This window comes from Hyphomicrobium zavarzinii ATCC 27496 (assembly GCF_000383415.1).
GTDB classification, from domain to species: domain Bacteria; phylum Pseudomonadota; class Alphaproteobacteria; order Rhizobiales; family Hyphomicrobiaceae; genus Hyphomicrobium_C; species Hyphomicrobium_C zavarzinii.
In genome coordinates this window covers 483812-537274 of the sequence record NZ_KB911258.1, presented here as the reverse complement: position 1 = coordinate 537274, position 53463 = coordinate 483812, and the positions used below count along the sequence as shown (strand labels likewise).

At 64.3% G+C, this 53463-nt stretch carries 57 protein-coding genes and 1 tRNA gene (2 of these 58 only partly in view); 35 read left to right on the top strand and 23 right to left on the bottom strand.

Annotated features, from left to right (window positions below; translation table 11 throughout):
* A protein-coding gene (locus F812_RS0113725) for a carbon-nitrogen hydrolase family protein (RefSeq protein WP_020086562.1) crosses the window boundary here: on the top strand, positions 1–640 show its 3' portion. Its footprint begins 266 nt before the window's first position; only the last 640 of its 906 coding nucleotides appear in the window; the start codon falls outside the window, past its left edge; it ends in the stop codon at positions 638–640.
* A 63-nt stretch (positions 641–703) separates the two neighbouring features.
* Here F812_RS0113725 and F812_RS0113720 read toward each other — a convergent pair whose 3' ends face one another.
* Complete coding sequence (locus F812_RS0113720) at positions 704–1420, bottom strand: SIMPL domain-containing protein (protein WP_020665381.1); 717 nt, start codon at positions 1418–1420, stop codon at positions 704–706.
* Positions 1421–1614: 194 nt separating this feature from the next.
* Between F812_RS0113720 and F812_RS0113715 the strand changes: the two genes are divergently transcribed.
* Both F812_RS0113715 and F812_RS0113710 read left to right on the top strand, forming a co-directional pair.
* Positions 1615–1690, top strand: a tRNA-Ile gene (locus F812_RS0113715).
* A 304-nt stretch (positions 1691–1994) separates the two neighbouring features.
* Positions 1995–2276: a hypothetical protein gene (locus F812_RS0113710; protein ID WP_020086560.1), complete on the top strand. Its 282-nt coding sequence runs from the start codon at positions 1995–1997 to the stop codon at positions 2274–2276.
* A gap of 79 nt (positions 2277–2355) precedes the next feature.
* Here F812_RS0113710 and F812_RS0113705 read toward each other — a convergent pair whose 3' ends face one another.
* The gene (locus F812_RS0113705) at positions 2356–3828 is read right to left on the bottom strand and encodes a methyl-accepting chemotaxis protein (protein WP_020086559.1); all 1473 of its coding nucleotides are present in this window, start codon (positions 3826–3828) and stop codon (positions 2356–2358) included.
* A gap of 241 nt (positions 3829–4069) precedes the next feature.
* Between F812_RS0113705 and F812_RS0113695 the strand changes: the two genes are divergently transcribed.
* The 3 genes from F812_RS0113695 (at position 4070) to F812_RS0113680 (ending at position 6970) form a co-directional block, all read left to right on the top strand.
* Positions 4070–5178, top strand: a protein-coding gene (locus F812_RS0113695) for an IS3 family transposase (protein ID WP_156827426.1) whose coding sequence is annotated in 2 segments (ribosomal slippage) — positions 4070–4322 and positions 4322–5178 — 1110 coding nt in all. Because the reading frame shifts where the segments join, the coding sequence is not laid out codon by codon here.
* 632 nt (positions 5179–5810) lie between these two features.
* The gene (locus tag F812_RS23915) at positions 5811–6527 is read left to right on the top strand and encodes an N-acyl amino acid synthase FeeM domain-containing protein (RefSeq protein ID WP_020086555.1); all 717 of its coding nucleotides are present in this window, start codon (positions 5811–5813) and stop codon (positions 6525–6527) included.
* A gap of 155 nt (positions 6528–6682) precedes the next feature.
* Positions 6683–6970 (top strand): hypothetical protein, encoded by a 288-nt coding sequence (locus F812_RS0113680; RefSeq protein ID WP_020086554.1) that lies wholly within the window; start codon positions 6683–6685, stop codon positions 6968–6970.
* Between the two features lie 124 nt (positions 6971–7094).
* Here the strand turns inward: F812_RS0113680 and F812_RS23910 are convergent, their stop codons facing one another.
* From F812_RS23910 to F812_RS0113660, 4 genes are all read right to left on the bottom strand, one after another.
* On the bottom strand, positions 7095–7580 hold the full coding sequence (locus F812_RS23910) for a cyclophilin-like fold protein (protein ID WP_156827414.1): 486 nt from the start codon (positions 7578–7580) through the stop codon (positions 7095–7097).
* A gap of 88 nt (positions 7581–7668) precedes the next feature.
* On the bottom strand, positions 7669–8115 hold the full coding sequence (locus tag F812_RS23905; protein ID WP_020086552.1) for a cyclophilin-like family protein: 447 nt from the start codon (positions 8113–8115) through the stop codon (positions 7669–7671).
* A gap of 68 nt (positions 8116–8183) precedes the next feature.
* Complete coding sequence (locus tag F812_RS0113665) at positions 8184–9428, bottom strand: beta-ketoacyl-[acyl-carrier-protein] synthase family protein (RefSeq protein ID WP_020086551.1); 1245 nt, start codon at positions 9426–9428, stop codon at positions 8184–8186.
* A gap of 108 nt (positions 9429–9536) precedes the next feature.
* A complete protein-coding gene (locus F812_RS0113660) occupies positions 9537–9803 on the bottom strand; it encodes an acyl carrier protein (RefSeq protein ID WP_020086550.1) in 267 nt (88 codons plus the stop codon).
* Positions 9804–10242: 439 nt separating this feature from the next.
* Here F812_RS0113660 and F812_RS0113655 point away from each other — a divergent pair, with 439 nt between their 5' ends.
* The gene (locus F812_RS0113655) at positions 10243–11964 is read left to right on the top strand and encodes a long-chain-fatty-acid--CoA ligase (RefSeq protein ID WP_245257678.1); all 1722 of its coding nucleotides are present in this window, start codon (positions 10243–10245) and stop codon (positions 11962–11964) included.
* Between the two features lie 63 nt (positions 11965–12027).
* Positions 12028–12687, top strand: a complete 660-nt coding sequence (locus F812_RS0113650; RefSeq protein ID WP_020086548.1) for a GNAT family N-acetyltransferase — start codon at positions 12028–12030, stop codon at positions 12685–12687.
* Positions 12688–12696: 9 nt separating this feature from the next.
* Here F812_RS0113650 and F812_RS23900 read toward each other — a convergent pair whose 3' ends face one another.
* The 6 genes from F812_RS23900 to F812_RS0113620 all read right to left on the bottom strand — a co-directional run bounded on the left by F812_RS23900 (position 12697) and on the right by F812_RS0113620 (position 21725).
* Entirely contained in the window at positions 12697–13596 is a 900-nt protein-coding gene (locus F812_RS23900; protein WP_156827413.1) for an intradiol ring-cleavage dioxygenase, read from the bottom strand.
* Between the two features lie 122 nt (positions 13597–13718).
* Positions 13719–15023 (bottom strand): acetyl-CoA C-acetyltransferase, encoded by a 1305-nt coding sequence (locus F812_RS0113640; RefSeq protein WP_020086546.1) that lies wholly within the window; start codon positions 15021–15023, stop codon positions 13719–13721.
* A gap of 63 nt (positions 15024–15086) precedes the next feature.
* Positions 15087–17123, bottom strand: coding sequence for a 3-hydroxyacyl-CoA dehydrogenase NAD-binding domain-containing protein (locus tag F812_RS0113635; RefSeq protein WP_156827412.1), 2037 nt, complete (start codon positions 17121–17123; stop codon positions 15087–15089).
* Between the two features lie 14 nt (positions 17124–17137).
* Positions 17138–19660 (bottom strand): acyl-CoA dehydrogenase, encoded by a 2523-nt coding sequence (locus tag F812_RS0113630; protein WP_020086544.1) that lies wholly within the window; start codon positions 19658–19660, stop codon positions 17138–17140.
* A 343-nt stretch (positions 19661–20003) separates the two neighbouring features.
* Complete coding sequence (locus tag F812_RS0113625; RefSeq protein ID WP_020086543.1) at positions 20004–21338, bottom strand: NAD(P)/FAD-dependent oxidoreductase; 1335 nt, start codon at positions 21336–21338, stop codon at positions 20004–20006.
* Positions 21339–21359: 21 nt separating this feature from the next.
* Positions 21360–21725, bottom strand: coding sequence for a thioredoxin domain-containing protein (locus tag F812_RS0113620; RefSeq protein ID WP_198011198.1), 366 nt, complete (start codon positions 21723–21725; stop codon positions 21360–21362).
* Between the two features lie 215 nt (positions 21726–21940).
* Here F812_RS0113620 and F812_RS0113615 point away from each other — a divergent pair, with 215 nt between their 5' ends.
* The 10 genes from F812_RS0113615 to F812_RS0113570 all read left to right on the top strand — a co-directional run bounded on the left by F812_RS0113615 (position 21941) and on the right by F812_RS0113570 (position 30324).
* Complete coding sequence (locus F812_RS0113615; RefSeq protein WP_198011197.1) at positions 21941–22471, top strand: thiosulfate oxidation carrier protein SoxY; 531 nt, start codon at positions 21941–21943, stop codon at positions 22469–22471.
* Positions 22472–22477: 6 nt separating this feature from the next.
* Positions 22478–22804 (top strand): thiosulfate oxidation carrier complex protein SoxZ, encoded by a 327-nt coding sequence (gene soxZ, locus F812_RS0113610; protein WP_020086540.1) that lies wholly within the window; start codon positions 22478–22480, stop codon positions 22802–22804.
* A 133-nt stretch (positions 22805–22937) separates the two neighbouring features.
* Positions 22938–23180 carry a CDGSH iron-sulfur domain-containing protein gene (locus tag F812_RS0113605; RefSeq protein ID WP_020086539.1) on the top strand — a complete coding sequence of 81 codons (243 nt, stop codon included), beginning with the start codon at positions 22938–22940 and terminating at the stop codon, positions 23178–23180.
* Positions 23181–23555: 375 nt separating this feature from the next.
* Positions 23556–24470 (top strand): branched-chain amino acid ABC transporter permease, encoded by a 915-nt coding sequence (locus tag F812_RS0113600; protein ID WP_020086538.1) that lies wholly within the window; start codon positions 23556–23558, stop codon positions 24468–24470.
* A gap of 5 nt (positions 24471–24475) precedes the next feature.
* Positions 24476–25825 carry a high-affinity branched-chain amino acid ABC transporter permease LivM gene (livM, locus tag F812_RS0113595; RefSeq protein WP_020086537.1) on the top strand — a complete coding sequence of 450 codons (1350 nt, stop codon included), beginning with the start codon at positions 24476–24478 and terminating at the stop codon, positions 25823–25825.
* A 10-nt stretch (positions 25826–25835) separates the two neighbouring features.
* On the top strand, positions 25836–26744 hold the full coding sequence (locus F812_RS0113590; protein ID WP_020086536.1) for an ABC transporter ATP-binding protein: 909 nt from the start codon (positions 25836–25838) through the stop codon (positions 26742–26744).
* On the top strand, positions 26741–27463 hold the full coding sequence (locus tag F812_RS0113585; protein ID WP_020086535.1) for an ABC transporter ATP-binding protein: 723 nt from the start codon (positions 26741–26743) through the stop codon (positions 27461–27463). Before F812_RS0113590 ends, F812_RS0113585 begins: the two co-directional genes overlap by 4 nt.
* Positions 27463–27831: a DUF6867 family protein gene (locus F812_RS0113580; protein WP_020086534.1), complete on the top strand. Its 369-nt coding sequence runs from the start codon at positions 27463–27465 to the stop codon at positions 27829–27831. The genes F812_RS0113585 and F812_RS0113580 overlap by 1 nt, the downstream gene beginning before the upstream one ends.
* A gap of 248 nt (positions 27832–28079) precedes the next feature.
* Complete coding sequence (locus F812_RS0113575) at positions 28080–29195, top strand: branched-chain amino acid ABC transporter substrate-binding protein (RefSeq protein ID WP_020086533.1); 1116 nt, start codon at positions 28080–28082, stop codon at positions 29193–29195.
* A gap of 49 nt (positions 29196–29244) precedes the next feature.
* On the top strand, positions 29245–30324 hold the full coding sequence (locus F812_RS0113570) for a branched-chain amino acid ABC transporter substrate-binding protein (RefSeq protein ID WP_198011196.1): 1080 nt from the start codon (positions 29245–29247) through the stop codon (positions 30322–30324).
* 58 nt (positions 30325–30382) lie between these two features.
* Here F812_RS0113570 and F812_RS26590 read toward each other — a convergent pair whose 3' ends face one another.
* Entirely contained in the window at positions 30383–30580 is a 198-nt protein-coding gene (locus F812_RS26590; RefSeq protein ID WP_156827411.1) for a hypothetical protein, read from the bottom strand.
* A 617-nt stretch (positions 30581–31197) separates the two neighbouring features.
* Here F812_RS26590 and purB point away from each other — a divergent pair.
* The 4 genes from purB (at position 31198) to F812_RS0113545 (ending at position 35495) form a co-directional block, all read left to right on the top strand.
* Positions 31198–32505 carry an adenylosuccinate lyase gene (gene purB / locus F812_RS0113560; protein WP_020086530.1) on the top strand — a complete coding sequence of 436 codons (1308 nt, stop codon included), beginning with the start codon at positions 31198–31200 and terminating at the stop codon, positions 32503–32505.
* Between the two features lie 118 nt (positions 32506–32623).
* Positions 32624–33598: a DMT family transporter gene (locus tag F812_RS23895; RefSeq protein ID WP_020086529.1), complete on the top strand. Its 975-nt coding sequence runs from the start codon at positions 32624–32626 to the stop codon at positions 33596–33598.
* A 142-nt stretch (positions 33599–33740) separates the two neighbouring features.
* Entirely contained in the window at positions 33741–34796 is a 1056-nt protein-coding gene (locus F812_RS0113550) for a preprotein translocase subunit SecY (RefSeq protein WP_020086528.1), read from the top strand.
* A gap of 117 nt (positions 34797–34913) precedes the next feature.
* Entirely contained in the window at positions 34914–35495 is a 582-nt protein-coding gene (locus F812_RS0113545) for an RBBP9/YdeN family alpha/beta hydrolase (RefSeq protein WP_020086527.1), read from the top strand.
* 85 nt (positions 35496–35580) lie between these two features.
* On the opposite strand, the gene F812_RS0113540 is transcribed toward F812_RS0113545, so the two are convergent.
* The gene (locus tag F812_RS0113540; RefSeq protein ID WP_020086526.1) at positions 35581–35907 is read right to left on the bottom strand and encodes a DUF1476 domain-containing protein; all 327 of its coding nucleotides are present in this window, start codon (positions 35905–35907) and stop codon (positions 35581–35583) included.
* 362 nt (positions 35908–36269) lie between these two features.
* Here F812_RS0113540 and purC point away from each other — a divergent pair, with 362 nt between their 5' ends.
* The 4 genes from purC to purQ all read left to right on the top strand — a co-directional run bounded on the left by purC (position 36270) and on the right by purQ (position 38582).
* Positions 36270–37058 (top strand): phosphoribosylaminoimidazolesuccinocarboxamide synthase, encoded by a 789-nt coding sequence (purC, locus tag F812_RS0113535; protein ID WP_026868114.1) that lies wholly within the window; start codon positions 36270–36272, stop codon positions 37056–37058.
* A 91-nt stretch (positions 37059–37149) separates the two neighbouring features.
* The gene (gene purS / locus F812_RS0113530; protein WP_020086524.1) at positions 37150–37392 is read left to right on the top strand and encodes a phosphoribosylformylglycinamidine synthase subunit PurS; all 243 of its coding nucleotides are present in this window, start codon (positions 37150–37152) and stop codon (positions 37390–37392) included.
* A gap of 1 nt (position 37393) precedes the next feature.
* Positions 37394–37846, top strand: coding sequence for a hypothetical protein (locus F812_RS0113525; RefSeq protein WP_020086523.1), 453 nt, complete (start codon positions 37394–37396; stop codon positions 37844–37846).
* A 31-nt stretch (positions 37847–37877) separates the two neighbouring features.
* Complete coding sequence (gene purQ / locus F812_RS0113520) at positions 37878–38582, top strand: phosphoribosylformylglycinamidine synthase subunit PurQ (protein WP_020086522.1); 705 nt, start codon at positions 37878–37880, stop codon at positions 38580–38582.
* Between the two features lie 401 nt (positions 38583–38983).
* Here purQ and F812_RS0113515 read toward each other — a convergent pair whose 3' ends face one another.
* Complete coding sequence (locus F812_RS0113515) at positions 38984–39379, bottom strand: hypothetical protein (protein WP_020086521.1); 396 nt, start codon at positions 39377–39379, stop codon at positions 38984–38986.
* A gap of 395 nt (positions 39380–39774) precedes the next feature.
* Here F812_RS0113515 and purL point away from each other — a divergent pair, with 395 nt between their 5' ends.
* The 5 genes from purL (at position 39775) to F812_RS0113485 (ending at position 44726) form a co-directional block, all read left to right on the top strand.
* A complete protein-coding gene (purL, locus tag F812_RS0113510) occupies positions 39775–42015 on the top strand; it encodes a phosphoribosylformylglycinamidine synthase subunit PurL (RefSeq protein ID WP_020086520.1) in 2241 nt (746 codons plus the stop codon).
* An 809-nt stretch (positions 42016–42824) separates the two neighbouring features.
* Positions 42825–43301 carry a GNAT family N-acetyltransferase gene (locus F812_RS0113500; RefSeq protein WP_020086518.1) on the top strand — a complete coding sequence of 159 codons (477 nt, stop codon included), beginning with the start codon at positions 42825–42827 and terminating at the stop codon, positions 43299–43301.
* A gap of 390 nt (positions 43302–43691) precedes the next feature.
* Positions 43692–43877, top strand: coding sequence for a hypothetical protein (locus tag F812_RS26585; RefSeq protein ID WP_156827410.1), 186 nt, complete (start codon positions 43692–43694; stop codon positions 43875–43877).
* A gap of 83 nt (positions 43878–43960) precedes the next feature.
* The gene (locus tag F812_RS0113490; RefSeq protein ID WP_020086516.1) at positions 43961–44224 is read left to right on the top strand and encodes a YjhX family toxin; all 264 of its coding nucleotides are present in this window, start codon (positions 43961–43963) and stop codon (positions 44222–44224) included.
* 1 nt (position 44225) lies between these two features.
* Positions 44226–44726 carry a GNAT family N-acetyltransferase gene (locus F812_RS0113485; RefSeq protein ID WP_020086515.1) on the top strand — a complete coding sequence of 167 codons (501 nt, stop codon included), beginning with the start codon at positions 44226–44228 and terminating at the stop codon, positions 44724–44726.
* Positions 44727–44820: 94 nt separating this feature from the next.
* On the opposite strand, the gene arsH is transcribed toward F812_RS0113485, so the two are convergent.
* From arsH to F812_RS0113460, 5 genes are read right to left on the bottom strand one after another with little or no spacing between them, the layout of a single operon-like run.
* Positions 44821–45618 (bottom strand): arsenical resistance protein ArsH, encoded by a 798-nt coding sequence (gene arsH, locus F812_RS0113480; RefSeq protein WP_020086514.1) that lies wholly within the window; start codon positions 45616–45618, stop codon positions 44821–44823.
* Positions 45615–46034, bottom strand: a complete 420-nt coding sequence (arsC, locus tag F812_RS0113475) for an arsenate reductase (glutaredoxin) (RefSeq protein ID WP_020086513.1) — start codon at positions 46032–46034, stop codon at positions 45615–45617. Before arsC ends, arsH begins: the two co-directional genes overlap by 4 nt.
* Before the next feature lie 2 nt (positions 46035–46036).
* Positions 46037–46738, bottom strand: a complete 702-nt coding sequence (locus tag F812_RS0113470) for an aquaporin (RefSeq protein ID WP_020086512.1) — start codon at positions 46736–46738, stop codon at positions 46037–46039.
* A complete protein-coding gene (locus F812_RS0113465; protein ID WP_020086511.1) occupies positions 46738–47259 on the bottom strand; it encodes an arsenate reductase ArsC in 522 nt (173 codons plus the stop codon). The genes F812_RS0113470 and F812_RS0113465 overlap by 1 nt, the downstream gene beginning before the upstream one ends.
* Before the next feature lie 12 nt (positions 47260–47271).
* The gene (locus tag F812_RS0113460; RefSeq protein WP_020086510.1) at positions 47272–47607 is read right to left on the bottom strand and encodes an ArsR/SmtB family transcription factor; all 336 of its coding nucleotides are present in this window, start codon (positions 47605–47607) and stop codon (positions 47272–47274) included.
* Between the two features lie 171 nt (positions 47608–47778).
* Between F812_RS0113460 and F812_RS23890 the strand changes: the two genes are divergently transcribed.
* The gene (locus tag F812_RS23890; protein WP_156827409.1) at positions 47779–48171 is read left to right on the top strand and encodes a hypothetical protein; all 393 of its coding nucleotides are present in this window, start codon (positions 47779–47781) and stop codon (positions 48169–48171) included.
* A gap of 110 nt (positions 48172–48281) precedes the next feature.
* Here the strand turns inward: F812_RS23890 and F812_RS0113450 are convergent, their stop codons facing one another.
* From F812_RS0113450 to F812_RS0113440, 3 genes are all read right to left on the bottom strand, one after another.
* A complete protein-coding gene (locus F812_RS0113450) occupies positions 48282–49319 on the bottom strand; it encodes a DUF4238 domain-containing protein (RefSeq protein WP_020086508.1) in 1038 nt (345 codons plus the stop codon).
* A gap of 210 nt (positions 49320–49529) precedes the next feature.
* Positions 49530–50003: a VOC family protein gene (locus tag F812_RS0113445; RefSeq protein WP_020086507.1), complete on the bottom strand. Its 474-nt coding sequence runs from the start codon at positions 50001–50003 to the stop codon at positions 49530–49532.
* Between the two features lie 172 nt (positions 50004–50175).
* Positions 50176–51603: an aldehyde dehydrogenase family protein gene (locus F812_RS0113440; RefSeq protein ID WP_020086506.1), complete on the bottom strand. Its 1428-nt coding sequence runs from the start codon at positions 51601–51603 to the stop codon at positions 50176–50178.
* A 247-nt stretch (positions 51604–51850) separates the two neighbouring features.
* Between F812_RS0113440 and F812_RS0113435 the strand changes: the two genes are divergently transcribed.
* The 3 genes from F812_RS0113435 to grxD all read left to right on the top strand — a co-directional run.
* Positions 51851–52666, top strand: coding sequence for a hypothetical protein (locus F812_RS0113435; protein ID WP_020086505.1), 816 nt, complete (start codon positions 51851–51853; stop codon positions 52664–52666).
* A gap of 113 nt (positions 52667–52779) precedes the next feature.
* Positions 52780–53016, top strand: a complete 237-nt coding sequence (locus F812_RS0113430; protein WP_020086504.1) for a BolA family protein — start codon at positions 52780–52782, stop codon at positions 53014–53016.
* A 137-nt stretch (positions 53017–53153) separates the two neighbouring features.
* Positions 53154–53463, top strand: the 5' portion of a protein-coding gene (gene grxD, locus F812_RS0113425; RefSeq protein ID WP_020086503.1) for a Grx4 family monothiol glutaredoxin. 32 nt of this gene lie beyond the right edge of the window; only the first 310 of its 342 coding nucleotides appear in the window; it begins with the start codon at positions 53154–53156; its stop codon lies beyond the right edge, outside the window.

Below are 53463 nucleotides of genomic sequence, written 5' to 3'. Positions count from 1 at the left end.
GAAGCACAACGTTCACATCCTCGTGGGCTCTGGTCCCGCCAAGGACGGGCACCGCTTCGTCAACGCAGCCCAGCTCGTCACTCCCGCGGGGTCCGTGGGCGTGCAGGAAAAGCTGATCATGACGCCGTTCGAGCACGACTGGGGCGTGACGGCGGGCGGACCGCTGCGCGTGTTCGAGACGCGGCTCGGCAAGATCGCGGTGCTGATCTGCTACGACAGCGAGTTTCCCCTGCTTGCCCGCGCGGCCGTGGAGGCCGGCACGGATGCGATCCTGGTTCCCTCCTGCACCGAGCGCATATCGGGCTATCATCGCGTGCGCACCGGCTCCAAGGCGCGCGCGCTCGAGAACACCATCGTCACCGTGCAGAGCCCGACTGTGGGAGATGCCGTGTGGTCTCCGGCCGTGGATCACAACGTGGGTGCTGCCGGCATCTACGTGCCGCCCGAGAACGGTGTGAGCGACGACGGCATCCTGGCCCAGGGGACGCTCAACGAGTCGATGTGGGTCTCGGCTGCGGTCGATCTCGCGGCGCTGAGGCGGCTGCGCACGAGCGGCGAGATGCGCAACTTTGGCGACTGGCCATCGCAGCCCGGCGCTGAGCCGCTGAAGCACACGGTCGAGACGGTGACGCTCGCCTAGAGCGCGCAGCAGACGTGGTGTGCGGCGCCGCCGGAAACCGGCGGCACCGCGTTCTCTTTGTTCTTACTTCAGCTTCCAGGTGACAGTGACACGCGCTTCGAGCGTCTCGCTGCCGCTTTCGATCGGCGCTGCGTCCATCTTGGCGGCGCGTGCCACCCCCATCGGGCGCGGTCCGCCGTAGCCGACCTCCTCGGCGATCGAGACGACCTCGCCAACGTCGGCACCGGCGGCCTTGGCCAGAAGCTCGGCGCGCCTACGGGCGTTCGCCACGGCTTCCTTTCGCGCGTCGTCCTTCAGCGTCTCTTCCTTGCTCACGACGAAGTTGAGGCCGTTGATCTGGTTTGCGCCGAGGCTCACGAGCTTGTCGAGAAGCGCGCCGAGCGACTTCGGATCGCGGATCAGGATCTCGACCTGATTGGAGACCACGTAGCCGTCGATGACGGGCGGTGCGCCGTCGCGCGGCGAGGTGTAGCGCGGATTGACGCTGAAGTTGCTCGTCTGAATATCCTTGGCGTCGATGCCGCTCTCCTTGAGGCCCGCAACGACCGCCTTCATCTTCTCGGTGTTGGCGGAGAGCGCGGCCTCGGCCGTGTTCGCTTCGGCCGTGACACCCGACGAGAGGCGCACCTGATCGGGCTCAGCCGTCACGTAACCGGTTGCGGATACGGTGATCAGACGGTCCATGATCTTGTCCTCGGCGCGGAGCGGGGTCGCAAACATCAGCATGGCAGACGCAGCGGCGAACACCGCTGCAGGCCCCAGTTTCGTCGTCAGTCGCATAAAGTCCTCCTGTTGGGAGCTTTTGCGATAGGACATGTTCGGGGAGGAATGAAGGCCGGGCGCGGCAAGCCTGACGGCTGGCGGCGCGTGCGAACTCTGTTATAGAGGGTCCCCGCCCTCCTGGAGCCGGCCCTCTTCGCGGCATCGGCTCCTTGCCGGCCTGCACCGGCCGGCCCGGACGCGTTCCGGCACGGGGGCCCGTAGCTCAATGGTTAGAGCTGGCGGCTCATAACCGCCTGGTTCCAGGTTCGAGTCCTGGCGGGCCCACCACTTTTGCTTGCGCGCAGCCGCCACACCAACCCTGCGCGCGATGGTTCCGGATCGAGGATCCTCCTCTCACCTCCACCACTTTTGCTTGCGCGCAGCCGCCACACCAACCTGCGCGCGATGGTTCCGGATCGAGGATCCTCCTCTCACCTCCACCACTTTTGCTTGCGCGCAGCCGCCACACCAAATTTGCGCTGCCGGTCCCGGTTTTCGTTCGATGTCTGTGGATCGTGCGCAGAAGGATGGCCCGTTGGGCTGTGAAATCGGGTTAACCTTGTCTCCGTGGTCCTTTCCGGCGGAGGCTCTCATGCTCGACACGCGCCCGACTGACGACACCACGCTGCGCTGCGAAGCCCTGTTCGACCGGGTGGCGGCGACGCCAATCGGAAAAAACCCGCACGCGCTCAGGGTCGTGCTCGCCGAGTGCGACGCGCTCGAACGTTCCATTCGCAATCCCTCGGCGATCTGCCGTCTGCGGGACATGCGCCACTGGCTGCGCCTTGCCTATGGCGATGCGCTTCATGGCTATCCTGCCGATCAGCTCCGCCGCATCGTGCTCGATGCGATCTCGGGGCTCGCTCATCATTGAGCCCTGAGCGCGGCTCTACAGGAACAGCGCAGCGCAGGCTGGCGCTTGCCATTCCTCTTCGTCGATGCGGACCGCCTCGTCAGGCGACCAGGGCTTTCGAGGCTTCCATCACCGTGCGTGCGGAGGCGCTTGCGGCCTCGGTGGCACCTGCGATCCGGGTCATGTTGTCGGTAATCGCCTGCACGCCGTTGGACGCCGTCAGCATGTTCGCGGAGATCTCCTGAGTCACGGCGCCCTGTTCCTCGATCGCGGCGGCGATGCCGTTGGAGATGTCGTTGATGGAATTGATAACGCCCGTGATCTCCTGAATGGCCGTCACCGCATCGCTTGTTCCTGCCTGCACAGTTCCGATCTGCGCGGCGATCTCGGCCGTGGCCTTGGCCGTCTGACTCGCGAGCGTCTTCACCTCGGAGGCAACGACGGCGAACCCCTTGCCTGCCTCGCCCGCGCGCGCGGCCTCGATGGTGGCGTTGAGCGCCAGAAGATTGGTTTGCGAGGCAATGGTGTTGATGAGGCTCACAACCTGGCCGATGCGCTCCGTGGACGTCGCGAGGCCGGACATGATCTGGTTGGTGCGCTTGCCGATGGTGACCGCCTGATTGGTGATCTGCGAGGCCTCGTCGACGCGCCGGCCTATCTCGCGCACCGACGTCACCAGCTCCTCGGCCGCCGATGCCACGGCCTGGACGTTGGTGGCCGTCGCGGCCGACGACATGGCCGCGCTCGAGATCTGGCCGGTGCTGTCGGCGATGGCCTGCGTGACCTTGCCAAGATCGATATCGATGGTCTGTTTCAGCGCCGCCTTCATGCGCACCTGCGCGGTGATGTCGGTGCAGAACTTCACCACCTTGAACGGGCGGCCGGCCGCGTCGAAGATCGGGTTGTAGGTCGCCTGGAGCCACAGCTCCTTGCCGCCCTTGCGCACGCGTTTGAATTCTCCCGCCTGGAACTCGCCGCGCTTCAGCTTCTCCCAGAAGGCGGCGTAGGCCGCGCTGGTGCGGTCCGCCTCGGGCACAAACATGCGGTGGTGGCGGCCGGTGATCTCGTCGAGCGTGTACCCCGTCGCATCGAGGAAGTTCGGATTGGCGGTGATGATGGTGCCGTCGAGATGAAAGTGAATGACGGCGTTGGATTTGCCGATGGCCGCGATCTGGCCCTCGTAGTCGGCGGCCTGAAGTTTCCTGGCCGTGATGTCGCTGCAGAACTTGACCACCTTGTACGGCTTGCCGGATGCATCGAGCAGCGGGTTGTAAGTCGCCTGTATCCAGATCTCCTTGCCGCCCTTTCCAAGCCGCAGGTATTCGCCGGACTGGAACTCGCCGCGGTTCAGGGCGGCCCAGAAATTCGCGTAGGCGGCACTCGAGCGCTCTGCTGGCGAGACGAAGAGGCCGTGATGCCGTCCCTGAACCTCGGGTAGCGAGTAGCCGACGGCTGCGAGGAAATTCTGATTGGCGGTGATGATGGTGCCGTCGAGATTGAACTCGATGACGGCCTGGGATCTGTCGAGCGCATCAAGCTTGGATTGCAGCTCGCTCGTCTTGGCGCTGAACATGGCGGCATTCCTTCTTGGGGTAGGCGACCGGTTGGACGCGACGCGACGGCGCTCCGAATGCGCGCATCGTCTGCCATCACTGCATCTATAAGTTGCGTCAATACTAGCGTATTAAGGATAATAGGGCCTTAATGACTGGGAATATTTTTGCAGATTTTACTATTTTCTTCCCGGGTGACCTTGCCCCCGCGGGGGTACCCGATCTGAGCTAGAGTCCGTCGATCCGAGAAGGAGACGGATGATGCGTAAGGGCAGGTTTTCACAGGAGCAGATCATCGCCATCCTGCGCGAGCAGGAAGCCGGCATGGCCACCGCCGAGGTATGCCGCCGGCACGGGATCTCGTCGGCAACGTTCTATGCCTGGAAGTCGAAGTATGGCGGGCTTGAGGTGTCGGAGGCGAAGCGCCTGAAGACACTTGAGGACGAGAACCGCAAGCTGAAGAAGCTGTTGGCCGAGCAGATGCTCGACAACGCCACCCTCAAAGAGCTGCTGACAAAAAACTTCTGACGCCCGCCGCGATGAGGTCCGCCGTGAGCTGGGCGATCGAACAGAAAGACTATTCCCAACGCCGTGCGTGCACCCTGATCGGGCTTGCGCCGAAGGTCTATCGCTATCGGCGACGGAGTGATGACGGTGTGCTGCGCACGCGCTTGAAAGTTTTGGCGGCTCAACGCCGCCGGTTCGGCTACCGTCGTTTGCACCTGCTGCTGCGGCGAGAGGGCTTCACCGTGAACCACAAGAAGCTCTTCCGCATCTACCGGGAGGAAAGGCTTGTCGTCCGCAAACGTGGCGGCCGCAAGCGTGCGCTCGGCGCACGGTCACCTGCTGCCGTGCCGCAGGGAAGGAACCAACGCTGGTCTCTGGACTTCGTCTCGGACACGTTTGCGGACGGTCGCCGCTTCCGCATGCTCGCCATCGTCGACGACTTCACGCGCGAATGTCTTGCCCTGGTGGCCGATACCTCGTTGTCGGGCCATCGCGTCGCTCGCGAACTGGACGAGCTGATCGCGCGGCGCGGCAGGCCGACGATGGTGGTCAGCGACAACGGTACCGAACTCACCTCAATGGCGATCCTGCGCTGGAGCCAGGAGACCGGCATTGCCTGGCACTACATCGCCCCGGGCAAGCCGATGCAGAACGGCTTCGTCGAGAGCTTCAATGGGCGGCTGCGGGACGAGCTATTGAACGAGACGATCTTCCGCGGCCTGGCGCATGCCCGCGAGGTGCTGGCCGACTGGCGAGAGGACTACAACGCGGAGAGACCGCACACGAGCCTCGACGGGCTCACGCCGAACGAGTTTGCAAGGAGGTCCACGTCGGACCATAACCAGAACGGACTCCAGTTATGAGCGAGCACCTTCCGGGGGCAAGGTCACGGGAAATAGATTTACCCATTCGGCACGCCAGCGCTCGATAACCTTTTTCATTCAAAGGATTTTCCGAGGCTTTCCCGATGGGGCGATGCGCACGCTATTTTTTCAAATTCACCAATGAGACAAAAAATTCAAATCGTCGGCCCTGCGCGAAATTCGGGCAGCCGTTAATGAATTATGCGCGGCCAAATCCGCAGCGTTGGTATGCGCCGGAGGGGTAAAAAACGACACTCCGACTGGTTTATTCCGTGGGCCGAACTTTATTTTTTCTATTCAGATTTCGTTATCCAAACCGCCGTCACGATCCTCTCCACCGAGACATTTGCCCTCATCCTTGTCTCGGCAAACGAGGAGGAGGTCTCGTTCCGTCCCCGCGTACGGGACCTCCTCTTGCCTTCACTTTTCGTTAATTCTGCCGACTCAGATAAGACGTCGCGGTCTTCGGGATGGTGGCGGAAATTCCTCTCCGAAGATTTTTTTACCTTTCCGTGACATTCGGTCTCAACCGAAATCAATTGCCGCCTTGCGGAACTTAATTATCTGAGAGTACGTTCTGCCCGCTTGAGGGCCGTTACTTTCCCGCCACCATCACATAGCCGAGACATCCATTGAAACCTCAAACCAAGCTCGAAGACGCGCCCTGGGATGAGGGGCAATCCGATGGCGTCGTATCGACGTGCTGGTATTCGGCGTCCGACAATCGCCGTGAGGCGCTGGCGCTCCGGCACCGCGGCTATGTGCGCGCGGGGCTGATCGAGCCCTCACCGTTCGGCATCTACACGGATGCCTACGACGATTTCAAAACCACGGTGGTGGCAGCGCTGTTCCGGCGCGGGGCCTGCATCGCGACGCTGCGCCTGAGCTTCTACGTGCCGGGTGCGACGGCTCCTTCGCTTCCCTGCGAGAAGGTCTATCCGGAAGTGCAGCGGGTCAAGGACGGTGCGCAAGGCCTCGTCGTTGAGTTGTCTCGCCTTTCGATCGATCCCGACATCACCAACACCCGCTATCGCGCCCGCCTCTATGCCGCTGCGATCCGCGCAGGCGTGACGGCGTGCATCGCGATGGATGCCAAGCATCTCCTCGTCGCCACCCAGACGAAGTGGCGGAAGTTCTACGAGCATGTGCTCGATTTCAAGGTTATGGGACCGCCCCAGTTCTATCCGCCGGGAGACGTGCCGGTGGTGCTGCTCGAGCGGGCGCTCGATGACGCCCTGAAACGCCGGGTGGCGAAGAACATGTTCTTCAAGATCGACACGGCGGAGTTGCAGGACCTTCGCACGCGTCTTCCCGCGCTTCTCGGCATCGAGCCGGGCAACGGGGCCTAGCCTCCGGACAATTGGATTTCGCAAGTATGCGCCCCTGGGATGTGTCCCGGGGGCGATTTTTTTTCGGCTTTTTTGTTTCTCGTTCCGCCGGGAACAGCGTGCGGGGCGGTTTTGAGCGAAATTTCTCCCATCAACCCCTGGCGATGGAGAGAGCCATGACCCCGATCACCACCATCCTGACGGCCCGCGCAGCCCTCGCAGCCGCTCTCGCACTCGGCAGCCTCGCCGCCTCCGGCCACGCCAATGCCACCAGCCTCGCCGTGAAGATGGCCTGCGCCTCCGACTACTACGCCCACTGCAGCCAGCACGATCCGGACAGCTCCGGCGTCCGCCAGTGCATGCGCGCCGTCGGCAAGAACCTCTCCTCGCGTTGCATCAACGCGCTCGTCGCCGCCGGCGAGGTTTCCAAGTCGGTCGTCGAAAAGAAGGTCGCCTCCAAGTAAACGTGGCCGCTTTCACAAAAATCAGTGTCTTTCCCGATCGCACGATCGGATGAGAAAAGGCCGGGGCGTCTCTCCACGCTCCGGCCTTTCCTAATTCGGCTCGATGATGAGGTGCGCGGCCCAATCAGCCGCCGGGGCCGCCTTCGTCGACCGAGGGGCAGAGGGCGGCGTGCATGTGGTGGGGGGCGTGGTGGCCATCGCGATGGGACGTGCCGTTGTGCCAGGCGGCGTCGCCAGCTTCGGCCTCGACCACCGAGACCAGCTCGCCGGGATAGACGTTCTTCAACTGGTCGACGTCATCGATGGCGACGGCCCAGACGTTGCATTTGCTAGTAAAGCGGATCTCGCCGCGCTTCGAGATCGGGGTTGCGCCGAATCCGATTGCGATGGCGTCCCCGTCCGGCCAGAACGCGATCTCGCCCTTACTGACGACGACGCGCGCATCCGGCTCGATGTCATGGGAGATGGGCGTGCGGAAGTAGACTTCCTTGCCCCAGGTCTGCACGGCGCCGTTGATAGGCAGTGCGTTCCAGATGCGATCCGCCGTCGGCGTGGCCAGCAGCCGCGCCCGAATCGTCACCTTTCCCGCTCTGATGAGTATGTGCCGCACCACAGCCTCCCGAGACCTTTTTGGACGGCCCGCATGCTTCCAACGCGATCGAGCGACTTCGGTTCGCACGAAAGTGGCAGAAGATGGTTTATGCGGCCGTCAGCGATACTTTCTCACCTGGCGTGACATCCTTCAAGAGGGTCACGTCATCTAGCGCATTTGCCCAAATATTGCAGGGTCTTGGCAAGCGAATTTCGCCTGGCCGGGAAATCGGCGTGGGGCCGAAGGCAATAAGAACACGGTCGTCCTCCACCCAGAAGCAGACGTCGCCGGGCTTGGCGAGCATCCTCGCACCGCGCTCGCGGCCGGTTTCGATCGGTGTCTCGAAGTGGATGGCCTGCCCCCATGTCTCGGCAGTCGAGAAGATCGGGAGGGCGGCCCAGATACGGTCCGCCGTCGGCGTGGCCAGCAGCTCGGCGCGGATGGCGATGCGGCCAGCCTTGATAAGGACACGGCGCGGGGCGCCTTCCGCCCGGCGCCGCTGATCGGGCGCCGGGGCCGGTGTCGGCCGTTTGCGAAGCAGATTCGTCGGCATGGAGCGTCATCAAGACCGAGTTCGGTCTCCCGATCAAGGTCTTGCGCGCTCGGTCGCGGAGAGGCCTATCAGGCCGGCGGCGGGCCGAAGATGAGAACCGCGTTGAGGCCACCGAACGCGAAGGAGTTCGACATCGCGTAGTTAACCTTGAGGTCGCGACCCACGTTCGGCACGTAGTCGAGATCGCACTCGGGGTCGACCTCGTCGAGGCCGATCGTCGGCGGAACCCAGCTCTCCTGCATGGCCTTGATGCAGGCCACGGCCTCGATGCCGCCGCCCGCGCCCAGCGGATGGCCGGTCATGGACTTGGTGGAGGAGATGGCGACCTTCGAGGCGGCGTTCTTGAAGACGTTCTTGATCGCCTTGGTCTCGTTGATGTCGTTGTCCTTGGTCGCGGTGCCGTGCGCGTTCAGGTAATCGATCTCGGAGGCCTCGATCTTGGCGTCGTCGAGCGCCATCTGCATGGCGTAGCTCGGTCCCTCGACCGTCGGCTTAACCATGTCCTGGCTGTCGGAGGCCATGCCGTAGCCGGACAGCTCGGCGAGGATCGTGGCGCCGCGGCGCTTGGCGTGCTCGTACTCCTCGAGCACCAGAATACCTGCGCCTTCGCCCAGAACGGTGCCGTTGCGGCGCTTCGCGAACGGGAAGCAGCCCTGGGGTGAGAGAACGTGAAGCGCCTGCCAGGCCTTCATCGTACCGTAGTTGATGACGCTCTCGGAGGCACCCGCAATGGCGACGTCCACCAGATCGTTCTGGATGTAGTCGCGGGCGATGCCGATGGCGTGCGACGCCGTCGAGCAGGCCGAGCAGGTGGCGAACGTGGGCCCCTTGATGCCATACTCGATGCCGACGTGGGCGGAGGCGGACGAGCCGATGATCCGCAGCAGCGTCAGCGGGTTCGTGGCGCGCTTGTTGTGGATGAAAAGATCGCGGTAGGCGTTCTCGAAGGTGGTGAGACCACCCGCGCCCGAACCGATGATGCAGGCCGCGCGATAGGGGTTCGCGACCGGGAACTCGATCCCCGACTGGGCGACGGCCTCCTCGGCAGCCGCTGCGGCGAACCACGAGTAGCGATCCGCGTGCACGATGATCTTGTCGCGCTTGTAATTCTTGAGGCGAACCTTGGGATCGAAGTCCTTGATCTGGGCAGCGATCAGGATCTTGAGGTCATCCAGCGGGAACCCGCCGAGCTCACTCACTCCCGACTTTCCGGCCTTCATGCTGGCCCAGAAATCGGCCACGTTGAGGCCGATCGGCGTAACCACGCCAAGCCCCGTGACGACCACACGACGTGTGCCGTTGCCCTTTGTCATTTCTCTACTAATCCTAAGATCCACGGCGCAAGGCAAGCCGAGCCCGTCCCCTGGCCGCGCCATACGGGCGACCAGAGGTCAAAGCTCGAAAAACCTTCAATCAAGCCGTTACGCCTTCGCCGCGGCAGGGCCTGCGGCCACCAATCCCTTAACCTTTTCGACCACCGAACCGACGGTCTTGAAGTCGCCGACATCTTCGTTGGCGTTGTAGGGAATCTCGATACCGAAGGTATCTTCGATGTCGAACACAATCATCGCAAGGTCTAGCGACTCAATCTTGAGATCCGTCAGAGCGGTGGAGAGAGAGATATCGTCTCTCGGCTCCTTCATGTGCTTCTTGAGAATATCAATGATTTTGGTTGCGACTTCGTCCATCTCGCTCTCCAAACCCTGCCCAACGCGACTTGCAGGGACCCCGTGTTACTCGACTTAAGTAATCAGACACTTAAGTAGATCAGGGCTGCAATTATCACAAGCTTGGGCGTCACATATCCTTAAACCGACCTGAAGTCCAGCCAGCGGGATGTACCCCCGTCCGGCCACGCGGCACAAGTCCACTCACGTCCACACATGTCAGATCCCGGAACGCTACGAAGTTCCATGGGATACATCTTCACCTGTCGCGTTTTTGGGGCGCAGGCCTAGGCGAAAGGTGGAAAAAAGTGTTGAATGTCCGAAGCAGCGTTCGGCGTCACGCTCAAACTACAGATAATGCTTGCCCGGAGGATAGAGAAAGCCTCGAGACCCCTGCGCGACACGCAGACGCGGGTTTCCGGGCCCGCCACCCTAACCGGGCAGCTCGGGAGGACAATTGATGGCATTCACTGGGATGGCTCAGGGTTCCGACCGTGCAGCCCATGCCTGGATCAAAAGCTATCCTGAAGGCGTCGACTGGCACATGCCGCTCGTGGCCGAGCCGCTGTTCAGCCTGATCGACAAGGCCGCCGCCCAAAGTCCCGACCGCCCCTGCACCTCCTTCCTCGGACGGAGCCTCACCTACGGCGAGATCGGCGAGATGGTGGACCGGGCCGCCAGCGGCCTCCAGCAACTCGGAGTGATCAAAGGGACCAAAGTGGGTCTCTTTCTTCCGAACAGCCCCACGTTCGTCATCTATTACTTCGCCGTGCTCAAGGCAGGCGGCGTGGTCGTCAACTATAATCCTCTCTACTCGCTCGAAGAGCTGACCTTCCAAGTGAAGGACAGCGAGACCGAGCTGATGGTGACGCTCGATCTCAAGGTGCTGTTCGACAAGGTCGAGAAGCTCATCGAGCAGAAGGTGCTCAAGGGCGCGGTGGTCTGCTCGTTCCCCGCGCTGCTGCCCGCGGCCAAGGCCGTGCTGTTCAAGCTGCTGAAGGGCAAGGAGCTTGCCCGCCCGCGCAACTCTACGGTGCGCGACCGGCTGCGGCTCGAAAGCGAGGTGCTCGCCGATCCGCAGGCCTTCGCGCCGGTCGAGATCAACCCGCTCGTGGACATTGCTGTGTTGCAGTACACGGGCGGCACGACCGGGACGCCGAAAGGCGCGATGCTGACGCACGCAAACGTCTATCTCAACGTGACCCAGATCGCGGCGTGGGCGCCCGACCTCGTCTACGGACAAGAGAGGGTTCTCGCGGCGCTTCCCTTCTTCCACGTGTTCGCGATGACGGTCGTCATGAACCTCGGCGTGAAGGTTGCGGCCGAGATGATCCTGATGCCCCGCTTCGTTCTCGGCGAGGCGCTGGAGCTGATCGCCAAGCACCGGCCGACCATCATGCCGGGCGTGCCGACCCTGTTCAATGCGCTCCTCAATCATCCGCGCATCGCCTCTTACGATCTCAAGTGCCTCAAGTTCTGTCTCTCGGGCGGGGCGGCGCTGCCGGTCGAGGTCAAGGACAGCTTCGAGGCGGCGACCGGGTGCTCGCTGGTCGAAGGCTACGGACTTTCCGAGGCGTCCCCGGTGGTCACCTGCAATCCGCTCGAGGGCAAACAGAAGAGCGGCTCGATCGGCTTGCCGCTGCCCGGCACCGTAGTCTCGCTGCGCGATCTCACCGACCCGATGCGTGAGGTGCCCCTTGGCGAGCGCGGCGAGGTTTGCATCTCGGGGCCGCAGGTGATGCGCGGCTACTGGAACAGGCCGGCCGAGACCGCCGCCCAGTTCGCGGGGCCGTTCCTCAGAACGGGCGACGTGGGCGTGATGGACGAGGACGGCTTCTTCTTCATCGTGGACCGCATCAAGGACCTCATCATCTGCTCCGGCTACAACGTCTATCCGCGCCGGATCGAGGAAGCGTTCTACGAGCACGTGTCCGTCGAGGAGGTGGTCGTCATCGGTGTCGCCGACAAATATCGCGGCGAGGCGCCGAAGGCGTTCGTGAAGCTCAAGTCCGGACAGAGCGCGACACGCGCGGAGCTGATGTCCCATCTCGAAGTGAAGCTCTCCAAGCTCGAGCTTCCAGCCGAGATCGAGTTCCGGGAGACGCTGCCGAAGACGATGATCGGCAAGCTCTCCAAGAAGGAGCTCAAGGCCGAGGAGGCGCAGAAATCGCGCGGAGCCTGATCCGGCACCGCGTCTCGCTCTCCGCCCGCCCCTCTCCTCCTCTCAGTCATTCGAGGTTTCACGTTGGATCTTTCAAGCTGGAAGGGTGTGCCGCGTCCCGGCCGGGTGACGCTCGACGGGCGTTCTGCGCGGCTCGAGCCGCTCGATGCTGCGCGGCACGGCGCTAACCTTTTCTCCTCCGCCCGCGAGCCCGGCGCGGAGGAGCGCTTTCGCTACCTCTTCGACGATCCGCCCGCCGACATGGCCACCTTCACGGGCTGGCTGGACAAGGCATCCGGGTCCGCCGATCCGCTGTTCTTTGCGGTGATCGACAAGAGCACCGGGCGGGCGGAAGGCCGGCAGGCGCTGATGCGCATCGACCCCGTTCACGGCGTCATCGAGATCGGCAGCATCCTGTGGGGGCCTGCGATCGCGCGCACCCGCGTGGCTACCGAGGCGCTCTATCTCTTCGCGAGCTACGTGTTCGACACGCTCGGCTACCGGCGCTTCGAATGGAAGTGCCACGACTTGAACGGCCCCTCGAAGCGCGCGGCCGAGCGGTTTGGCTTCACGTTCGAAGGCGTCTTCCGCCAGCACATGGTGGCCAAGGGTCAGAACCGCGACACGGCCTGGTTCGCGATCATCGATCGCGACTGGCCGCGTCTCAAGGCGGGCTACGAAGCCTGGCTGCGGCCGGAGAACTTCGATCCCTCCGGCCTTCAGCGTGAGAAGCTTTCGTTCTGAGAGTACGCTCTAATTTTTGCCCGGCACGATCGAGCCCGCTCCCCGCGCCCGCGAAGGGCCGCCTTCCATGCCAGGCGGCGGACCGCCTGCTCCCGGGAGAGGACGGCTGCCGGGCGGAGGCGGTCCGCCAGGTCCACCGCCGGGAGGCGGACCCGGAGGCCGGCCAAACTCTGCCTTCTCGGGCCCGGCTGCGCGATCCACGCCGATCACAAGGGTCGCCACGTAGGCGTCGGCCTCCTCGCGGATGCTCACGAAGGTGATGTGGTCGCCGTCCGCGCCCGCGATCCAGTCGGTGCTGTTGAGCGTATCGCGCTTGGCTTTACGATCGTTGTAGGGCGCGATGGCGGTGAAGATGTACTCGGAGAGCGCATCCGGGAAATACATCTGGCCCGTCAGCATCGCCTTCTCATCCAGCAACACTTTGAAATGAATGTGCGTGGTGCGGCCGCGATACCAGCCGGGATAGATGGTTCTGAAGGCGACCTCGCCGGTCGAGCCCGTGGTCTGGGTGCCGCGCAGGAACTTCTCGCCCTTGGTTGAGATACCCCGGTCGTCACCTTGCCCGTCGTAGCCGGAATACTGGCCCGTGGCATCGCAATGCCAGACGTCCACGCGGGCGCCGGAGATGGGCTGGCAGGTGGCGCCGTCCGTCACCTGGAGGAGGAGCTTCAGCGGCACGCCGGGCCGGCCCTCGGCGATGTCCTCCCGGACGAGATCGGGATCGAAATAGAATGGGCCTTCGACCATGCGCGGGGTCATACGGCAGACGTTGGCTACCGCTGACTGGGCCTGGGTTGCCTGCGGGCTCGCCGCGGATGCGCTCCTATCATCGCCCGCCAGGAGGGCGGCGGCACCGCCCGCGAGCCCTGCCAATGCGCCCCTGCGTGACACTCCTGCGTCGTCCGTCATGCCGTCCCTCATTCCATAGCCATTGGTGCCGGATCCCGGAGGATCCAGCGCCGTCACGACCTCAACGAACGGGGCGCGCAAAATCCGGCGCCGGGGCCAGCAGGTGGATTGGCGCAGGCTGATCAGGCGGCCACGCGTGCCTCGGCGCGCTTAGCGCTTTCGAGGATGGCGGCAACGCCCATGCCGCCCGCCGTGCAGATCGAGATCAGGCCGCGGCCGCCGTTGTCGGCGAGCAGCTTCGAGAGGTTCGCCAGCACCCGGGCGCCCGTAGCGGCGAAGGGATGGCCGAACGCGAGGGACGAGCCTTTCACGTTGAGCTTCGTCCGGTCGAGGGAGCCAAGCGGATGCTCCTTGCCGAGATGCGTCTGGCAATACTCGGTATCCTCCCAGGCCTTGAGCGTCGCCAGCACCTGCGCGGCGAACGCCTCATGGATCTCGTAGAAATCGAAATCCTGAAGCGTCATGTGCGCGCGGTCGAGAATACGGGAGACGGCGATGGTGGGTGCCATCAAGAGCCCCTCCCCCGCCACGAAGTTGTTGGCGGAGCTTTGCGTGTAGGAGAGGAAGGATTCGATTGCGAGGCCGCGCTTGGCAGCCCACTCCTCGCTGGCCAGCAGAACGCAGGCGGCGCCGTCGGTCATCGGCGTGGAATTGGCAGCCGTCAGCGTGCCCTTGTCGGACTTGTCGAATGCGGTCTTGAGGGTCGCGAGCTTGTCGAGGCTGATGTCCTCGCGAAGGTTGTTGTCGCGGTAGACGCCCGCGGTCGGCACGATGAGGTCGTCCATGTAGCCCGAGCGATAGGCCTCGGCGCCTTTGCGATGGCTCTCGAAGGCGAAGCGATCCTGATCCTGACGTGGTATCTTCCATTCGCGCGCCATCAACTCGCAGTGCTGCCCCATGCTGAGCCCCGTGCGCGGCTCGGTGACGATGGGCGGCTGCGGCACCAGCTCGCGCGGGCTGAAGCCCTTGAACACGCGCACGCGATCCATGGCGCTTTTCTGCTGCGGAAGCTGGATCAGCCGCTGCGAGAACTTCTTCGAGAAGACGATGGGCGCGTCGGAGGTGGTGTCGGAGCCGGTTGCGATTCCGCACTCGATCTCGCCGGTGGCGATCTTGGCGCCGATCATCGCGGCGGACTGAAGGCTCGTGCCGCAGGCCTGCTGGAGCGTTATGCCCGGCGTCGAGGGGGCGAGCCTGGTGCCGAGCACGGCTTCGCGCGTCAAGTTGAAGTCCTTGGAATGGGTGACGACGGCGCCGCCCACCACCTCGTCGATGTGGGCGCCCTTCAGCCTGTACTTCTCCACGAGGCCGTTCAGCGCGGCCGTCATCAGGTCCAGGTTGGATAGATCGGCGTACAGGGTATTCGAGCGGCAGAAGGGCGTGCGCACGCCGCCTACGATGCCGACCCGTCGCAATGTCTGAGCCATCTTCAATCTCCCTCTGCTGGCGATCCGCACCTTCCGCGGCCTCGCAGCGCCAAACCCCGAGCGTTACTCCGCGGCTTCCTTCGCAGCCTCTTCGCGCAGCTCGCTCGCCCTGAAATGCAGCGGCCCGCCGCGGAACGGCGCGAAGCCGGTGCCGAAAATCACGCCCGCATCCACCAAGTCCGCGTTCTCGACCACGCGCTCTTCCAGAGCGCGCTCGGATTCGCGGATCAGCGGATCGATCAACTCGCGGCCAAGGCGGTCGAGCTCGGCCGGCGCATAGGTCTTCTCGGCCTTGTCAGGCTTGCCGTCCTTCCAGACGTAGAAGCCTTCGCCCGATTTCTTGCCGAGCTTCTTGCTCTCGACGAGACGCTGGAGCATCGAGCCCTCAGGCGAAAGCCCGAGGATCCTGCCGACGTGCGCGCACACGTCGAGGCCGACGGTATCGGCGAGCTCGATCGGGCCCATGGGCATACCGAACGTGCGCGCCGCCTCGTCGATCTTCTCCTTCTCCTCGCCCTTCTCGAGGCGCGCCATGGCGCTCATCATGTAGGGGGCGAGCACGCGGTTGACGAGGAAGCCCGGGACGCTCTTGGCCACGAGCGGGAATTTGCCGATGGCGGTGACGAAGGTGGCGCCCTTCTTCACCTCATCGTCGCGGCTCGATGCGCCGCGCACCACCTCCACCAGCGGCATCTGCGCGACGGGGTTGAAGAAGTGGATGCCGATGAGACGGCCAGGGTCCTTGAGCGGCGCGGCGATGGCTTCGATCTCCAGCGACGAGGTGTTGGTCGCCAGCACCGCGCCGGGCTTGATCTTGCCTTCGAGATCCGCGAACAGCTTCTGCTTGATGTCGAGCCGCTCGACGATCGCCTCGATGATCACGTCGGCGCGGCCGACGCCCGCGCCTGCGGGATCGGCGATGAGGCGCGCCTTCGCGGCGGCCCGCTCAGCCCTGGTCTTGAACTTACGGGAGAACAGCTTGCCCTGGGCCTTGATACCCTTCTCGATCACCTCGGGCGAGAGATCCTGCAGCGTCACCTCCATGCCGGAGGCCACGCACCAGCCTGCGATGTCCGCGCCCATGGTGCCCGCGCCGATCACGTGCACGCGCATGGGTTTCCAGGCCTGGTCCTTCGGCGCCTGGGCTTTCAGAAGCTCGGAGAGCTTGAACACGCGGCGCAGATTGCGCGACTGATCGGAGATCAGGAGCGGGGCGAAATAGCGTGTCTCCGCGGCCTTCAGCGCCTCCAGATCGCCGCCGTGCAGCTCGAACAGGTCGATCAGGCGGAAGGGTGCCGGATAGTGGGCCTCGCGCGCCTTCTTCTTGGTCTCGTCGCGCATCTTCTTGGCGAGGAGTGCGCGGGCGGGCCAGCGCGTGAGTAGCGATTTCGTGAAGCCCGCGGGCTTCGACTTGCGTTTCTTCAGCACCGCCTTGCGTGCGGCCCAGCGCAAGGCGCCGCGGCTCGCGACCAACTCGTCGATGAGGCCGATGGCGCGGGCGCGCGAGGCGCCGATCATGCTGCCGGTGAGCATCGCCTGCATGGCGGCGATTGGGCCGGCCTGGCGAATGGAGCGCGCGGTGCCGTGCCAGCCGGGGAAAATGCCGAGCTTGACCTCGGGGAAGCCGACGCGTGTCGCGGGATCGCGCGTGGCGATACGATAGTGGCAGGCGAGGATAAGCTCGAGCCCACCTCCGACGCAGACGCCGTGAATGCCCGCGACGACCGGAATGGAGAGGCGCTCGATGCGGTCGAACAGGGCCAGCACGAGACGCAGGCGATCGATCACCTGGGCTTCTGTCTCGAAGCCGTCGAACTCGTTGATGTCGGCGCCGACGATGAAGCCCTTCTCCTTGCCGGAGAGGATGACGAGGCCGCACATGGTGCGGCGGCGCGCGCCTTCCTCGGCCCAATCGACGATGGCCGACAGCTCCTCCAACGGCCGGCTGCCCAGCGCGTTTGCGCTTGCGCCTTCCCGGTCGAAGATGGCCCAGCCTATGCCTTCCTGATCGACGGAGAACCGCCAATCGCGGAACGCAAGGGTCCCCGCCGGCGGCGCCAGCGGCTCCTCGCCATCACGAGCCACGTTGTCCTGGACCATGGTCGCCTCTCCCATCACGATTGGTTCGCTCCCGCTGTCAGTCCGCGGGAGTTGTGTCCGACATTCGAAGACGGTGCCTTCACATAGTTAGGCTTCAGCTCTTCCGGTGCGAAATGATCGACGGCGATGACGCGCGCGGTCAAGGCCTCGACCTCACGCAGGAGCTGCGCCTCGCTTTCGGTGATCGTGCCAGCCTCGGCGGCGGCCTCGATCCAATCCAGTCCATGGTAGCGGCGCACGATGCCGGCGCGAATGGCGCGCTCGAGCTTCTTCTCCGCGTCCTCTGCCGCGACCACCTTCTTCAAGGTGACCTCCAGGAGTCCCGTCACGTCGTCGGGATCGTTCGAGATGTAGATGTCGCGCGTGAGGCGATCGCGCACCTCGCCGGGCTCGAGCGCGAGGCGGACGATCTTGCTGCCGAGCGCGTCGGGGGCGGGGAAATAGTGGCGACCGAACGGGAAGACGAGCACGCGCAGGAGAACGCGCGCGGCGGGATTGGGGAAGTTCTCCACCGTGCCCCGCAGCGCCTCCTCGAAACGATGGAGACCGTTGGCGGCCGCAAACGCAACGATGGGGCGATCCGCCTCGGGACGGCCGTCGTCCTCGAAGCGCTTCAGCACGCACGAGAGCAAATAGATCTCCGAAAGCGCGTCGGCGAGACGGCCGGTGAGCTTCTGCTTCACCTTGAGCCCGCCGCCGAGCATCGCCACCGTTAGATCGGCGACGAGCGCGAAATTGCGCGAGGCGCGCGAGAGCTGGCGATAGATCGTCTCGAGGCCCTGCGGGCGCTCGGGCACCTCGGCGAAGTATCCGAGCGTGAGGTTGTGGAAGAAGGCGCCCGTGACGTTCGAGATCGAGAACGAGATGTGCCCGAGAAGCGCGTCCTCAAACGCGTCGAGACCCTTCCTGCTGTCGGGGTCCTGCACGGCACGGACTTCTTTGTACAGGTAGGGATGCGAGCGCAGCGCGCCTTGCGCGAATGTGATCAACGTGCGCGTGAGGATATTCGCGCCCTCGACGGTGATGCCGACGGGGACGAGCTGATAGGCGGATTGGAGATAATTCGTCGGACCGTCGCAGATGGCGCGGCCGCCGTGGACGTCGAACGCGTCATTGACGGCGCGGCGCAGACGCTCGGTGGTCTGGTACTTCATCAGCGCCGAGATCACAGACGGCCGCTCGCCGCGCGAGACCATGGCGGCGGTGACGGCACGGGCGGCCTCATTGACGTAGGCCGTCTCGACCAGGCGCGCCAGTGGCTCCTCGACACCTTCCATACGTGCAACAGGCAAGCCGAACTGGCGACGAATGCGCGCGTAGGCGGTGGTGACGCGCAGCATCGCCTTGGCGCCTGCCGTCGCCGACGACGGCAGCGAGATGGCGCGGCCTGCGGCCAGGCATTCCATCAACATGCGCCAGCCCTGGCCGACCATCTTCTCCCCGCCGATCACCCAATCGATGGGGATGAACACGTCCGTGCCCCAGTTGGGTCCGTTCGGGAAGGCGGCGCCGGATGGGAGATGGCGGCGGCCGATGTTGACGCCGGGGTGCGTTGCGGGAATGAGGGCGACGGTGATGCCGATGTCCTCGGCGCCGCCCAGGATCTTATCGGGATCGAAGAGGCGGAACGCGAGGCCGACCAGCGTCGCTTCGGGTCCAAGGGTGATGTAGCGCTTGTCCCAGGAGAGGCGGATGCCGACCACCTCACGGCCATCGTGCTGGCCTTTGGTGACGTAGCCGATATCGCGCATGGTGGCCGCGTCGGAGCCGGACGTTGGACCGGTCAGCGAGAAGCAGGGAACCTCGAGGCCCTTGGCAAGACGCGGCAGATAGTGATGCTTCTGCTCGTCGGTGCCGTACTTTTCGATGAGCTCGCCGGGTCCGAGCGAATTCGGCACCATGACGATGGTGACGACGTCGGGCGAGCGGGAGGCGATCTTGCCGAGGATGAGCGACTGGGCCTGAGCGGAGAATCCGAGGCCACCGTGCTCCTTGGAAATCAGCATGCCGAGGAAGCCGTTGGCCTTCACGAACTCCCAGATCCCGGGAGGCATGCGCCGCTCGGCGTGACGGATCTGCCAGTGATCGATCATCCCGCAGAGTTGCTCCGTCGGACCGTCGAGGAACGCGCGCTCCTCGGGCGTCAGCACGATCGGGGGCACGGCGCGCAGCTTGGTCCAGTCGGGCGTGCCCGAGAAGATCTCGGCGTCGAAGCCGACGGTGCCGGCATCAAGCGCCTGCTGCTCCGTATCGGAGACCTTGGGCAGGATCCCACGTACCAGCTTGAAGGCCGGCTGCACCAGGATCTGGCGGCGGACCTTCGGTATGGAGAACGATGCCAGCGCGGCCAGGCCGAGCCAGACGATAAACCCGAGAAGGCCGAACGAGGGCCAGTGGAGTGCGCCGTGGAAGACACCGCTCTGCCAAGCGAGCGTGACTGCGCCGAGACCGACGGCCCACTGCCATGCAGATGCGCGCCACATGCCGAGCGCAAGCGCTACGGCAATCAGAGCAATCAGAAGCAGAATCAAAGCCATCGAGGTCTCCGCACTCAGGTCCTGGGGTGTCGTGGCGGTACGGGCCAAACGCCCGGCGCCTGGAGACCGGCCTCAACAGCCGCCCCCGGAGACCCCATTCAACGCGAGGGCTGCCAGCCTCGTTCGTGTTGCCGAGACCGCTCAGCCTTCGAGGCGACCCTACGCCACTCACTCAAGAGTCCGCCCTCAGCCTCATGGTAAGCGAAGAGTATAAAGTGTTTCTCTCCGCAGGGCGGTTTGAGGGCTATACGCAGCGGAAATTTTCTCTGCTTGGCCCGTCACTTATAGTTGTATCTTCCTGTATGGGCTGATTGAAATCACGCGGCCGCCGCAAAAGGCGCCGTCAGCCCCGCTGGCCGCTCGGCGCGCGCCCGGTGGCGGTTGCCGACTTGGCGAACATGTCGTCGACGAGGGTATCGTACCAGGCGATGCTCTCCTCGTAGGTCTCCTTGCGCAGCGCCGCGCTCTCACCCGTCTGGGAGATGAAGGCGTTCTTTGCGACGAGCGCGTGCTTGCCCTTCACGTCTCCCGGAACGTAGTCGGCACCGATCTTGACGCTGTCATCGGGCGCGAGCATCGACCAGCAGGTGTTGCGATAAGCGGCCTGCGGGCGCTCCGAGCCCGTGAGGTCGGCCAGGATATGGCCGGCCACGCTGCGCGCCTGGTTGGCGGCGGAATAGGCCGACTTCGGCATGTCCGCCGCGATCGTGGCATCGCCGACAACGTAGACGTTCTCCGCCTTGGCGGAGCGGAACGTCTCCGGCTCGATCGGGCACCAGCCACCTTCTGCCAGCCCGGCCTCCAGCGCGATGGCGCCTGCCGTCTGGTCGGGGATGATGTTGGCGACGTCCGCCTTGAAAGTCTCGCCTGATTTGGTCACGACCTCGCCGGTCTTGGGATCGACGCGCACGACGCTCATGTCGTCGATGTCGTTGGTCAGACGCAGATCGATGAGACCCTTGTAGTACTTGGCGAAGGCTTCCTCGAACACGGCCTGCTTCGAGAAGGCCATCTTGGGATCGAGGATCACGAGCTTGCTCTTCGGCTTCTCGCGTTTCAGGTAGTTGGCGATGAGGCAGGCCCGCTCGTAAGGACCCGGCGGGCACCGGTAGGGATTGCGGGGCGTCGCGATGACGACGAGACCGCCGTCCTTCATGTCATCGAGACGCTCGCGCAGAAGGCGCGACTGGCGGCCCCCGGACCAGGCGTGCGGCATGAAATAGCTCGCCTCTTCCGTATAGCCCTCGATGGCTCCGTACTTGAAGCCAATGCCGGGCGCGACGACGAGCCTGTCATAGGGGATTGCGGCGGCGACATGCTCTACCCTCACCTCGCGCGCGCCGAGATCGAGCGCCGAGGCCCGCTCGTGGATCACATTGATGCCGAGCGAGGCAAGCCCGAGATAGGTGTGCGTGATGCGCTTGAAGCTCAGAAGACCGCCGATGAAGTGATTTGAATAGAAGCAGGTCGTGTAGTGGCGTTGCGGCTCGATCAGCGTCACGTCGAGATCCGGCGCGGCGCGCTTCAGCGTCACCGCCACGGTGGCGCCGCCCGGCCCGCCGCCGACGATGACGACGCGCCCTTTGGAGGCCGCGCGCAGCGGCCTCGCCCCAACTGTGGCCGCGAGCGTAAGAGCGCCGAATCCTATCGTGAACTGCCGGCGGTCGATGTCGTACATGGACGCAAGGCCCTCCTTCGATCACGGTCCCGGAAAGAATCCCGCGCCTGCCAAAATCGGGCGCAGCTCCTCGTAGAAGTAGTCCGCGCCCGGATAGCCGGTGATCCGGCCCAATTCCTCGTTGGAACGGACGACCAGGAATGTGGGCGTAAAGACGACAGGCGCGAAGCCTTTGATCTCGGGGGCTCCGCGCATCACGCGCTTCAGCGGAGCGAAACGGCCTTCCTCGGATTTCTTGTAGCCGGAGCCGATCTCGGCATCCCACTTGCGGCAGAAGCGGCAGCCCACCTCTTCCACCATGATCAGGCGAACGCCACTCGCCGAGCGCACCTCGCCCCCGCCAGTGCCCAAAGCACCGATCAAGACGGCAAGCAGAGCGAACCACATGGCCGCGGACCTCCGGCGCTCAAGCAACATCCCAAGCCGGTTTCGTTGCGGGAGACCCGGCGGCATGATTTGCACCCTCTTTTGGACCTATGGTAGCAGTCCCTTGGTTTGCCGAGAAGCGCTATGGCCAAAGGGGCAGGTCGTTCCTATCTTCTTGGGATGGAGCGACATCCTGGCCTTTGGGCTTCCTCATTGATATGGATGCGAGATCGATCGTGACTTCCCGCAGCCCGGCCGCTGACCGCCTGATCGACAGGCGCACTCTGCTTGCCAGCACCGGCGCGCTGGCGCTTGCCGCAGCCACCTCGCGGCCCGCTTTCGCCGACACGCAGGCGGGACGCGCGGAAGCTGCTGCCGCAGATGCGCCTCCGCTCGTTCCGACGCCGCAATTCGAGCAGGCTTTCGCAAAGGTCGTGGGGAACGGAACGCCGATCGAAGGGCGCGTCGTGCTCGAGCTGCCGGAAGATGCGGAGAACGGCAACATCGTTCCTTACAAGATCAGCATCGAAAGCCCCATGACCGCGGACGATCATATCGCGGAAGTGCATCTGCTTTCGACGCAGAACCCGCAGGCCTCCGTCGCGGTGTTCCAATTCACGCCGCTTTCGGGCAAGGCGGCCGTCTCCGGACGCATGCGGCTCGCCAAGACGCAGGAGGTGGTGGCGGTGGCGCTGACCTCCAGTAACACGCTGCTCATAGGCCGGCACAAGATCACCGTCGGCATCGGCGGCTGCGGAGCGGAGTAGAGCATCATGGCTGCATCCAAACCGCGTCTCAAATTTCCGGAGCAGGCTTCCGCCGGCGAGATCATCGAGATCAAGGCGCTGATCACCCACGTGATGGAGACGGGCAACCGCAAAGACGCGGACGGCAACCGCATTCCCCGCGACATCATCCACACTTTCACGGCGCACTACGACGACCAGTTGATCTTCAAGGCCGAGTTCGGGCCTGGCATCTCGGCCAATCCCTTCATCTCGTTCTTCCTCAAAGTGCCGGGCCCGGGCGAGCTCTGGGTATCTTGGAAGGATGATGCGGGCGGCGAGACGATCGAGCGCTATCCGTTGAACGTGGTCTGAAGGCCGCGCGCGGACGCTTTAATTCCGACCTCGCAGCTCGTGTGTCGATTGCGCTGACTTGAGACAAGCTGGCTCTTGCCCGCGAGGTGGGAAGCCGGTACGCCGAAGGTCTGGCCCAACCGGGAGAGGGACCATGGCAGAAGACCCGATCATCGCACAAACGAGCCCCTATCAAGTCGATCTCGTCGAGGGGGAGACGTACTGGTATTGCCGCTGCGGCCGCTCCCAGTCTCAACCCTTCTGCGACGGCTCCCACCAGGACACCGGAATCGAACCGCTTGAATTCGTGGCGCCCTCCACTGGCACCTTCAATCTCTGCGGCTGCAAGGCGACCGACGACGAGCCCTGGTGCGACGGCAGCCATAACGTACTCTAGGCAGCGCGCTGAGAGCCGACGGCCGGATGCGGCACGCTGCATCGCAGCGTAAAGATTCGCGGCCCCTCTCGCCGTCGCGCTTTCGCACTTGGCACTTCCCACAAAACGGGTGCCGGACTGCCAAATCCCGCTCAGGAGCTGCCTAAATCCACAGCAGTTGAGCCGGAGTGGCCGCCAGAGCGGCGAATGAAGTGAAAAATCAGTTCCCATCGCGGGCGCGCACGCTCTAAACAGCATGGAGGGTGCGATCGGGTTCGCTCGACTCGCGATCGCGCTCAAGGTCTTGGCGAGACCCATGTTTCGCGCTTCGGAGCAACGGGACCCGAGGCGCGCGTGGTGCAGGGCGAGAGCCGAACTCGGGGGGATGGGGAACCGATGGATTATTTTCTCCAGCAGCTCATCAACGGGCTCACGCTCGGATCGATCTACGGACTGATCGCCATCGGCTACACGATGGTCTACGGCATCATCGGCATGGTCAACTTCGCCCACGGCGACGTGTTCATGCTGGCAGCCTTCATCGCGCTCATCCTGTTCCTCGCACTCACGCAGCTTCTGGGCGTCGGCTCGCTTGGGCTCGCGTTGCTGATCGTGCTGGTGCTCGGCATGGCGCTCACCAGCCTCTGGGGCTGGGTGATCGAGCGGCTGGCGTACCGGCCGCTGCGCGGGTCCTTCCGCCTCGCGCCGCTGATCTCGGCGATCGGCATGTCGATCTTCCTTTCCAATTTCGTCCAGCTCGTGCAGGGCCCGCGCAACAAGTCGCTGGAGCCAATCCTTTCCAACGTGCTGGTCATTCCCGTCGGCTCCGGATCCATCACCCTCGCGGAGAAGCAGCTCCTGATCATGGTGGTGACGGCCGTGCTGCTCGCCGTGCTGTGGTACGTGGTGCGCCACACGCCGCTCGGGCGGGCGCAACGCGCCTGCGAGCAGGACCGCAAGATGGCTTCGCTGCTCGGCGTGGACGTCGACCGCACCGTTTCGCTCACCTTCATCATGGGAGCAGCACTTGCCTCCGTCGCCGGACTGCTGTGGATGACCTACTACGGCGTCGTGAGCTTTTCCGACGGCTTCGTACCGGGCGTCAAAGCCTTCACAGCCGCGGTGCTGGGCGGCATCGGCTCGCTACCGGGCGCGGTGCTCGGGGGCCTGCTGATCGGCCTCATCGAGACGTTCTGGTCCGCCTACTTCACGATCGACTACAAGGACGTTGCCGCGTTCTCGATCCTCGCGATCGTGCTCATCTTCCTTCCGTCCGGGCTGCTCGGCCGGCCTGACGTCGAGAAGGTCTGAGCACCATGGGCAAGGCGGGAGACGCGTTCAAGTCGGCGCTTCTCGCGGCCCTCGTTACGTTAGGGCTCGCATTTCCGATCGTCGCGCTGCGCACGGACACCAATCTCTCGAACCAGCTCGTTCTCACGGAGCGTTGGGGCCTCACGTTCATCCTGGCCGCCGTCGTCGGCGCGGGGGTATTTCTGCTCACCCTCGTCCGGCCCGTTCTGGCGGCTCGCGCAACCCCCAAGGTGTCGTCGCGCACGGCCGCCCCCCCTCACCCGTTCCGGCGCTACCTGCCGCGGATCGGCCTCGCGCTGCTCATCGCATTTCCGCTCATTGCCTCGGGCATTGCGGCGGCGGGCGGGCCCGGTGCGCTCAAGCTGCTCGACAACTACGGCATCCAGATCCTGACCTACGTGCTGCTCGGCTGGGGCCTCAACATCGTCGTTGGTCTCGCGGGCCTTCTCGATCTCGGCTACGTGGCGTTTTACGCGGTCGGCGCGTACTCGTCGGCGCTGCTGACCAAGACTTTCGGACTCTCGTTCTGGCTGGCGCTGCCGCTAGCGGGCATCCTCGCCGCGTTCTGGGGCCTGCTGATCGGCTTTCCGGTGCTCCGGCTCAGGGGCGACTATCTCGCCATCGTCACCCTCGCCTTCGCCGAGATTGTGCGCCTCGTGCTGATCAACTGGGTGCCGGTGACGGGCGGGTACGCCGGCCTCTCCAGCATTCCGAAGCCGACGCTGTTCGGATATTCGCTAGGCTCGGAGCCCGGCGGCATTCCTTCACTCATCGGGCTGCCGCCATCTCCCGTCTACCGCCTCGCCTTCATGTACTATCTCCTGCTGGCGCTGGCTCTCTTCACCTACTGGGTGACGCAGAAGCTGCGCTCGCTTCCGGTCGGACGCGCCTGGGAGGCCATGCGCGAGGACGAGATCGCCTGCAGGTCGCTCGGCATCAACACGGTCACGACCAAGCTCTCCGCCTTCGCGACGGGCGCGTTTTTCGGCGGCCTCGCCGGCGCATTCTTCTCCGCACACCAGAGCTTCGTTAGCCCCAAGTCGTTCGAGTTCATGGAGAGCGCGGTGATCGTGGCGATCGTCGTTCTCGGCGGGCTCGGCAGCGCGGTCGGCGTCGCGATCGCTGCGGTGGTGATGATAGGCGGCACGGAGCTTCTGCGCGAGCTCGATGCGTTGAAAGCGGTGTTCGGCAACGATTTCGATCCCGCGCAGTACCGCATGCTGCTGTTCGGCCTCGCTATGGTGCTGCTGATGATCTGGCGGCCGAAGGGGCTCATCTCGACTCGCGAGCCAACAGTCCGGCTCAAGCCACAGCCTGCGCGTGGCGCACCGTCTTTCCCCTCGGCGGCAGAGTGAGGCAGACCTGATGCGCTGGCTTGCCCAACCCTTGCTCACGGTCGACCATCTGTCGATGAGGTTCGGCGGACTGGTGGCCGTGAACGATCTCTCCTTCACGGTGGGGCGCGGCGACATCACGGCCCTGATCGGTCCGAACGGCGCGGGCAAGACCACCGTCTTCAACTGCATCACGGGCTTCTACAAACCGACGAGCGGGCGCCTCGCTCTGGCCCACGGCGGCACCGTCGCGCCCAAAGCCGTGGATGCGCTGACGCGCTCGGACCAGCGGCGGACGCATGGGGCAACGCCCGAGCTGTTCCTGCTGGAGCGGATGCCCGACCACGCGATCGCATCGGAAGCGCGGGTAGCACGCACGTTCCAGAACATCCGCCTGTTCGCGGGCATGACGGTGCTCGAGAACCTCATCGTCGCCCAACACAAGACGCTGATGAAGGCCTCGGGCTTCAGCCTCGGCGGGTTGCTCGGTCTCTCCAAATATCGCGCGGCGGAGCGCAAGGCGTTCGAGCTTGCCAAAGCGTGGCTCGAGGTGGTCGGCCTCATCGACCGCGCGGACGATCCGGCGGGCGACCTGCCCTATGGCGCGCAACGCCGCCTCGAGATCGCGCGGGCCATGTGCACCAATCCGGTGCTTCTCTGCCTCGACGAGCCGGCTGCGGGCCTCAACAACAAGGAGAGCGCGGAGCTGACACGCCTTCTGCGCGGCATCCGCGAGCAGACCGGCGTCTCGATCCTTCTGATCGAGCACGACATGTCGGTCGTCATGGACATCTCCGATCATGTCGTCGTGATCGAGTACGGCGTGAAGATCGCCGACGACACGGCGGCCAGCGTGAAGAACGACCCCAAGGTGATCGCGGCCTATCTCGGCGTGGACGACGACGAGGTGGCACTCTCGACAGGAGGCGGACCCCCATGAGCACGCCTCTCCTTTCTATCGAAGGCGTGTCCGCCTTCTACGGGAACATCCAGGCGCTCAAGGGCGTGTCGCTCGAGGTCAACCGCGGCGAAATCGTGACCTTGATCGGCGCCAACGGCGCAGGCAAATCCACGCTGATGATGACCGTGTTCGGCAACCCGCGGGCGCGCGAGGGGCGCATCCTGTTCGAGGACAAGCCGATCACCGATCTTTCGACGCACGCCATCGCGCGTCTTCGCATCGCTCAATCACCGGAGGGGCGGCGCATCTTCCAGCGCATGACGGTGCTCGAGAACCTGCAGATGGGGGCTGCCGTGGATGGCAGCGTCAATTTCGACGAGGATCTCGACCGCGTCACGCGCCTGTTTCCACGCCTCAAAGAGCGGCTCTCGCAGCGCGGAGGCACGCTGTCGGGCGGCGAGCAGCAGATGCTCGCCATCGCGCGCGCGCTGATGAGCCGGCCGAAACTCCTGATGCTTGACGAACCGTCGCTCGGTCTCGCGCCGCTCATCGTGAAGCAGATCTTCGCGACGCTCGCGGAGCTCAACGCGCAGGGCATGACGATCTTCCTCGTGGAGCAGAATGCCTTCCACGCCCTCAAGCTCGCGCATCGGGCCTACGTGATGGTCAACGGCGTGATCACCATGAGTGGACCGAGCCGCGACCTGCTTGCGCGCCCCGAGATCCGCCAAGCCTACCTCGAAGGCGGGAGGCATTGATGGAGACCGTGCTCACCGACATCGGCTACGCGCTGCCTCCGAGCAACGGCGTGCTCGCGTTCGTCCTTCTGACACTGCTGGTCGGCGGCGGGGCCGCGTGGAGAACCGGACAGGCCGTTGCGCAGGTGTGGGGCGCGATGTGGCCGGTGGCCGCCTACACCGCGCTCCTCGCAGCGGCCGTGCGCTTCCTGCACTACGCGCTTTTCGGGGGCACCCTGCTCTCGCTGCCAAGCTATCTCGTCGACTATTCGATCCTGCTCGTGGTCGCGCTCATCGCCCACCGGATGCGGCGGACGCGGCACATGACCGAGCAGTACCGATGGATGTTCGAACGCTCGGGCCCGTTCACCTGGCGGGATCGTACCTGAGGTATGCCGATCGGACGTGACTTCGCCGCCATTTCGAGTGAAAAACGTGGGCGGACGGTCCCGGGGGGCGGCGTCGTCGCGCGCGTTTCGCGGCTTCGGCCCGCGCGCTGCGTCTCTTTGAACGGGATCACCCTCAGGTCTTCGGAGAGACCGATGATTACGCTTCGGGGCGAAAAGTCCGGAACGATCATGGTCAGGTTGCTCATTCGTGCTCCGGTCGCCGGCGCACCTTTTGGAGGATGTCGCATATGCGCCTCGTGAAGCTCGCGGGAGCCCTTCTCGCCACCCTGGCACTCGCTTCCTGCGGGGCAGAGCAGAAGCTCAAGATCGGCGTCGCGGGGCCGTTCACCGGCAAGGACGCCGTGTTCGGCGCGCAGCTTCGCAACGGGGCCGAGCAGGCCGTCCAGGACATCAATGCGGCCGGCGGCCTCAACGGACAGCAGGTGGAGCTGGTGTTCGGCGACGACGCCGCGGACCCCAAGCAAGGCCGCTCTGTCGCCAACACCTTTGTCGGCGAAGGGGTGAGCTTCGTCGTCGGTCACTTCAATTCGGGCGTCTCGGAGCCCGCCTCCGACGTCTACGCCGAGAATGGCCTCCTGATGATCACGCCCGGCTCGACGAACCCCAAGATCACGGAGCGCGGCCTCGCCACCGTGTTCCGCACCTGCGGGCGCGACGACCAGCAGGGCAAGGTGGCGGGCGAGTACATCGCCCAGCACTTCAAGGACAAGAAGATCGCGATCACCCACGACAAGACCACCTACGGCAAGGGGCTCGCGGACGAGACGAAGAAGGTGATGAATGCGCTTGGCGTGACCGAGGTCCTCTACGAAGGCATCAACGCTGGCGAGCGCGACTTCAGCGCGCTGGTTTCGAAGATCAAGGCGTCGGGCGCCGACGTCGTCTACTGGGGCGGCGTGCACACGGAAGGCGGCAGCATCCTGCGCCAGATGCGCAGCGCGGGCGTCAACGCGGTCATGATGGGCGGCGACGGCATCGCGACCGACGAGTTCGCGGCGCTCGGCGGCCCGGGCACCGAAGGCACGCTGATGACGTTCGGCCCGGATCCGCAGAAGCGCCCGGAAGCGCAGGCCGTTATCGAGAAGTTCGCGGCGCGCAAGTTCAAGCCGGAGGCCTACACGCTCTACAGCTACGCAGCCGTTCAGGTGATCGCGGAAGCCGCGAAGGCCATCAACTCGGTGGATCCCGTGAAGGTCGCCGCAGAACTGCACACCGGCAAGACGTATAAAACCGTGATCGGCGACCTCTCCTTCGATGCGAAGGGCGACGTCACCCGTATCGACTACGTCATGTACACCTGGAAAGCTCAGCCTGACGGAACGATCACCTACGTCCAGAACTGACCGCGCGGGCGCCAGCCTAGGGCGCGCAGGGCTTTTGCTCGGCGCGGCCGTGTGGCTTGCCGCCGTGTTTCCGGTCGCGGCCTCGGCCGAGATCCGCATCGGACTCGCGGTGCCGCTCAGCGGCCGCATGGCCGGGACGGGGCTTGCCATGAAAGCCGCGCTCGAAGCGGCGGTGGCAGAGGCCAACGCGGCGGGCGGCGTGCTCGGCGAGCGCGTGGCGCTGCTGGTCGAGGATGACGGCTGCGCGGGCGCGAGCGCCGCGGGCGCCGCGAGCGTTCTCATTGCGCAAAAGCCTGCGCTTGTGATCGGCCATCCGTGCTCGGGCGCGGCAACGGCGGTGGCGGCGCTTTACGGACAGGCGGGCGTTCTCCTGATCACGGTCGGCGCGCGCCACCCCGATGTGACGCGCACGCACGGCCCGGTGCCGGTGCTGCGTCTCGCGGGGCGCGACGACCGGCAGGGCCAGGCTGCCGCAGCGTGGCTTCTGGCACATGCACCGGCGCGGCGCGTCGGGATCATCCACGACCGGACGGGATATGCGCGTGGGATCGCGGACGGGGCCATGGCCGCGCTCAAGGCGTCCGGCGTGGAGCCGGTCGCCAATCTTCCGATCGTCGCGAGCAAGCGGGATTACGAGGAGACGGTCCGGCAGCTTCGCGACAGCGGCGCCGAGTCGGTGCTGTTCGCGGGCTACCCCGACGAGGCGGCCATTGTCGTCGCCGCAATCGGACGGCTGGGTCTCGCGATTCCCCTGATCGGCTCCGATGCGCTGGCCACGGAGGGTTTTGCGCGGATTGCAGAACGGGCGCCGGGCCGAGTCGAGGTTCTGTTGCCGAGAGAGCCTGCCCCGCGTGCGGGGACCAACTCGGCGTCGCGCGGCGCACGTACAAACGGTGGGGATACCGACACGGCGGCGGGGGCACGAGCCCGGGGTGCTTTCGAAGCGTGGACCGTAATTGCCGGCAAGACCGGCTCGACGGAGGGGGCGACGCTGGCCCCGGCGCTCAGGGGCGCACGGATCGATACGCCGTCGCTCGGCGAAATCGTCTTCGATGCGAACGGAGACCTGGATGCGGCCGCCTTTGCAGCCGCATCAGCACGATCCGGTCAGTGGATCGGAGAAAACTGAAGTATTGGCAGCCGCCGATACTGACGGGCGGCTGGCTTTCCGCGTGATCGAGAGGCGATCAGCGCCCCTGCGATTCCAGCCTGCATTCCGCTGCGAGGCGGCGTTCCATCAGCGCAAGCGCTTCGGGAACCTGCTGTCCGTGTGCACGGCAAGAGCGAATTCGCTCAAGAACGAGAGCATAAGATCGGCGCGGATCGTCGATTTCATCGAGTCGAAGATTGAGTTCCGCAATCTCCGCCTGCATTTGTTCAGTCATCACTTACCCCTGGCTTCGTCGCGTCATCGTCGGGATTTCGTGGGTTTTTTAATTGTAGGCGCACGGCGAACGGCGTCTTTGACCTCTCTCAAATCCCTGCATTTCGTCCAACTCGATGACAGCGCTACAAGACTATCGAGAGTTGGAAGACTTTGCTCTGACAATTCGGCAACAGTTTCATCATCACGTCTACTTGCGTCCTCGGCGTCGGAGCCTGATCAACCATCGAATTATGGCTCGATCTGGGCTTGCGGCGCTCACGAATTGTTGCGTTGCAAAAATGTTACTTAGGCAGCGCACCACGGAGCAATTTATTGATGGAATTTATTTTTCCATTCTTTCCGATGCGTAAATGAAAAGAAATTGTCGCATTGCACATATTTCAACCGTGAACGGGCTGGCTGCGAGAATGGCGGATAATCAAGGCTATTCCGGCTCGCCGGGTTGTGGCGGCCACGACATAATGTCGCAATCGAGTATCCACATGCGCGGCCCTGCAGCCCCCAGTGCGCGCCGCGGCGTAATTGAAGCTTTGAGCGCCCTCTGGTACGGCGTGTAGCCATCTCAGGCTCGAAGCCTGCCCTTCCGCCGCCTGGCGCCCGACCAAAGAGATTTCGATGATTCCCCGCTACTCACGCCCCGAGATGGCGTCCATCTGGACGCCCGAGACACGCTTCCGGATCTGGTTCGAGATCGAGGCGCACGCGGCCCAAGCGATGGCGGAGATCGGCGTCATTCCCAAGGAGGCCGCACAGGTCATTTGGGACAAGGGGTCGAAGGCGACCTTCGATACCGCGCGCATCGACGAGATCGAGGCGGTGACCAAGCATGACGTCATCGCGTTTCTCACCCATCTCGCGGAGCACGTGGGGCCGGAAGCGCGCTTCGTGCACCAGGGCATGACGTCGTCGGACGTGCTCGACACCTGCCTCAACGTGCAGCTCGTGCGCGCGGCGGACATCCTGATCGCGGATGTCGACCGTCTGCTCGCCGCCCTCAAGGTGCGCGCTTACGAGCACAAGTCGACCGTCACCATCGGCCGCAGCCATGGCATCCACGCGGAGCCGACGACGTTCGGCGTCAAGCTGGCGTTCGCCTATGCTGAGTTCGCGCGCTGTCGCGAGCGGCTGGTTGCCGCGCGCCGTGAGGTCGCCACCTGCGCGATCTCGGGCGCCGTCGGCACCTTCGCCAACATCGATCCGTTCGTGGAAACCTATGTAGCGGAGAAGCTGGGGCTCGTTCCCGAGCCGGTCTCGACGCAGGTGATCCCGCGCGACCGGCACGCCATGTATTTCGCGACGCTCGGCGTCGTCGCGTCGTCGATCGAGCGGCTGGCGACGGAGATCCGTCACCTCCAGCGCACCGAGGTTCTGGAAGCCGAGGAGTTCTTCTCGGCGGGCCAGAAGGGCTCGTCGGCCATGCCGCACAAGCGCAACCCCGTTCTCTCGGAGAACCTGACGGGGCTCGCGCGCATGGTGCGCGCCTACGCTCTCCCCGCCATGGAAAACGTGGCGCTCTGGCACGAGCGCGACATCTCGCATTCCTCGGTCGAGCGCATGATCGGTCCGGACGCGACGGTGACGCTCGATTTCGCGCTCGCTCGCCTCGCGGGCGTCATCGAAAAGCTCGTCGTCTATCCCGAGAACATGCAGAAAAACCTCGACAAGCTCGGCGGTCTTCACAATTCCCAGCGCGTGCTGCTCGCTCTCACGCAGGCGGGCGCCTCGCGCGAGGAAGCCTATGCGCTGGTGCAGCGCAACGCCATGAAGACGTGGGAGAAGGGCCTCGACTTCCTGACCGAGCTCAAGGCGGACAAGGACGTGACGGCGAAGCTCGCCGCCAAGGACCTCGATGCGATGTTCGACCTCGGCTATCACCTGAAGCAGGTCGATACCATCTTCAAACGGGTGTTCGGAGAGCCCTAGATCGTTCTGCGATCCGGCGGTGCCGGACCCGAGCGCTCCAGGTTTTTGATTGGTCGCATTCTCTTACGGCGAGCGGGTTTAGCCTCGTCGGAAAATGCTCTAGCCGGCTGCACCTCCCATGGGATCGTCCGTCAGTCGCGCCTTCGGCTACACGTGCGCCGCACTCGGCGCCGCGTTCTTCTCGACCAAGGCGATCTTCATCAAGCTCGCCTTCCAGGAGCAGGTCGACGCGTCGCTGATGCTCGCCTATCGCATGATCTTCGCTACCCCGGTGTTCGTGGCGATCGGCTTGTGGGCCTATGCGAAGCGCCGCGCGAAAGGTGATCCGCCGCCCGACCGCGCCAGCGTCGCCTGGGCCGTGCTGGTCGGCTTCCTCGGCTACTACATGGCCTCTGCCTTCGATTTCGCCGGGCTCCAGTACATCACCGCCGCGCTCGAGCGGCTGGTGCTGTTCACCTACCCTCTGTTCGTGATGCTCATCGGAGCGGCGTTCTATGGCCAGCCCCTCACACGCTTCGGTATTGCCGCCGCTGTCGTCACCTACATCGGGCTAGCCATCGTGTTCGCGGTAGATCTGCCCGCAGGCGGCCGCAACACGGCGATCGGCACCGCGCTCGTGCTCGGCGCGGCCATCTCGTTCGCCTGGCATCAGATCCTCGCCAAGCGCTGTATCGCGCCGCTTGGCAGCGCGCTGTTCACGAGCATCGCGCTCACGGCAGCGGGCGTCTTCTGCGTGCTTCACCACGTGGTCTTCGGCAGCGGGAGCTTTGCGGCGTCGCCACGCTTCCTGTGGCTTTCGTTCGGCTGCGCCATGGTGGCGACGGTGCTGCCTTCGTTCCTCGTCAACGCCGGGCTCGCGCGCGTCTCGCCCCAGGTCGTCTCCATGATCGCAACCGTGTCGCCGATCGTGACCATCGGGCTCGCCATCCAGATCCTCGGCGAGCCGTTCACACTCGCGGACGCCATCGGCTCGAGCCTCGTGCTCCTGGGCGTGGGGCTGTTCACGTGGGGGGACAGCCGCAGGAAACCCGCCCCGGCGCCGCAGCCTGCGGCCCAACCCGCGCCAGCCGCAGCGCAAGCGTCCGAGCCTTAACGCCGGGTCGTGGCTTACTGGCGCTCAACATGCATGTGCCGCGCGGAACATGCTTCGATGCCGAGCGCGATTAAATCTTGGATCGCTCTCATCAGCTCCGGCGTTCGCCAGCCCCATTCGGGTCTCACCAAAGCAACGATCAATGACGCTCACCATCACGCTTGCAGAAGGTTCCCTGTCGCGCCGCATCGCGGTCACGCTCGCCGCGCTTGCCGCGTATCGTCTGGGTGCCTGCATCCCGCTGCCGGGCCTCAACGTTCCCGCTTCGCTCCTCGAAGCCGGTGGTTCGGCGCCTCCGGTCGAGCGGATCTCTCTGATGGCGCTCGGCGTCATTCCTCTGCTGTCCGCGGTCATGCTGGCCGAAGTTGCGATGATGGCCTGGCCAAAACTCAGAGGATGGTCGCGTGTCCCCGCTAACGGCGCGCGCCTCTGGAGCTGGCTCATACTGTGCGCGCTCCTCATCGCCGCCTTTCAAGCGAACGGGATCGCCGTGGCGCTGGAGCAGATCACGTCAGGGCTCGTCGCAGAGCCCTGTCTCGCGTTCCGCGCCGGGGTGGTAGCCTCTCTCGTCGCGGCCACGGCCTTCTTGATCTGGCTAGCTTCCGTCATCACGCGCCATGGCATCGGGTTCGGCATGTGGATCCTGGTGGCCGCTCCTCACGCGCTGAGTTTCATGAAGATGCTGATGGCGCAAGCGCAGATGACCGGAGTGGCGGGCTCGCCCGCGGTGCTGCTTTCTGCAGGCTACATCGCGCTCACGATCTCCGTGCTGGCCGCGCTTACACTCTGCCGTCCTCAGCTTGCCGACACGGAGGAGGCGGCCTGGGCGCCTCTGCTCGGCTTCACGGTGGCGCACTGGGCGCTCATGGGTGCGCTTCTGATCCCGTGGCTTCTCTTTTCCGTGCCGCCCGACCTGCCGTCCAGCGACCTGGGCATCACGCTCCTGATGCTCGCCTCTCTCGCCTTCGTCGTGCTACTCAGGCGGCGCAGCCTCGCGCGTCCGGGCGAGCCGTTCGCGCCAGCCTCCGCCGTTCCGCTCGTACTCGCGCTCGGCGGCCTCTTTCTGATCGGGGTTGTGGTCCCGGAGATGGCAGCGCTGCGGCTGTTCCCAAGCCCGTCGACGGCGCTTATTCTGGCGGCCGTGGGGCTGATGATCGTCGAGGGCCTTGCGACACAGCGGACGGCGCCGGCTCCATAACGGGACTCGTAATTTCCGCCGTGCGTCCCCATCTGATGGCGCAGCATGGAGGGCGCGCTCCATGCAAACCCTCATCACAATCCCCTTAAACCGGCGCTTTCTCTCGGAGCGAAAACCATGCGCACGTCCGAAGTCGACATCCTGATCGTTCCCGGCTGGTCCAGCTCGGGACCCGACCACTGGCAGTCACGATGGGAGCGTACGCTCAAGACCGCGCGGCGCGTGGAGCAGGACAACTGGGTGACGCCCGACCGCGAGGCCTGGGTGGGCCGGATCATCGAGAGCACCGTGCAGAGCACGCGGCCTGTCGTGCTTGTCGCGCACAGCCTCGGCGTGGCTGCCGTCGCGCATCTTGCCGGGCGCATTCCGAAGGGGTTCCTGTCGGGTGCGTTCCTGGTGGCACCGGCCGACGTGGATACCGCGTCTGACTGGCCCGAGAGCGACGGCTTCCGGCTCGACGCAGCCGCGAGCGGGTTTGCGCCGCTGCCGCTCGATCCGCTGCCGTTCCCATCGGTGATGGTGGCGTCGTCGAACGATCCCTACTGCAGGATCGATCGGGCAACCGTGCTCGCGAATGCGTGGGGCTCGACGCTGGTGGAAGCGGGCGACCTCGGCCACATCAACGGCGAGTCCGGACACGGGCCGTGGCCGGAGGGCGTGCTGCGCTTCGGCTCGTTCCTCTCCTCCCTCTCGGAGTGAGGACGCGCGAGGCACACGAAAAAGGGCGGCGCTTCCCAACCGGGAGCGCCGCCCTTCCTCTTCAATCCGGGAGTGAGCTTGCGAGCTACTTGCTGGCAGACTCGATGTCCTTGACGGCCTTGGCGAGGAACTCGCCGAGTTGCTTGCGGATCTCCGCCTCGTCGATGGCGATACCCTTGTCGGCGAAGTCCTGCTTCACCTTGCGCAGCACATCCTCGTCGCCCTTCTCGGCGAGATCAGCCTTGCGCACCGCCTTCACGTACTCCTCGAGTGCGGGACCGGTGATGCCGAGCTTCTCTGCGGCCCACTCGGCCAGCATCTTGTTGCGCCTGCTCTCGGCCTTGAAGCGCAAGTCCTGGTCGTGGGCAAACTTCTTTTCGAACGCCTTCTCACGCTCATCGAACGTCGTCATGACCGTCTCCAACAGGTGCTGTTCCGAACCGGATAGTTCCGGGTTTGTTCTGGGTGAAAAATGTGTTGTATGGGCCGAACGGTTACCCTCTCACCCGGGAGCCGTAACCTGACGTGGCAGACAAATCAACGGCTTGTCCGCCGCATGGCCGCAAGGGCCTTCCGACCCCTCGTTTAGATTGTTTCTGCCCCCTGCTTCAGCTAGTGTCCAGAACATGATTTTTGTGCGTTCGGCCGCCCCCCAACCAAGACGAGAACTCCAAAAATCTCGCTGAAAGATCAAGGGGTCGGCTCCGCGGGACAGGCCGTCCTTCCTCAGAGACAAGATTGAACATGAGCGTGATCGTCAAGGGACCAGGATCGATGAACAAGCGGCGTCGTATCTACGAGGGAAAAGCTAAGGTTCTCTACGAAGGACCGGAGCCCGGCACTCTCATTCAGCACTTCAAGGACGACGCGACGGCTTTCAACGCGAAGAAGCATGCGCTCATCGAAGGCAAGGGCGTGCTCAACAATCGCATCTCCGAGTACATCTTCCAGCGGCTCGGCGAGATCGGCGTGCCGACGCACTTCCTCAAGCGTCTCAACATGCGCGAGCAGCTCATCCGCGAGGTCGAGATCATTCCGCTCGAGGTGGTGGTGCGCAACGTGGCCGCCGGCTCGCTCTCGACGCGTCTCGGGCTCGAGGAAGGCATGCAGCTGCCGCGCTCGATCATCGAGTTCTACTACAAGGCCGACAACCTGAACGACCCGATGGTCTCGGAAGAGCACATCACCGCGTTCGGCTGGGCGACGCCGCAGGAGATCGACGAGATCATGCAGCTCGCGCTGCGGGTGAACGACTTCCTCGTCGGCCTGTTCCTCGGCATCGGCATCCGCCTCGTCGACTTCAAGGTCGAGTTCGGCCGCCTGTGGGACAACGAGCAGATGCGCATCGTGCTGGCGGACGAGATCAGCCCCGATTGCTGCCGCCTGTGGGACATCACCTCCGGCGACAAGCTCGACAAGGATCGCTTCCGCCGCGACCTCGGTGGCGTGCTCGAAGCGTATCAGGAAGTTGCGCGCCGTCTCGGCGTGTTGACCGAGAACCGCCCGCCCAAGGGCGTGGGGCCGGTTCTGGTCGCCTCGAATCCGGCAGGAAAGCCGAACTGATCGATGAGGCAACAGGCAGCATGGCAGCAGGCAGCGATCCGCTTCATATCCTGCTGTCAGTTGCCTGCTGACCGCTGCCTATAGGACCTCAATGAAAGCCCGCATCAAAATCACCCTCAAATCCGGCGTGCTCGATCCGCAGGGCAAGGCCATCCAGCAGGCGCTCGGCGCGCTCGGCTTCGAGGGCGTCAACGACGTCCGTCAGGGCAAGTACATCGAAGTCGATGTCGCCGGCATGAGCGAGGAGAAGGCGCGCGCCGAGGTCGACCGCATGTGCCGCGACCTGCTCGCCAACACCGTCATCGAGAACTACAGCTACGAGCTCGCGCCCTGACATGCTGCGTGTCCGCAAGGCTTTTTGGCTCGGCGGCCTCGTTTTTCTTCATGTGAGCGGCGCGGCCGCGCAGGATACCCGCCCTCCGACGCTCGACTGCACCCTCGGCTTCGAGGGACTGCGCGCCATGGCCTACGCGCTACCCGGCGCCCAGCACGGGCAAGAGGGCGGCTTCGAGGCGGTGACGCTTTCGGCGCCCGATACGTGGAGCGTGCACATCGCCTTCTCCGCACCCGGACATCCCGCACATCCCGCCGCGACCTTGCGCACCTTCCGCAAGCAGGTTACGGGGGTCTGGACTGCGGACAGCAAAGGGTGCGGCTACGGCGACAGCAGCGCGTTCAGCGCTCTCATGGCAGACATGAAAGCTGGCGACACGCAGCTGACCAACGCGTCCCGGGCGGACGCCGAGCGCAGAAAACAGGAGCAATCGCCTCTCGGGCCGGCGCCCTGAGGTCACGCGAACAAGAGGTTTGGAGCCAACTATGCTGCGCGCTTCCGTCATCGTCTTTCCGGGCTCGAACTGCGACCGCGACGTCAAGACCGCGCTCGAGCGCATCACCGGGTTTCCGGTGAAGATGGTCTGGCACGGCGATGCGTCTGTGCCCGCTTCCGACCTGATCGTGCTGCCGGGCGGCTTTTCCTACGGCGACTACCTGCGCTGCGGGGCGATGGCGGCGCATTCTCCGATCATGCGCGACGTGATCGCGAAGGCGAAAGCCGGCACGCCCGTGCTCGGCATCTGCAACGGCTTTCAAATTCTGTGCGAGTCGGGGCTTCTGCCCGGCGTGCTGATGCGCAACGCCTCGTTGCGCTTCATCTGCCGCGACGTCTACCTCAAGGTGGAAACCGACAAGACGTTCTTCACCAACACCTATCGGGCGGGCGAGGTCATTCGCGTGCCGATCGCGCACGCCGAGGGCAACTATTTCGCAGACGCCGAGACGCTGGATCGCCTGGAGGGCGAGGGACAGGTCGTGTTTCGCTATTGCGACAAAGACGGCTCCGTCTCGGCGGAGACCAGCCCGAACGGCGCGCAACGCAACATCGCGGGAATCGCGGACCCCACGGGGCGCATTCTCGGAATGATGCCGCATCCGGAGCGCCTCTACGAAGACCCGCTCGGCGGCACCGACGGACGGCGAATTTTCGAGAGCGCGCTCGTCAGCGCGGTGGCGGCCATGGCGTAGGGCAGCGCTGGAACACACTGAGGTTCGGAAAAGCGAAAGGGGCAGATCTTGCGATCTGCCCCTTCTTTATCCTCCGGCTTTGCCGGAGTGAGTATCGGTACCCGGCATCTCACCGGGCGGGCCGAACTCAGCGCCGCTTGGAACCCCGGCCCGAGACGGTCTCGGCGGACAGGGTCTGAAGAAGCGCGAGCAACACGGCTTTCATTGGAAAGTCTCTCTTGGTTAGTGCTTGCGTTGGTATCCTTATAGCCTGCTTCGCTGCCCAAAAGAACTGCGGCACTTGCTCGCCAGCAATGCATTTGGCGCCGCGGCCGTATGTCGCCTCTTGATATAATTACATAAAAAGCGGGCAGACCCTGGGGGCCTGCCCGCTATTCAAGCACTCAACTTAGAAATACTTCTTACGACTTGTAGGGCGCACGATCGAATACGCGCGCAGTCATACGGGCTGCTCCCGGACCGCAGAAGAATTCTGCAGACTGACCGGCGCTGGCATCCACCTGGACGCCCTTGCCGGGGTTTACGGGAACAACGAAGCGGGTGCCCGGGCTATCCAGCCCCGTCTCACCGCCGGAAACGTCGGCCACGACGACAGTCAGGTGGCAGGCGTTGTCCTTTGTCTCGAAGTAGCCAATGGCGTGTTTGCCGCCGATATCCAGGCTCAAACCGTGCCCGGGGCTCATGATCTCGTGCGAACTGCCCAGGTCGACCTTCGGCGTCGATCCGGCATACACCGCACCAGCCGCCAGAACACCCATCACACCCACTGCAGCGAGACGCTTCATCGTCTTCGACATGGCTGTGCTCCTCTCTTATCTTCAGGTTGCTCATCGATCGCCGCGGCGGGACACTCAACGCAGTCCAGCAATCCGGCTTGGGCATTTTCTAACACTATGACTTGGCAGACAAAATCCACAATGCTGCATAGCAGTATGCAGTTTTGTGCAGCGCGGGAATGCCGCATCACTCCGATGTCGCACCACCTCTCGCCGCCATAAAGGAGTCGCGGAGGAGAGGCTCCCCGCCCCTCCCCTTGGGCTGATGCGGTGTCGCGGGGATGGGAGAAGCGTCCTCACGCGAGCGACAAGTGCCGCACCACTCGCTATAAGCTCGGCTTTAGCGATCAAACTCCGCTTGAATCTCTTTAAAGCAGAGCTGAAACACTCCGCCGAGACCTAAGGCCATATTCTTGATGCAGGACACCGTGACCGACACGCAGACCGCCAAAATCACGCCCGAGATCGTCGCTGCGCATGGGCTAAAGCCGGACGAATACCAGCGTCTGCTCAAGATCCTCGGCCGCGAGCCGCGCCTCACGGAGCTCGGCATCTTCTCTGTGATGTGGAGCGAGCACTGCTCCTACAAATCCTCGCGCGTGTGGTTGAAGACACTCCCCACCAGCGGCGCCAAGGTCATCCAGGGGCCCGGCGAGAACGCGGGCGTGGTGGACCTGGGAGACGGGGACGCCGCCATCTTCAAGATGGAGAGCCACAACCACCCCTCCTACATCGAGCCCTACCAGGGCGCCGCCACGGGCGTGGGCGGCATCATGCGCGACGTTTTCACGATGGGCGCGCGGCCGATCGCAAACCTCAACGCGCTGCGCTTCGGCGATCCCTCTCATCCCAAGACGCGCCACCTGGTGTCGGGCGTTGTCTCCGGCATCGGCGGCTACGGCAACTGCGTGGGGGTGCCGACGATCGGCGGCGAGGTGAACTTCGACGCCGGCTACAACGGCAACATCCTGGTCAACGCGATGTGCGTGGGCCTCGCCAAGACTGACAAGATCTTCTACTCGGCCGCCAAGGGCGTCGGGCTCCCGGTGGTCTACGTCGGCTCCAAGACCGGCCGCGACGGCATCCACGGCGCGACGATGGCTTCTGCCGAGTTCGACGACAAGAGCGAGGAGAAGCGCCCCACGGTGCAGGTGGGCGATCCCTTCACCGAGAAGCTCCTGATCGAGGCGTGCCTCGAAATGATGGCCTCGGACGCCATCATCGCCATCCAGGACATGGGTGCTGCGGGCCTCACCTCCTCCACCTCGGAGATGGCGGACAAAGGCGGCGTGGGCATCACGCTCGATCTCGACCACGTGCCCCAGCGCGAGGAAGGCATGACGGCCTACGAGATGATGCTCTCGGAGAGCCAGGAGCGCATGCTCATGATCCTGAAGCCGGGGCGCGAGCCCGAGGCGGAGGCGATCTTCAAGAAGTGGGGCCTCGATTTCGCGGTCATCGGCATCACCACCGACACGGGCCGCATGATCGTGATGCACAAGGGCGAGGTAGAGGCCGACCTGCCGGTTCCGGTGCTCGCCAACTCTGCCCCGATGTACGAGCGTCCGTGGTTCGCGCACGTTCCGCCGCAGCCGGTGCTGCCGCAGTGGGTGAAGGCGCCCAACGGCAACCTCGATGCCTTGAAGACGATGTTTGCCTCGCCCGCGCTCTGCTCGCGCCGCTGGGTGTGGGAGCAGTACGATCACATGGTGATGGGCGATACCATCGGCCGGCCAGGCGGCGACGCGGGCGTCGTGCGCATTCACGGCACCAAGAAGGGCCTCGCGGTGACGTGCGATGTCACGCCCCGCTACGTGGCCGCCGACCCGGAGATGGGCACCAAGCAGGCGGTTGTCGAGACGTGGCGCAACCTCACTGCCGTCGGCGCGGATCCGATCGCGATCACCGACAACATGAACTTCGGCAATCCCGAGCGGCCCGAGATCATGGGGCAGTTCGTGGGCTCCGTGCGCGGCATGGCGGAAGCCTGCCGCGTGCTCGACTATCCGGTCGTCTCCGGCAACGTGTCGCTCTACAACGAGACCAACGGCGTCGGCATTCCGCCGACCCCCGCGATCGGCGGGGTGGGCCTCATCCCCGACGTCGCGCACATGGCCGACATCCGCCTCAAGCGCGAGGGCGATCTGCTCGTCGTGCTCGGCCGCGAGCAGGGCTGGCTCGGCCAGTCGCTCTATCAGCAGATCATCTGCGAGAAGCTCGAAGGCGCGCCGCCGCCGGTGGATCTCGCCGACGAGATCAAGGCCGGACGCCTCGTGCGCGCACTGATCCGCGAAGGAAAGGTTTCGGCCGTGCACGACATCTCGGACGGCGGCCTCCTGGTTGCGATCGCGGAGATGGCGCTTGCCTCCGGCGAGAAGGGCAGCGGGCTCGGCGTGGAGCTGTTCGCCTACGAGGGCAAGCTTCCCGTGCATGCCATCTGGTTCGGCGAGGACCAGGGCCGCTACGTCGTGTCGGTCGACCCGGCGCGCGCGGAGGAAGTCATCGAGCGGGCGCGCCTGCTGGCGCTCCCTGCGCGCATCGTCGGGCGCACGGGCGGCAACGCCATCGTGCTCAAGGGCGAGCCCGAGCTGCCGCTTCCCGAGCTTGCCGAGATCAACGAGAGCTGGCTGCCGAAGTACATGGCGGGCGAGCTGTAAGGGCGGCTGTCAGGCCGGGCGCCTGCGCGTCCGGTCTCGAACGACAGAGAAGTGATTGAAGGTCGGGCTCTCTAGCGTCGTGGGGCGCAGCCCGACCGCTCTCCGAGGCAAGACTGTGCACACTCGCGAGCACGTGAGCCCGGGCTCGCGCCAGGATGGCGTGTGCAGATCCCTCTCAAGGGACGAAGCGTCCCTTGAGCAGACCGAAGCCCGTCCGACGTTGCGCTATCTATTCGCGCCAGGCGTCGAGGTCTTCTCTACAGGCACAACCAAGCGCCCAAGCAGGTCTTGGGTTCCGACACTTTGCAAGCCATCTGCGAGGCGCGGCACGTCGTTGTCGCCGCTCCGTCTTCGCACTTGAGGTGGACCGGACCCCTGCCCTCGCGGCCCTGCCCATAGATTATGTTCTTAAGGCCGTTCTTAGCGAAGAGCTCCGCGATCGCATGGGTCGGAGCTTCTCCAACCGTTCCGACTTTGACGCAGTCGGCTTGAGCCGCCGCTGAAAGCGCGAAGATGATCCCCGTAGCCGCCAAGCCGAGTTTCAACGAACGCATGATCCCTCCGAAGAATGATCGATCCCTGCTTGAGAACTAGTTGAGCGCACGGCGCCCGACAATAGACTCAGCCTGTTGAGAACTGCGTTTACCCGCGAGCGTCCGAAAAGCGTGCCGCAATTGCCACGCATCCGGCGCTCGGCACGCCGCAGGGAAGACACCTCTCTGGGCTTGAGCATTTCCGCCCGGGTGCAGTCGCGGGCGCTGGCGCTCAGGGCGAGACCTGGAATTGCGTGACTGTGGTAGTCTTTCGAAATGACTCCACCCATTGATTTCATCATTCTGCGCCCGGCAGATGTTCCCCTGATGCGAGAAATGCTCGGGACATTCGCAAGGGCTTTCGAGGACCCCGAGACCTATCTCGGCAATCAAGCAACTGACGCTTACCTCAGCGACCTTCTTGGAAAGGCTCACTTCATCGCCATCTGCGCCAAGACCGGCCCGGCTGTCGCCGGAGGCTTGGTCGCGTATCAACTCGACAAATTCGAGCAAGACCGGCGCGAGATCTACATCTACGACCTCGCTGTCGATGCTGAGTTCCGGCGTCGAGGCATCGCCACTGCAATGATAAATCTCCTGCAGGACGAGGCTCTTCGCAGGGATGCCTATGTGATTTTCGTGCAAGCCGATCTGGTGGATGCTCCCGCCATCGCGCTTTACGAGAAGCTCGGCATCAAGGAGACCGCGCATCATTTCGATATTGCGCCCGCCAGGAAAACGGCACCCGCGTGATGTGCTGTTTGACGGTGTCGTTTTCGGCCAGAAGCTGACGTTGCTCTTTGTCACGACGATCATTAGCCTGTGATGCTCTGGAACTAGCGGGGAGATAATGGTCAATCAGATTTGGTGGGCCTCCAGTGGCTACGTGTATGGCAAAGACGAGGCTACAGCCGCCTTTGCTAACGCCGTGGCGACGACAACTGCTCAGATGAATTCACAGGGATATGAGCTAGTCCAGGTCACTACGGCCCTCAAGGAGGAGTGGGCTAACCCTCCAAATGGGGTTCGCTACTACATTTCTGCCGTGCTTGTGGGAAAGCGGGTTGTGGGTTGACGCCAAACACACAGAGGTCTGCTTCGGGTCAAAAGCTGACATTCCACAGAGGGCGTGGAGATTGGACCATGACCGCGCTTGAGGCGGTCAGTGCCACCGATCCGCGCATCGCGCGCCGGATCGACGTCCGTGCATTCGCTTTTTTGAATTGTCAGGAACGCGCGCGCCCGATATTGGCAGGGTGCGCGGCGGCACTGTTCGTCTCGCGAAACCTGGAGACTGGATGTCTGAGATTGTGTGATCAGGCTCTCTGAACCTCAGAGAGCCTCGTGAAATTCATCGCCGCCGCGTGCACGCGCACGCGGGGTGTTTTTTCGCGCCATCACACGAGACCTCCATGAACATCTCACGACATGAGCAACGTGCGCTGCACGTTCTGGCCCTTGGCGGCTGCATCCAGCACGAACGCGGCGACGGTCCCAAGGTCACGGCCGTCACATGCGTCACGCGCGAGGGTATGATCCTCGCGGACTTCGATCTCACTATCTTCAACCGATTGCGGCGAAAGCGGCTGATCGAATCCCGGTCGGGCAGCCCCTATCGGATTTCGAAGCGCGGCCGAACCTTTGTCCGCGCGCAACTCGACAATCAGGGGGCATGACATGCTGATCCGCAACGAAACTCCTCGTGACATCCCTACGATCAGCCGGCTTGTCACGGAAGCTCTCCTGCTGCTTCCGCAATCTACGGGAACGGAGGCGAGCATCGTCGAGAAGCTGCGCGCGGACGGCGCACTTCTCCTCTCGCTCGTGGCTGAGGATGAGGGCGAGGCGGTCGGTTATCTGGCCGCTTCCGCGGCGCGGATCGGGACGCAGGGCGGCTGGGGCTTGATCGGCCCGCTCGTCGTTTCGCCGTCGAGGCATCGCCAAGGCATCGGCAGCGCGCTGATGGAAGAAGCCCTGCGCCGTTTGCGGGCCACGGGCCGGGGCGCAGCCCTGGTGGGCGATCCCGCCTATTATGGCCGGTTCGGCTTCCGGGCGTTCCCCGGCCTGGGCGTGGCCGGCTGTCCGCCGGAGGTGGTGCAGGCCTTGCCGTTCGACGGCAGCGAGCCGCGCGGGGAGCTCATTCACCCCCGCGCGTTCGGTCTCGACCAGCAGGAGTGACAGAAGAAGGCCGGGCTGTGCTTCATCGGCGGCGCAGTCCGGCCGCTCTTGCGCCGGGATGGCGTACAGGGGCGTTCGGCAGATGGGTGCGCGGCTATCGGCTTGGCGTGCCTTTGTTTGCGGACGCAGCCGGTCCGCAACATGGCGGCGTGTCGACGGCGGCCGCAAGGTTGACCCGCTTCGAAAGCTCCTCCGCGCTCTCCTTCCGCTCGCTGTAGCGGTCGACGAGGTAGGGAGCGCGGTCACGAAGCAGCAGGGTCATCTTGACCATCTCTTCCATGACGTCGACCACACGATCATAGAAGGCGGACGGCTTCATGCGGCCGGCTTCATCGAATTCGTTGAAGGCCTTGGCGACGGAAGACTGGTTCGGGATCGTGAACATCCGCATCCACCGCCCCAGCACGCGCATCTGGTTCACGGCGTTGAAAGACTGAGAGCCGCCGCACACCTGCATCAGGGCGAGCGTTTTTCCCTGCGTCGGGCGCACGGCGCCCACCGCAAGCGGGATCCAATCGATCTGTGCCTTCAGGATGGCGCTCATGGCCCCGTGTCGCTCGGGCGAGCACCACACCATTCCCTCTGACCATGCCGCGAGCTCGCGCAGCTCCTTCACCTTGGGATGGTCTTCCGGCGCGCCGTCAGGAAGAGGAAGTCCGTCCGGATGAAAGAGGCGCGTCTCGGCGCCAAAGGCCTCGAGCAGCCGCTGCGCTTCGCATGCCAGCAGCCGGCTGTACGAGCGCTTCCGGACCGAGCCGTAAAGCAGGAGGATGCGGGGCGGATGCCGTGACGGGGTCTTCACATCGAGCAATTGCGCGCCGGGTATCTCGAAGCAGGCCGGGTCGATGTTGGGAAGCGTCGGATATGCGCTGGCGGGGCCGTCTGCTGTCATGCGCGCGCCGCCTTCCGCGCCGCGATGATCTCGCCGTCCTCTTTTACGAAAGGGCCGATATCCGGATTCGGCAGGATGTCGATAACGGCTTCCGAAGGCCGGCAAAGCCGCGTGCCGAGAGGCGTCACCACGATCGGGCGATTGATGAGGATCGGATGCGCCATCATGAAATCGATCAGCTCGTCGTCGGTCCATTTGGGATCATCGAGCCCGAGCGCGTCGTACGGCGTGCCCTTCCGCCGCAACAGATCCCGCACGGGGATGCCCATGGCTCGGATGAGCGCCGCCAGCTCCTCGCGCGACGGAGGCGTGACCAGGTACTCGACCACGCGCGGCTCTTCGCCACTTTGGCGGATCATGGCCAGCGTGTTGCGCGAGGTGCCGCACGCAGGGTTGTGGTAGATGGTGATGCTCATGCTCACTCCGCAGGCGACGTTACACCGGGGCGCTCGCTCGGCTGTCGAGCCCCGGCCAGCATAAATACGAACGCGAGAGCCGAAAGCGCTCCAGCGACTTGAACGACGACGAACACCGGCACATCCATCAACCTTATGCCTGCGAACGTGTCCGAGAAAGCGCGTGCCAGCGTCACCGCAGGATTGGCGAACGACGTGGACGCGGTGAACCAGTAGGCGGCCGTGATGTAGAGCCCGACGCTCGTGGCAACGGCCTCGGGTCTGCTCCGCAACGTCAAAAGGATCGTCGCGACCAAACCGAAAGCGGCGACCCATTCGGACAGGGCTTGACCCCACCCGCTTCTGACTTTCTGGGAAAGCTGAAGGATCGGCAAATCGAACATGGCATGGGCCAAGAGCACGCCGGCAATCGCGCCCGCCGTCTGCGCCAGGATGTAGGCCGCCGCTGCCGGAAGCTCGATATCGCGCCGGACGGCGAAGACGGTGGTGACAGCCGGGTTGAAATGAGCGCCCGAGACCGGCCCCAGCATGGTGATCAAAACCACCAGGATCGCCCCGGTCGCCAGCGTGTTGGCCAAGAGCGCCACGGCGACGTTGCCGCCGGAAAGCGCCTCACCCATGACGCCGGAGCCGATCACGGTAGCAAGCAGCAGAGCGGTGCCCGCGAACTCCGCGAGCAGGCGCTGCGAGAGAGACGGCCCCATCAGGCGTCCTCCGGTGCAGCCACGGCCGCGCCTCCGATCTCGTCCAGACGCTTTTGAAGCGACAGCTTGTCGAGCGAGGCGAGCGGCAGGTTCGTGAAGATGCTGATCCGCTGGTAGAGCATCCGATGCGTATCGGCGAAGGCAAAGCGCCGCTCGCTCTCATTGCCCTCGGCCATGCCCGGATCGGGCAAGCCCCAATGGGCGCTGATGGGCTGGCCCGGCCAAACGGGGCAGACTTCATTGGCTGCATTGTCGCAGACCGTGAACACGAAATCGAGGTCTGGCGCGCCCGGCCCCGTGAATTCCTCCCAGGACTTCGAGCGCAACGAAGACGTATCGTAGTTGAGCTTCTCCAAGAGCTCGTGGGCATACCGATGCACCCTGCCGCTCGGCTGGCTGCCGGCGCTGTAGGCCCTGAAACGTCCGGCACCTAGACGGTTGAGGATCGCCTCCGCGATGACGGAGCGCGCAGAATTGTGAGTGCAGAGGAACAGCACGTTGAGCGGCTTCTCTGTTGTCATCGTTGGCCTCCCTTACTTACAGACGCTACGGACCTTCTTGACGCTTGCGCCACAGAGCTGCGGTTTGCCCTGGCAGCAATCCTCGGTGAGGTAAGTCAAAAGCTGGCGCATGCCTTCGACGTGAACCGCGTAACGGATGAACCGGCCGTCTCGCGTGCCGCGGATCAGACCGGCCCGATCCAGCTCCTTCAGATGAAAGGAGGCGCCTGTCGGCGTTGCCCCCACAGCTTCGGCAATCTCCGATGCCGGCAGGCCATTGGGGCCTTCGACCACCAGCAAACGGAAGATCGCAAGGCGCTGCTGATGCGCGAGCGCGGCAAGGGCGGTTACTGCCTGGTTCTCATCCATACACCCACACTACAATAATTATTGTAGTGTGCAATATGAAGAGCAGATGCGATCGCGTTTTCTTTCGAACACGCCTTATCAGGGGAAGGCGTCACAGGCTCGGTCACTTCGCTTCCGATGTGGTATGAACGCGAAGGCCGTCTCCGATTACGCGCTCGGGTGATCGACCTCATGCAGCAGATCGCGCTGATTGCCATTCTTGGCATCGTCATCGTAGACATCGCCTTTCAAAAGGCGACGGGCGCGGTCCCGCAGTCGAGCGTTGCGGGCACGATACTTCTCACGCTGGCTTTTCTCGCCGCGGCAATCGCTGTCGGAACCCATGAGGCGATAGTCAATGCGCGTGGTGCGGGAGGTTATGTCGTGAGCATAGCGCTGGCGGTGCTCGGCGCTTTCGTCGCCGCCAGTCTCAGCAGTATCGTTTTGGATCCGATACTCCGTCTTATGTCCCTGGAAGGCTCAATCGATCCGCGCCCCTGGAGCTTCGTGGCGTCCGCCGGAATGATGCTGTTCGTGCTGATCGGAGCGCGTTTTGGTCTCTCTAAGGGCAAGCGCTGGCGATGAATTGGCCACGCGTCGGTGACGACACGGTGCGCTTGCTGGGTGGTTATCGCTTGGGGGCAGGAGCGGACTGTAGATCGGGGTTCCCGTGCGGCGGCTGGCTGCCTGCGCGTTTAGTCACCGCCCATCGCTATGCCGGTCTTCAGGTGTGGATGTTCCTTCAACAGATGGGCGGCCTCGTCGAACGCGCCTTCGGTGCACAAAATGAAGCGATGCGACCACTGAAACTGCAGCGCGTTGAAGTGCCGGACGTTGTCGGCCGAAGCCATGGCCGAGCCACCGGTCTCGAAGGCGTTGATGATATGCTCGATAGGCTTGAGCGTCTCCTCCATTGCATCGATCTCAACGGCGAGCGCCGCCTTGTTGCCGTTGAGGCCGAGCGTGTACTGTCCCTTCATTTGGCCGAGGTGCTTTCTGGCGGAGTCGCGCTGCTGCAAGAACTGTCCCGCTACGACTGGATGCCAGCAAGCAAGAAGAAGTTTGGGCGTAAGGGGAAAATAGATCTGCACCCCTGGGGATGCGAAGCCGAGCCCGGCATAGATGCTCTTCTCATCGTTGTGCATGACGACGGGACAATCGGAAATCCACAAACCGCGCCCTGCTTCAGGCTCGATGAGGAACCAGACGTACTCTGAGAGAATGTTAGTGCCTTCAACGGCGCCCCGCGCGATGAACTCTAGGTGTTGCAGGCGGATCTCGTTGTCACCCAGCTCGAACTCACCAAGGTTCGGGGCTTCGGGCGCTAAGGCGCGCACTTTGTCGGCGATCACCTTTGTCATTTGCGCAAAGCCTATGCGTAGCCGGGGAACGCGCAGATATTGCACGCAGACGAAGCCGACAAGAGTGCCACGTTCTTGTGCCGAGAGGACTGCGAGAGACCGCGCCGCGATGACCTTTCCCGCGATCTTTCGGTATTCATTCTCAAGCTCGTGGAAGGCGCTCTCTATAGAGACGGAGCCGTGGGCCGCGTCCGCGGTGTAGAAGCCGCTTTCTTTGCAAAGCTTCTGGACCGCCGTTGGTCCCGGAAAGGCGCGCCCGCTGTGCTTGTCGAACACGCATAGTCTTTCTTTGCCAGCCGCTTCGGCAAAGAGGGTCAGGACGACCTCCGGAACATAATGTTGTTTTTCGTTGGCTGGGTTCTTGGCGGTCACGCCGTAATTTTACTGGATTGCGGCTAGACTGGGAAGGCGCCGGTGAGTTCTCAACCAGAATATTGAAGACGTCCGCTTCGGGTCAAAAGCAGTCATCTCACATAACGCGTGAAGGTCCCGGCTTTTGCCGGGATTGGTTGTGGGGCGTTCGGCCTTGGAGGGTGGTTCGGCGTCGCTTCTTAGAGAGCGCTTAGATAGTCCCGGCCCCGTTCACCCGCGCCGGGCGGCTTCGATGGCGGCGATGTCGATCTTGCCCATGGTCATCATCGCCTCGAAGGCACGTTTTGCTTCCGCCCCGCCGGCGGCAAGTGCCTCCGTCAGCACGCGCGGCGTGATCTGCCAGGAGATGCCCCACTTGTCCTTGCACCAGCCGCACGCGCTCTCCTGGCCGCCGTTGCCGACAATGGCGTTCCAGTAGCGGTCTGTCTCCTCCTGATCGTCGGTCGCGATCTGGAACGAGAAGGCTTCGGTGTGCTTGAAGGCCGGGCCGCCGTTGAGGCCGAGGCACGGAACGCCCGCCACCGTGAACTCCACGGTGAGAACATCGCCCGCCTTGCCGGACGGATAGTCGCTCGGCGCGCGGTGAACAGCCGTGACGGTGCTGTCGGGGAAGGTCGCCGCATAGAACCGCGCGGCAGCCTCGGCATCCTTGTCGTACCAGACGCAGATCGTGTTCTTGGCCATGGCGTCTCCTCTCGTCCCGGGAAGGGTTGATGCCTCAAGGACGACGGCGATCCTGCCTATCCGACATCGCGCCGCAACTTTTTCCGCCGTGGCTGCCAGATGAAAGCCGGTCCGGCACTCGACGGCTTAGCCCTCAGCGTTGCCGGACCATGCAGACGCGCCTCTCCTGGCGCTACTCGCCCCAGCCGCCGATGGCCTTGACCTCGAGGTATTCCTCCAGGCCGAAGCGGCCCCATTCGCGGCCGTTGCCCGATTGCTTGAAGCCGCCGAACGGCGCACGGCGGTCGTTCATGACGCCGTTGAGGTTGACGTTGCCGGCCCGGATGCGCCGCGCGACGGCGCGAGCGTGTGCGATGTCGCCGGACGAGACGTATCCCGCGAGGCCGTAGGGCGTGTCGTTGGCGATGCGCACAGCCTCCTCCTCGTCCTTGTAGGCGAGGATCGAGAGCACGGGGCCGAAGATCTCCTCGCGCGCGATCGTCATCTCGGGCGTCACGCCGGCGAACACGGTCGGACGCACGTAGAAGCCTTTGTTCAAGCCCTCGGGGCGGCCGGGGCCACCCGCCGCGAGCGTTGCGCCTTCTGCCACGCCACTTTCGATCAGACGCTGGATTTTCTCCCACTGCGTGCGATTGACGACGGGGCCGAGATCGATGCCCGCCGTGCGCGGGTTGCCGACGCGGAGACTGTTGGCGACGCCCGCCGCGATCTCCGCGGCCTCCTTCATGCGCTCGGCCGGCACCAGCATGCGCGTCGGCGCGTTGCAGGACTGGCCGGAATTGTTGAAGCAGTGGCGCGTGCCGCCCGCCACGGCCTTCTCGAAGTCTGCGTCGGGCAGAATGATGTTCGGCGACTTTCCGCCGAGCTCCTGAGTCACGCGCTTCACGGTGGGGGCGGCGCGGATCGCCACATCGATCCCGGCGCGGGTCGAACCCGTGAACGAGATCATGTCGATGCCGGGATGGGCACTGAGCGCAGCGCCAACCTCTGGGCCCAATCCGTTGATCATGTTGAACACGCCCGGCGGCACACCGGCTTCGTGCAGCACCTCGGCCAGGATGAGCGCCGCGGTCGGCGTGTATTCGGACGGCTTCAGAACCATGGTGCAGCCTGCGGCCAGCGCGGGGGCGACCTTGCAGGCGATCTGGTTCAGCGGCCAGTTCCACGGCGTCACCATGCCGGCGACGCCGACCGGCTCGCGCACCACGAGCGCGTGGCCCAGGCGCTCCTCGAACTCGTAGGTCTTCAAGGCTTCGAGCGTCGTCATGAAATGGCTGAGGCCGGAGCCCGCGTGAGCCCGCTCGGCCAGCGTGAGCGGCGCACCCATCTCATCCGACACCGCGGCGCCGATCTCCCTCATGCGCCGCGAGTAGATCTCCATGATGCGCGTGAGCAGCGCCACGCGCTCCTCGCGCGTGGTTGCGGCGAAGGCGGGCCAGGCCTCGCGTGCAGCGGCGACGGCGCTGTCCACATCGGCGGGGCTGCCGAGTGCGATCTCGTAGAGCGGCTCCTCGGTCGCAGGATTGACGACCGGAAGCGTCCGCAGCTCCTTCGGCTCGACCCACGCTCCACCGATGTAAAATTTCGTCCGCTCCGTCATGTCGATCGTGTTGCCTCCCTGAACAGACCCAGGCGTCTCTCTTCGCACGCAAAACCCTGCGGGGCCAGCCCTAGGGCCGCGACTCCTTGTATCTGCGCCCGCCTATTCGGAAATGAAAAAATAACCAGTTTCTTCCTTTTATTTTCTTGGAAATTTCGCGATTTCTATCCGGCAAATTTCTCGAATAGATAAAAGTTTAAGTTTGCGGGCGGATACTGGCTCTCAAGTTTCAAGGGGAGTTTCAGTAATGCGTACCGCGACCTTCACCCTCGCCGGGCTCTTGACTGCGGCCCTCGTTCCTCTTTCGCTGGATCATCATCCTCAAAGCACGCCCGCGCCCCGGATTTCGCAGTCCATCATGGGACCGAGCATCCAGGCTTCGGTGCTCACCGCGCTCGCGACAGCCAAGCGCAACAGCGAAATTGAAAGATCGCTCATCGTTTCGAAATTGGCTCGCGGCAAGGAATTCGCCGTGGCGCGCAATCGTGAAATCGACGCCTCTATAATCGCGAGCGCTGCCGCGAGGCCGGCGCTCTTCGCCGCCGCGCGCATGCAGGAACTCGACGCCTGGCGCGTGCGCGCCGAGAAGTTCCAGATCGCCGTTTTCGTGGCCGCTCGCAACGCCGAGATCCATCAGTCGCTCGCGCGCCATCAGATCGCCCGCCCGGCACTTTTCCAAGAAGCGCGTAATCAGGAGATTGCCCGCTCGATGGAGATGGTGGAAAGCGTCCGCACGGCAGCCTTCGCGGCCGAGCGGAATGCGGAGATCGCCGCATCGACGTCCGCCTACGAGGCCCAGCGCACCCAGATGTTCGCGGAGGCCCGCAATCGTGAGATCGAGACGAGCCACGCGCTCGTCGAGCGCCAGCGCGAGATCGCATTCGTCGCCGCCCGCAACGCCGAGATCGAGCTCTCGATGGCGCGCGTGGCGGGGGATTCGAACTTCGTGGCGCTGGCCCGCATCGCGCCCTACATCGCCCAGACGGGCCACCTCCATACCCGCAATCTCGATGCCGGCCGGATCGAGACCGGCAGCATCAAGACCCTTGAGCCCGCTCGCTGAACGCGAGAGGAGGCACAACCGCCGCGCGTCTTTCCCTTCGTTTTCTCTCCCTGTAGACTTGGCAAGGCCGCCCGCCCAGGCGGCCTTGACCGTTTCAGGAGACCCTACGCCCCATGCCCATGGACCCGACCGAGATCGAGCGGCTGATCAAGACCAAGTTTCCGGATGCCACCGTGGACATCCAAGATCTCGCAGGAGATGGCGATCATTATGCTGCCCGCGTGGTAAGCCGTGAATTCAAAGGCAAATCCAGGGTGCAACAGCATCAGATGGTCTATGACGCCCTCGGCGGGCGCATGGGCGGCGTGCTGCACGCCCTGGCGCTGACCACCGCCGCGCCGCCGGAGTAAGACGAGGCCGCCGTGCGCGCGCCCTGCCCGGGCGTGCCCAAGCGCGCATTGACAACTGCCCAATCGACGCCACATCTACCGGCACGATTTCAGACCGGCGCGCTTGCCGCCGGGCCCAGACCAGGAAGGCTCCGACTATGACCGATGCGGCCGTGAACGATGCGATCAAGAAGACCATCGACAGCAACGACGTGGTTCTTTTCATGAAGGGGACGGCCAAGTTCCCCCAGTGCGGGTTCTCCGCGCAGGTGGCGCAGATCCTCAACCACCTCGGCGTGCCCTACAAGGACGTCAACGTGCTGGAAGATCAGGCCCTTCGTGAAGGCATCAAGGCCTACACCAACTGGCCGACCATTCCCCAGCTCTACGTGAAGGGCGAGTTCATCGGCGGCTGCGACATCGTCCGTGAGATGTTCCAGGCTGGTGAGTTGCATGCGCTCATTCACG

What these genes read in the sequence shown, in the direction of transcription:
- F812_RS0113580 (WP_020086534.1), top strand. Translation starts at nt 27,463, where the DNA reads ATGGAGACCGTGCTCACCGACATCGGCTACGCGCTGCCTCCGAGCAAC.
- F812_RS0113485 (WP_020086515.1), top strand. Translation starts at nt 44,226, where the DNA reads ATGCTGATCCGCAACGAAACTCCTCGTGACATCCCTACGATCAGCCGG.
- purC (WP_026868114.1), top strand. Translation starts at nt 36,270, where the DNA reads ATGAACAAGCGGCGTCGTATCTACGAGGGAAAAGCTAAGGTTCTCTAC.
- F812_RS0113640 (WP_020086546.1), bottom strand. Translation starts at nt 15,023, where the DNA reads ATGGCTCAGACATTGCGACGGGTCGGCATCGTAGGCGGCGTGCGCACG.
- F812_RS0113465 (WP_020086511.1), bottom strand. Translation starts at nt 47,259, where the DNA reads ATGACAACAGAGAAGCCGCTCAACGTGCTGTTCCTCTGCACTCACAAT.
- F812_RS23895 (WP_020086529.1), top strand. Translation starts at nt 32,624, where the DNA reads ATGGGATCGTCCGTCAGTCGCGCCTTCGGCTACACGTGCGCCGCACTC.
- soxZ (WP_020086540.1), top strand. Translation starts at nt 22,478, where the DNA reads ATGGCTGCATCCAAACCGCGTCTCAAATTTCCGGAGCAGGCTTCCGCC.
- livM (WP_020086537.1), top strand. Translation starts at nt 24,476, where the DNA reads ATGGGCAAGGCGGGAGACGCGTTCAAGTCGGCGCTTCTCGCGGCCCTC.
- F812_RS0113540 (WP_020086526.1), bottom strand. Translation starts at nt 35,907, where the DNA reads ATGACGACGTTCGATGAGCGTGAGAAGGCGTTCGAAAAGAAGTTTGCC.
- F812_RS0113545 (WP_020086527.1), top strand. Translation starts at nt 34,914, where the DNA reads ATGCGCACGTCCGAAGTCGACATCCTGATCGTTCCCGGCTGGTCCAGC.
- F812_RS0113665 (WP_020086551.1), bottom strand. Translation starts at nt 9,428, where the DNA reads ATGACAAAGGGCAACGGCACACGTCGTGTGGTCGTCACGGGGCTTGGC.
- purL (WP_020086520.1), top strand. Translation starts at nt 39,775, where the DNA reads ATGCAGGACACCGTGACCGACACGCAGACCGCCAAAATCACGCCCGAG.
- F812_RS0113460 (WP_020086510.1), bottom strand. Translation starts at nt 47,607, where the DNA reads ATGGATGAGAACCAGGCAGTAACCGCCCTTGCCGCGCTCGCGCATCAG.
- F812_RS0113635 (WP_156827412.1), bottom strand. Translation starts at nt 17,123, where the DNA reads ATGGTCCAGGACAACGTGGCTCGTGATGGCGAGGAGCCGCTGGCGCCG.
- F812_RS0113705 (WP_020086559.1), bottom strand. Translation starts at nt 3,828, where the DNA reads ATGTTCAGCGCCAAGACGAGCGAGCTGCAATCCAAGCTTGATGCGCTC.
- F812_RS0113525 (WP_020086523.1), top strand. Translation starts at nt 37,394, where the DNA reads ATGCTGCGTGTCCGCAAGGCTTTTTGGCTCGGCGGCCTCGTTTTTCTT.
- F812_RS0113630 (WP_020086544.1), bottom strand. Translation starts at nt 19,660, where the DNA reads ATGGCTTTGATTCTGCTTCTGATTGCTCTGATTGCCGTAGCGCTTGCG.
- F812_RS0113500 (WP_020086518.1), top strand. Translation starts at nt 42,825, where the DNA reads ATGACTCCACCCATTGATTTCATCATTCTGCGCCCGGCAGATGTTCCC.
- purS (WP_020086524.1), top strand. Translation starts at nt 37,150, where the DNA reads ATGAAAGCCCGCATCAAAATCACCCTCAAATCCGGCGTGCTCGATCCG.
- F812_RS0113590 (WP_020086536.1), top strand. Translation starts at nt 25,836, where the DNA reads ATGCGCTGGCTTGCCCAACCCTTGCTCACGGTCGACCATCTGTCGATG.
- F812_RS0113435 (WP_020086505.1), top strand. Translation starts at nt 51,851, where the DNA reads ATGCGTACCGCGACCTTCACCCTCGCCGGGCTCTTGACTGCGGCCCTC.
- arsH (WP_020086514.1), bottom strand. Translation starts at nt 45,618, where the DNA reads ATGACAGCAGACGGCCCCGCCAGCGCATATCCGACGCTTCCCAACATC.
- purB (WP_020086530.1), top strand. Translation starts at nt 31,198, where the DNA reads ATGATTCCCCGCTACTCACGCCCCGAGATGGCGTCCATCTGGACGCCC.
- F812_RS23905 (WP_020086552.1), bottom strand. Translation starts at nt 8,115, where the DNA reads ATGCCGACGAATCTGCTTCGCAAACGGCCGACACCGGCCCCGGCGCCC.
- F812_RS0113440 (WP_020086506.1), bottom strand. Translation starts at nt 51,603, where the DNA reads ATGACGGAGCGGACGAAATTTTACATCGGTGGAGCGTGGGTCGAGCCG.
- F812_RS0113515 (WP_020086521.1), bottom strand. Translation starts at nt 39,379, where the DNA reads ATGTCGAAGACGATGAAGCGTCTCGCTGCAGTGGGTGTGATGGGTGTT.
- F812_RS0113575 (WP_020086533.1), top strand. Translation starts at nt 28,080, where the DNA reads ATGCGCCTCGTGAAGCTCGCGGGAGCCCTTCTCGCCACCCTGGCACTC.
- F812_RS0113605 (WP_020086539.1), top strand. Translation starts at nt 22,938, where the DNA reads ATGGCAGAAGACCCGATCATCGCACAAACGAGCCCCTATCAAGTCGAT.
- F812_RS0113710 (WP_020086560.1), top strand. Translation starts at nt 1,995, where the DNA reads ATGCTCGACACGCGCCCGACTGACGACACCACGCTGCGCTGCGAAGCC.
- F812_RS0113660 (WP_020086550.1), bottom strand. Translation starts at nt 9,803, where the DNA reads ATGGACGAAGTCGCAACCAAAATCATTGATATTCTCAAGAAGCACATG.
- F812_RS23890 (WP_156827409.1), top strand. Translation starts at nt 47,779, where the DNA reads ATGCAGCAGATCGCGCTGATTGCCATTCTTGGCATCGTCATCGTAGAC.
- F812_RS0113620 (WP_198011198.1), bottom strand. Translation starts at nt 21,725, where the DNA reads ATGTGGTTCGCTCTGCTTGCCGTCTTGATCGGTGCTTTGGGCACTGGC.
- F812_RS23900 (WP_156827413.1), bottom strand. Translation starts at nt 13,596, where the DNA reads ATGACGGACGACGCAGGAGTGTCACGCAGGGGCGCATTGGCAGGGCTC.
- F812_RS0113655 (WP_245257678.1), top strand. Translation starts at nt 10,243, where the DNA reads ATGGCATTCACTGGGATGGCTCAGGGTTCCGACCGTGCAGCCCATGCC.
- arsC (WP_020086513.1), bottom strand. Translation starts at nt 46,034, where the DNA reads ATGAGCATCACCATCTACCACAACCCTGCGTGCGGCACCTCGCGCAAC.
- F812_RS0113720 (WP_020665381.1), bottom strand. Translation starts at nt 1,420, where the DNA reads ATGCGACTGACGACGAAACTGGGGCCTGCAGCGGTGTTCGCCGCTGCG.
- F812_RS0113600 (WP_020086538.1), top strand. Translation starts at nt 23,556, where the DNA reads ATGGATTATTTTCTCCAGCAGCTCATCAACGGGCTCACGCTCGGATCG.
- F812_RS26585 (WP_156827410.1), top strand. Translation starts at nt 43,692, where the DNA reads ATGACCGCGCTTGAGGCGGTCAGTGCCACCGATCCGCGCATCGCGCGC.
- F812_RS0113430 (WP_020086504.1), top strand. Translation starts at nt 52,780, where the DNA reads ATGCCCATGGACCCGACCGAGATCGAGCGGCTGATCAAGACCAAGTTT.
- F812_RS0113680 (WP_020086554.1), top strand. Translation starts at nt 6,683, where the DNA reads ATGACCCCGATCACCACCATCCTGACGGCCCGCGCAGCCCTCGCAGCC.
- F812_RS0113490 (WP_020086516.1), top strand. Translation starts at nt 43,961, where the DNA reads ATGAACATCTCACGACATGAGCAACGTGCGCTGCACGTTCTGGCCCTT.
- F812_RS0113625 (WP_020086543.1), bottom strand. Translation starts at nt 21,338, where the DNA reads ATGTACGACATCGACCGCCGGCAGTTCACGATAGGATTCGGCGCTCTT.
- purQ (WP_020086522.1), top strand. Translation starts at nt 37,878, where the DNA reads ATGCTGCGCGCTTCCGTCATCGTCTTTCCGGGCTCGAACTGCGACCGC.
- F812_RS0113585 (WP_020086535.1), top strand. Translation starts at nt 26,741, where the DNA reads ATGAGCACGCCTCTCCTTTCTATCGAAGGCGTGTCCGCCTTCTACGGG.
- F812_RS0113550 (WP_020086528.1), top strand. Translation starts at nt 33,741, where the DNA reads ATGACGCTCACCATCACGCTTGCAGAAGGTTCCCTGTCGCGCCGCATC.
- F812_RS0113445 (WP_020086507.1), bottom strand. Translation starts at nt 50,003, where the DNA reads ATGGCCAAGAACACGATCTGCGTCTGGTACGACAAGGATGCCGAGGCT.
- F812_RS0113470 (WP_020086512.1), bottom strand. Translation starts at nt 46,738, where the DNA reads ATGGGGCCGTCTCTCTCGCAGCGCCTGCTCGCGGAGTTCGCGGGCACC.
- F812_RS26590 (WP_156827411.1), bottom strand. Translation starts at nt 30,580, where the DNA reads ATGACTGAACAAATGCAGGCGGAGATTGCGGAACTCAATCTTCGACTC.